This window comes from Desulfonatronum sp. SC1 (assembly GCF_003046795.1).
In the GTDB taxonomy this organism is placed as follows: domain Bacteria; phylum Desulfobacterota; class Desulfovibrionia; order Desulfovibrionales; family Desulfonatronaceae; genus Desulfonatronum.
The window spans coordinates 113,930-157,221 of record NZ_PZKN01000005.1; the positions used below are offsets into that span (position 1 = coordinate 113,930).

Below are 43,292 nucleotides of genomic sequence, written 5' to 3' on the forward strand. Positions count from 1 at the left end.
AGGCCCAGCCGACGAGCGTTGATCCCCTCGTACTGGCGATCCAGTTCGTCCTGCTCCGACTGTAATTCCGCCATTCGGCGCTGAACCTCCGCCGGTTCCAGTTCCACGTTTCGGGCCAAGCCGCGTTCAGCCAATCGAATCCGCTCAAGTTGCCTATTCAACCCGCCGATCTCGTAGCGCTCGATATGGTTGATTTCCCCGGCCAGTTCGTTGGCCCGGGCCACGAGGGGCAAAAGCTTTTCCCTGCCCGCGTAACCTTCGGCGATCACCACGCCGTCCTGTTTGACCTGACGCAGAAACCCGATGAAATCGCCCCACTCCCGGCGCTCGACGACCATGGCCTCCCGGGGGGTGGTCCACTCGGAGATCAGCGGCTCCGGGTACCACATGAAATCCCGGCCGGTCAGATCCCGGTTGCCCTGCTTGATCAGGAATCGCTGGGTCAGATCCACGTCCTCCGGAATCTGGTGCCCGGATTCCCGCAGCACCAGCCCGGTTACATTCTGGGAGCGCATCGGGTTGCCAAGGATCCGCACCGTGGTCTCCGGGTCGGGATGGTACTCAAACTCCACCACCGGGGCCGGCCAAAAGTGTCCCAATCCGCGCACCGCGATCAAGGTCAGCAAGCCGAAAACCATGATCATGCTCAAGCTGATCATCCCCCCGGTCAGCCAGATCCACGGGGAACCGCTTTTGAACCATTGACGTGTATTCATGCCGACATCCTAAAGTTTGGCTTAGCAGTCCGTTGAAAAAACCCCAATTGCTGCGTCGCCGCAAAAAATTCAAACTCTCACGTATGAGTAAATACGCTTCGACCTTGAACTTTTTTTGCTCCTTGCACTTGGGGTTTTTGAACGAACTGCCGGAAAATGACTTTTTCAACACTCAGTTAGAGCGAACTGTATTTCTTACGCAGCCGCTGCCGGACGATTTCCGCGACCGTGTTCACGATGAACGTCAGCACGAAGAGCACCAGGGCTGCCAGGAACAGAATCCGGTAGTGCGTGCTGCCCACCGCGGTCTCCGGCAGTTCCACGGCGATGTTCGCTGAGAGGGTGCGCATGCCTTCGAAGATGTTGAAGTTCATCACCGGACTGTTGCCCGTGGCCATGAGCACGATCATGGTTTCGCCCACGGCCCGACCGAAGCCGATCATCACGGCGGAAAAGATTCCCGGACTCGCTGTGAGCAGGACCACACGGGTCACGGTCTGCCAGGGCGTGGCGCCCAGGGCCAGGGAGCCCTGGGTCAGGTGCTTGGGCACGTTGAAGATGGCGTCCTCGGCTATGGAGAAAATGGTCGGAATGACCGCGAAGCCCATGGCCAGCCCAACCACGAGAGCGTTGCGCTGGTCGTAGGTGATGCCCACTTCGGTCAGCCATTGCCGGGCGCTGCCGTCGAAAAACCAGATTTCAATATGCGGACTGAGGGTGACGCAGGCCCAGCCGAAAACCAGAAGCATGGGGATAAGCAGGGCCGCTTCCCAGCCGTCCGGGACCAGCAGGCGGACGCGATGCGGCAACATGCTCCATAAAAAGGCGGTCAGAAGCATCATCAGGGGCATGAAGACCACGATGGAAAAGACGGCGGGCAGGTTGCTCTCCACGAACGGGGCCAGCCAGAGGCCGGCCAGAAAGCCGAGAATGACCGTGGGCAGGGCCTCCATGACCTCGATGGACGGCTTGACCACGGCCCGCAGCTTGGGGCTCATGAAATACGCCGCGTAGATGGCACCGAGCACGGCCAAGGGCATGGCGATGAGCATGGCGTAGAACGAGGCCTTGAGCGTGCCCAAGGTCAGGGGCATCTGGCTGAACTTGGACTCGAACTCATCCGAGGCCGAGGAAGACTGCCAGACATAGTCCGGTGCGGACCGGCCCTCGTACCAGACCTTTTGCCACAAGGCGCTGAACGAGTATTCCGGGTGCGGATTGTCCACATCCAACAGGTGCAGATTCTGGGTCTCGTCCAGGGCCAGCAGGGCCGCGTTGGTCGGGGAAAAGGCCAAGGTCCGGATGGGCGAGTCCGCCACCGGCTTCAGGAGGAGGGTCCGCTGAGAGGTGGGATAGTGCAGCCCCACGACCCCGGCGGCGTCCGCGGCGGCAAACCCCTTGCGGGTGTACTCCGTGGCCAGGGTGGTGATCGGGGCGGCATGGCGGTCAAAATCCCGAACGTGCGTGATGAAGTTTTCGTTCCGCTCGTCCCGGACCAGAAAATATTGGCTCAAGGTCCCGTCGGACCGGCCGACGATGAGGGAAACCGTGCCTAACAGGAAGTCCACGGTGGTGATGGATACGGATGCGTCCGGAACCACCTCCAGACTGTGTGTCGGCCCGGCCTGAGACGGTTGACGCAGGTCGTAATAATGCAGCTTGCCGTGCGCGTCGGCCAGAAACAAATTGATCATGTTCGAGGAGATCAGCACATCCACGACCTTGCCCGGCGCAGACCCGAGATCGTGCTCGGTGGTGGTGACCACGGTCTCTCCGGTCAGAAAGGACGTCCGTGTGGCGAGCTGAACCAGGAGTACCCGGTTATCATCCGTCACCGTTGCCACGGCCGTCCCGGCGGCGGCCCGCTGCACGGCAATGTGGCGCAGTGGACGATGCATGGGATCCACCGGGACGGGATCGTTGCCAAATGGAAAGGTCAATTTGGGAACAACAGTCCGGATGTTGTCGGTCCAGTCAAGCTCGAACTCATGGCGGACCAGGATGGCCGTGCCGTCCGAAAGTCCCAAGACCACGAGATTGGAACGCGGTTCTCCCTGGCCGAAAGAACGGATTTCCACGCCTTCCGGTATCGGAAGAACGACCTTCTCCATGGGCCTGCCGGTGGCCATCTCGAAAAAAAACACCTCGCCGTTGCCGCGATACCGGACACCGACTTCCTGGTACCGGTCCATATCCAGCAACAACGTGTGCTCCTCCGGCCCTCCGGGGACGACGTACACGGTATTCTTCTCGATCTTGGCCGGAGCGAAAATCGGGACCAGTTCGATGAACAAGAAGATGAAGATCAGAGCCAGAGCTAAAACCACGCCCAGTCCACTGGCACTGATAAAATATTTGGCGGAAACGTCCTTGGTCGTCCGGTATTTCCGCAACGAGGCGCGGGCCGCGGCGTCGGGCATGGCCCCGAACAGCTTGTCCAGGTCATGCGTGGAATTTGAGGAAGATGATGAGCCGTTTTTCATGATGCGTCGCTTCCTGTACACGGTGCGAAAGCCGAATGGAGGTTCCGATGACGATCCGTCACGAGAGAGAAAAAGCCGCCCCATGCCGGAGCATGGAGCGGCGTCAAGCGGATGGTTCGGGGCGGCCTACAGTCCGATTTGAGCGCGGACCTGGGCGGCGACGGTTTCGGGCAGCGGGATGTACCCGTCGCGGACCACCACTTCCTGGCCCTGCTTGGAGAGCACCAGACGCAGGAATTCCCGCTCCACAGGGGCCAACGGCTCGGTGGGATTCTTGTTCACATACAGAAACAAACCGCGAGCCAGGGGGTAGTTGCCGGAGGCGGCGTTTTCCGCGTTGGGTTCGTAGCAGGTTCCGCCCATGTTGATGGACGCGGCCTTCACGCCGGAGGTGATGTAGCCGATACCGGAATAGCCGATGCCGTTTATGGACTCGGTCACGCCCTGGACCACGGAGGCGGAGCCGGGCTGCTCGTTGATGGTCGGCTTGTAGTCGCCGCCGCACAAGGCCACGTCCTTGAAGAAGCCGTACGTGCCGGACACGGCGTTACGGCTGTAGATGGTGAAATCCCTGTTGGCCCAGGCGCCGGTCTGGCCGACCTGCCCCCAGCGGGTGATGTCCTCGCCGTGACCGCAGCGGCGGGTGGCGGAGAAGATGGCGTCAATCTGGGGAATGGAAAGACAATCCAGAGGGTTGTCCTTGTTCAGATACACGGCGATGGTGTCCACGGCCGTGGTCACCTTGACGGGCTGGTATCCGAAGCGCTGCTCGAACTGCTCGATTTCCGTGGCCCGCATTTCCCGGCTCATGGGGCCGAAATTGGCCGTGGCCTCGATCAGGGCCGGCGGCGCGGTGGACGATCCCGCGCCCTGGATCTGGATGTTCACGTTGGGGTAGTAACCCTGGAAAGCTTCAGCCCAAAGGGTCATCAGGTTGTTCAGGGTATCCGAGCCCATGCTGGACAGGTTGCCGGAAATACCGGAAACCGGGGTGTACTCGGGTAGGGCCGGGTCCACGGAAACCTGGGCCGACACATTGCCCGCGGCCAACATTCCAAAAAGCATGATTGTTGCTAAGATCTTCCGCATAAAAGAGATTCCTCCTGTTCATTTGTGGCGATTTCGACCCGCCGACATGGCGAACCGTCCAAGGCCATTGTCCATGCCCGTGAACATAGGAAGGAATTGTTACAGCAGTATGACGAGAAGATGACTTTTTTGAGGCGTTCCGGGAAGATCGCCTTCTCAAACAGTTGCCTTGGCCCCTTGCCGGGCGATCTTCAACGTGAAGAAGAACGTCGCCCCCTTGCCGGGAGTGCTTTCAAGCCAGATTCTGCCTCCGTGGTGCCGGATGATGTGCTTGCAGATCGCCAGACCCAGGCCGGTCCCGCCGTTGCCTTCGCCGCGGGCGGAGTCCTGGCGATAGAAGCGCTCGAAAAGGCGCTCCTGGTGCTCACGCGGAATGCCCGGCCCCTGATCCCGAACCCCAAAGACAAGGTATTCGCCCTCCGGGGCGCAGGTGATCGTGATCGTGCCTCGCTTCGGGCTGTGCCGGATGGCGTTTTCCAGAATATTCTGAAATACCTGGGCCACGCGAGACATATCCCCCAGAACCATGATTCCGGAGCAGCCCTCGAGATGATTGACATACTGGATTGCCTTGTCCTCGGCCATGGGCGTGCAGATTTCCAGGGCCATCTCCAATGAGCGTTCGGCAGCTATGGTTTCCAGAATTTCCGCCGGTGCTTCGGCTTCGAGCTTGGCCAGTTTCAGCAGGTCCGTGACCATCGCGGCCATGTGCTCCGCATTGCGATGAATGATCCGCAGAAACGAGCGGGTGGTTTCCGGGTCCGGGGGGCTCTCGCCGAGCAAGGTTTCGGTGTAGCCCTTGATGGATGTCAGCGGGGTGCGCATTTCATGGGACACGTTGGCCACGAAATCGCGACGGATTTTTTCCATCCGCCGGGGCAGGCTGACATCCTGAATGACCACCACGGCCTGAAGGTTTCCGGATGGATCCCTGTATGTATTGATTCTGGCCTCCAGCTCGGCTCCGCCGGGTCGATGCAGAAGCAGGCGTTCGGACTGCTCCGGGCTATCTCGCAGGGTACGCTCCAGGGCCGCGGCCAGGTCCGGTTCCAAGGTCGCCTCAAGCAATGTCTTGTCTTCGACGCTCTGGATCTTCGGGAAAAAACGCCGAAAGGCGGGATTGACGGAGATGATCCGGCCGTCCCGGTCCACGGCGATCACGGCTTCGCTCAAGCCATTGAACAGCGCCTCCAACCGGGTCTTCTGTTCCTGAACCACGTTGATCTGGCTGGAAATGTCCCGCGCCATCGTGTTCACGGCCTCGGTCAGGGGATGAAATTCACTGGTCCGGGGAACATACAGCCGTCGGTCATAGGCGCCGGCACCCACGTCGGAAACCAGTTGCACCAGTTTCTTGATGGAGGAGAGCAGACTTTTGGAAAACCAGAAGCTCAATAGCAGCGAGATCAGCAGACAGGCCCCAAGAATGAGAAAAAAACGCTTCTTCAGGATATCCACCTGCTCGTAAAGGTTGGACATGGGCAGCGCCAGGCGGAGCACCGCGTCGCTTTCCCCAGTGTCGGCCACGGGACATTTCCTGGCAACATAGATCAAGTCCCGGCCAATAGTGGCGCTTTTGCGAATATCCATGCCCACCCGGCCGCTGACGGCCTGGATGATTTCCGGACGCATCGAGTGATCCTCCACCTGCGGAAGGCGGACATCGCTGACATGACTGTCCGCGGCGACCCTCCCGTTGAGGGTGTAGGTCATGCGGACTCCCAAGCGACCGCCCAGGTCCGCGAGCCATGTCCGAATGTCGTGCTCCCCGGCGGGGAATGCCTGCTGGGCAAAAGTCCAACAGGTGGCGTCAAGCAGTTTCAATGCCCGCTCCTGGCCGTGACTCACAAGCTCCGTTCGCACGGAATGGGCCAGAAAAACGTACATGGGGATGAAGATCGCCAAAAGCAGGCCCCAGATCCAGAGCATGATCCGCAGGCGTAAAGACGTTGCTGGCATGGATGGTCTCGTATTCCGTAAGGGATTAATGGAGAAAAACACCGGTCACATTGGCCGACTTCTTTTTGATCTGATTTCCGCATCCCGAGGGAGCCGTCAAGTCCGAGTTCACTTTTTCACCAGATTGTCACATAATCTTCATGATATTGTCACCGAAAAAGGATATCTGGTCTTCTTTATTGCCACATCCGCGGGGAGGCGCCATGTCACGGGAAAAAATCCTGATTGTCGAAGACGAGACGGATATTCTGAATCTTTTGAAATATCACCTGTCCACCGGCGGGTACGAGGTCCACACCGCCGCCACCGGCCTGGAAGCCTTGCGGCAGGCTCGCCAGCTTCAGCCGGATCTGGTGCTTCTGGACTTGATGCTTCCCGGAGTGGACGGGTTCGAGGTCTGCCGGGAGCTGAAGCACGACCCCCGGACCAGTAACGTCGCGGTGATCATGCTCACGGCTCGAGGAGAGGAAGTGGACCGGGTCGTGGGCCTGGAACTGGGTGCCGACGACTACGTCACCAAGCCGTTCAGCCCACGGGAACTGGTGCTGCGGGTCAAGGCGGTGCTGCGTCGGAACAAGCCCGACGCCCCGTCATCAACGGCCTGGGAACGGGACGGACTGCGGATCGAGGAGGAAAACCACCGGGTTTTCGTGGATGGCCTGGACACCGAGTTGACGGCCACGGAGTTCAAACTGTTGTCCGAGCTGGTTCACAGCGGCGGCAAGGTTTTGAACCGGGACCAGCTGCTGAACACTGTCTGGGGGTACCAGTTCAGCGGCTATTCCAGAACAGTGGACACGCATATCCGCAGGCTGCGCAAGAAGCTGGGGCCGTACGCGGAGTGGGTGGAGACCATCCGCGGCGTCGGGTATCGTTTTCAGGGGTAAACAAGAGCCTACTTTTTTGGGTACCAGGGAGAAAAGAAATGACGCATTTTTTTCTGAAACGGCTCGCTGAGCTGCGAGAATCGGCCGCTAACATGGCCGCGTTATGTGAAAAAGCCTTGGACAAGGCTCAACGGGCCTACTTTGAGCGCAGCTCGGTTCTGGCCAAGGAAGTGATGACCGGCGATGAACAGATCAACAGGCTTGAACTGGAAGTCGACAGCAACGCCCTCGGTCTGCTGGCCTTGGATCACCCCATGGCCGGGGATCTGCGCAACATCGTCGGCACCTTGAACATCGGCCTGGATCTGGAACGCATCGGGGACGAGACATACAACGTCGCCCGCCGCGCCCTGTTCTTGAACAATCGTCCGCCGCTCCCCTATTTCCCGGCCATGGAAAACCTGAGTCAACTGGCCATGGAAATGCTTTCCGGAGCCATCAGCGGCTATCTGAACGAGGATCCCGATCTGGCCCTGAACGTCTGCCAAATGGAAGAGCAGGCCCATGTCGAAACCGTCAAGGTGATCAAGGCCGTGATCGACTACATGGTCGGAGAGGCCCCGGCCGTTGAACGCTGCGTCCACACCATCTTCATCGCCCGATCCCTGGAACGAGTCGCCTCGCTTTCCGCGAATATCGCCGAATCCGTGATCTTCATTACCAAGGGCGTGAACGTCAAAGCCGCCTGCTCGAACTAGTTCCTTCCTCAATGCCCATCATCCGGAGACCAAAACCATGACACGAATACCATTTCACCAGGAACTGGCTCGCATGCAGGACCATATCCTGCGGATCGCGGCGGTGACTCAGGAGAGCCTGGACAACGCGGTAAAAGCCCTGCTGACTGGAGACATCGAGCTTGCCGACGACGTGATCACCCGGGACAAGGAGATCAACAGCCTGGAGTGCGAAATCAATGAAATGGCCCTGCAAATGCTGGCCCTGTCCCAACCCGTGGCCAGGGACCTGCGTTTGATCATCGGCGGCAACTGGATCGCCAGGAACATCGAGAGAGTTGGGGATCAGGCGGTGAGTATCGCCGAGAGAGGCATTCTTCTGGCCAGTCGGCCGACCCTTCCGGACATGATGGACATGCTGGGACGCATCGCCTCGGCCAGCACCGATATGTACCGCAATGCCGTCAAGTCCTTCCGCGACCGTGATGAAAAAATGGCCCAGTTTGTCTGCGTATCCGATGAGGAAGTGGATGAACTGGATGTGCTGATCCTACGCAAGCTGATCGACGGCATGATCAAGGACACCCCGGCCGTGGAACGATCCGTCCACGGCATCATCGCCTCCCACTGCTTTGAGCGTGTCGCCGACCTCTCCGTGAACATCACCGAAAGCGTGATCTTCATTGAAAAAGGCGAAAACATTAAACATGCATGCCAAAAACTGTAACGCGACAAAGACGCTCCCAGGGCCCGCAACTTCAGTCGAAGTAGGAGCCCACCATCAAGACCAGGGAGTTCACTCCCCGATTGTCCTTGTGCAGTCCGGCGTTGGACAGGTGGTGCAGACGCAGGGAGGCCCAGATTCGGGATTGGCCCTGCCCCGGGAACTCCGCGCCGATCCCGATTTGCGGGTTGAAGTTCAACCGCGAGCCCTGTCCCGGAACTTTGTGCCCCGAGTACATCACCCCGACCCCGGCCTCTCCGTAAGGACGAAACAGGGAACCGCCCAGGCCGTCCAGGTAATAGAGGGCCAACCCGCTCACCGAGGCCAGCCCTCGCGAAGAGCCTTCCGTGGTACCGCCCAGGCCGGCCTCGATCTTGAAGCGCAACGGCTCGGGCGCCGCATGCGGCCAGATGTCCTCGTAATCGAAAAGCATGAACCCCGTGACCAGGGCGAAGTTCTTGGCGTCTCCGGGGTCGTAGGCCAAGCCGTATCCCAGCCCCAAGCCCATCCGGGGAGTCAGGCGCGGAGCATGATCGTCGCCCGCGAGCGCGGACGACCCGGCCCGAGCCGTGAGCACGGAGGCCCCCAAAAGCAGGACGGCAACCGCAACGACGGCCAGAGCCGCCTTCATCCAGAACCATGGCCTTGGATCACGAACCAGCCAGGACAATCGCCCCATACTCCCCTCCTGGACCATATTTGAGACAGGCGACCCGGGAAACGTCCCCAGGCGTTCCGGAACAGCCATCGCCGTAACGCATGTGATCGGCAAAGGACGGGCATCCGTCCCGAATAACCATGCCCGCGACGGCGAGATCAAAAGCCTGGCCAACGGGCAGACTGCCGTAGGCCGGGGCGCAGGCCGCGATGGCCAGGGGCCGTCGTCTTGCAGCCTCCAGAACATGCCGATACCGCACCCCGGTCGCCTTGTGCCCGTCCGCGCCCAAAAGCAGGAGCGTCCACGGGGAGTCCGCTCCGTTTGGCGGACCATCGAAAAAAATATCGACGTTTCGCTGGGCCTCGCGCCCCATGCCGACGTTCACAACATGACCGTATGTTCCCGAACGGCCGGGCTTTGATCGCTCAAGCACGAAAAAGGCCGCTCCCTCGCCCGGGACGGCGGTTTGCCGGTCAATATCCAGGGGCATGACAGCCTGAGAAAATTGCGGCCCGAAGAATCGCGACCAGCAATATCCGCGCACCGGGCAGTGCTCGTCCACGGCCCCGAAAAGCACCCTGTCCACCCGACCTTCCGTCAGCCACTGCCCGGCCGTGAGCAGGGCCGAGACCGTGGACAGCTCGAATTGACTGGCGGTCAGACAGGGTCCGGTGATCTTCAGTAAAATGGAGATATGCGCCGCCGCTGCATTATGGACGGAGTTGGAGAAATGGGTCGGCGAAGCGCAGACGTCACCGTCATGAATCACGGAGTCGAGAAAGGTGAAAGTGGTGGCCGCCGCGCCGTAGCCCGTGGCCACGATGATGCCGGTTCGGTCCAGTGCCCCGGAAACGGCGATTCCGGCGTCTTGCAAGGCCAGATGCGCTCCCAGCAGAGCCAGGCGCGAGAAACGATCCACGCGGCGCAAGGAGCGCTTGGGAACGAACTCGTCAAGGGCCGCGAGATCGGCCCGTAGCGCCGGGACGCTTTCCATCCCCTGATTCCCCTGAAACTCAAGCCCGCCAAGCATCGGCATCCGCTCCCCGTCCAGGGTCAGTCGCATATCCCCCAACCCGACCCCGAATCCTCCGACAACCCCGATGCCCGCAACGGCGAGAGGGAGGCTCGGGGAATCAAAACATTCCACGTGTAATGTCGTTTCGCGCATCATAGCCGCGAAGTTTAGGCAATGACGGGATTGTGGGCAAGAGATTGCGATTCGGGTTTTTGGCATGTTTCGGCATGGCAGGATTGACGCCGGTCGTCAGGTTGTGGCACTCGAAGCGGGGTGAGGACATCGTGGCATCGATGTCGATACGTACCTTCAACAACGCTCCACCCCGTCTCGAAAAGGCTTTCATCTCACCCCCAAAACGAACAGGAGGACCATCCCATGACCATGCAGGACCGTGTTTCCGCCAAACGAGTCATTTCAGGCCGTTTGCTCGCTACGATGCTCTTACTATGCTTCGCCCTTGTTTTGCTCTCCTCCTGTCGCTCCACCGGCTCCTCGGGGCAGACGTCGAGCAGCGTCACTTCGGAAACCCGGTATAACAAGTACAATATTCACGCTCAACAGAGCAGACAGGACATTAAAGCCAGCTATGCCGGCTATGTCGACTCCGGCGACGGACATTTTTTTATCCCCGCGGGGTCGAAATTGATATTTCCCGGCAAGGGGCAGCGATGGAGAAACGGTTTCTGGTTCACCGTGGCCGACACCGGACAAAAGGTTTTTTTTGAATTTCACCGAGGCCGGATGGGCATGGGCGAACACGAGTACATCGAACTGATCACGTCCAGTTCACCCGTCTCTCTGGATCGCTTTTCGGAACAGGACAGGAAAGGGATCAAAGCCGGCAAAGTGTACACCGGCATGAGCAAGGACGGTGTTCTCACTGCCCTCGGGTATCCGGCCAAACACAGAACTCCCTCTCTGGAAAGCAATAACTGGATCTATTGGCGCAACCGCTTCATGACCATGGGCGTGGTTTTTGACGGCAACGGCCGGGTCGTCTCCATCACGGATTAGCCGATATCCGCTCGTTTCCTTATTTATCATGGACACCACCCCCATCGCCCTGATCACCGGCGCAAGCAAGGGCATCGGCGCGGCCACGGCCCTGATCCTGGCCCGGGACGGATTCGACATCTGGCTGAATTACCGTGGAGATCACCAGGCGGCGGCGACGGTCAGCGAGGCCGTCGTCGCCCTGGGCCGGGACTGTCGGCTGTTGCCCTTTGACGTGGCCGATTCAAACGCGACCACCGTTGCCCTGGAACCGCTTCTGGAAGAGGCCACGCCCTTTGCAGTGATCAATAACGCCGGATTTGCCGCGGACACCCTGATGCTGACCATGGATTTCGAGCGGGAGTGGAAACGGGTCCTGAGCGTGCACCTGGACGGCTTTTTTCTGGTCACCAAGCTGGTTCTGGCCAAAATGTTGCGCAAGCGCCGGGGCCGGGTGGTGAACATCGTCTCCACGTCCGGGCAGGCCGGAATGGCCGGTCAAGTCAACTATTCCGCGGCCAAGGCCGGACTCATCGGCGCGACCAAGGCCTTGGCCCAGGAAATGGGCAAGCGCGATATCCTGGTCAATGCCGTGGCCCCGGGCTTCATCCAGACCGACATGACCAATGACCTGCCCTGGGACGCCATCCTGCCGAAAATTCCCCTGGGCCGAGTCGGTCGGCCCGAGGAAGTCGCCGAAGTCGTCTCTTTCCTCTGTTCCGCCAAGGCCACGTACATCACCGGCCAGACCATCGCGGTCAACGGCGGGATATACATGTAATCCCGCCCGAACATTCTTCCGGATCAACATGCATCAAGCAGCCATCACCGGCGTGGGGATCGTCTCTTCCTTGGGTAATGACTCGGACTCCGTGGTTCGGGCTCTGTACGAGGGCAGGTCCGGAATCGGCGTTGACCAGGAACGGATCAAGCTGGGCTTCAGAAGCGCCTTGACCGGCCTGATTCGCGGTTTCGACCCCACCAGACACCTCAGCCGCAAACAGCGCAAGACCATGCCCGAGTTCGCGGTCCAGGCCCATGCCGCGACCATGGAAGCCCTGGCCTTGGCCGGATTGGACCCGGATGATCTGCGCAACGACCGCACCGGACTGGTGTTCGGATGCGACTCCAGTTGCCTGGCCGGCGTGGAACAGGTGGACATGCTCCGCGAACGCCTGGACACGCGGTCCATCGGCAGCGGGCATATCTTTCGCTCCATGACCTCCACCATCACCATGAACCTGAACACCCTGCTGGGCACGCGGGGAGCCTGCTGGACCATCAGTTCGGCCTGCTCCAGCGGCGGGCACGCCGTGGGCCAGGCCGCGGACCTGATCGCCTCGGGCCGTCAGGACCGCGTGCTCTGCGGTGGAGCCCAGGAAATCAACTGGCAATCGGTATGCAGCTTCGACGGTTTGGGGGCCTTCTCCACCCGCATGGACCGGCCTCGGACCGCCAGCCGCCCATTTGACGCGGACCGGGATGGACTGGTGCCCGGCGGCGGCGCGGCGACCCTCCTGCTGGAACGGCTGGATCTGGCCCGCAAACGCGGTGCCCGGGTGCTCGGTCTGGTCCGCGGATACGGCTTTTCCTCGGACGGGGAGCATATCTCCGTGCCCAGCGGCGACGGCCTGGAACGGGCCATGCGCATGGCCCTGGGCGAGGCGGACTGGAACCCGCCGACAATCGACTATATCTGCGCCCACGCCACGTCCACGCCCGCCGGGGATTCCGTGGAGGCCGAAAGCATCGCCCGGCTCTTTGGAACACCCACCCCGCCCGTCTCCTCGCTGAAATCCATGACCGGCCACGAACTCTGGATGTCCGGCGCGGCCCAGGTCGTCTACTGCGTGCTCATGGCCCGGGAAGGCTTCATCGCCCCGAACATCAACTTCGAACGCCCGGACCCCGCCTCGGCCAAACTGGACATCGTCACCGCAACACGCTCCGCCCGGCTGCGCAACGTACTCTGCAACTCCGCCGGCTTCGGCGGGACCAATGCCTGTCTGGCCCTGGGTTTTCCGGAATGAAGTTCGACCACGTCGTCATCGGCTCGGGTATTTCCGGACTGGCCTGCGCCGTCATCCTGGCTCAGAGAGGCCGCCGGGTGGCCGTGGTGGAGAAGGCCGGGCAAGCTGCTCCGCTGCTGAGAGGGTTCAACCGTCGCGGCATTCACTTCGACACCGGGTTTCACTACACTGGCGCGTATGGGCCGGGCGAGGCTTTGGACGTCTATTTTCGCTGTCTGGGGATCGAGGACAGGCTGACCAAGGTTCCCTACAACGCCGACTGCTTCGACGCGGCGCGCTTTCCCGGGGACGGTTTTTCCTTCGACTTCCCCCAGGGTTATGATCAGCTCCGTCAACGACTGCATGAAGACTTTCCCCTGGAAAAGGAAGGCATCGACGCCTACCTGCGGATAGTGGCCGAGGAATTCGGTCGCTCCCCGCACCTGAACCTGGACCTGCCCATTGACGCCATCGGTGCGTTCAACCCCCTGCACGAGCAAAGCGTCGCGACCTGTCTGAGCGGACTGTTCGGGGACGAACGGCTACGGGCCCTGCTGTCCCTGCACTTTCTGCTTTATGGCGTGGAGCCGGGCCAGGCCTCCATGGCCCTGCACGCCCAGGTCTGCGGCTCTCTGTATCAGTCCGTGCATGGGATCAAGGGAGGCGGCAAAAGCCTGGCCGCGGCCTTGACCCGTCGCCTGGAGGAACTGGGCGTGGTCCTGCTGACCGGACGCAACGTAAAACGGATTGAGACTGCTTCCGACCACTGTCGCGGCGTGGTCCTGGAGGACGGCGAGGTCGTCCGGTCGGATACCTGCATCGCCGCCGTCCACCCGTGCTCCCTGCTGTCCATGGTCGATGAAGCTGCCTTTCGCCCCGCTACCAGACGTCGCTTCCAGGCTTACGAGGAAACTTCGTCGGGCTTCATGTTTTCCGCCGCGGTGGATGAGTTTCCCAAAATACTGGATCGCAAAAACCTGTTTCTCTGCCCGGACATGGATCTGGACGGATATTGTCGGCCCGACCGGCCCATCGAGAAGCGGCCTTTTTTCCTGGCCGCCGCCGGAGCTGAAAACGGTTCCTCGGCCAGAGGCTTGATCCTGCTCTGCCCGGCGTCCATGGAAGAAATGCGGCCCTGGATGCATTCCGGTCCACGGGACCGTCCGGAATCCTACCGGTCAATGAAGCGGGATTTGATGGATCGAGTCCAGGCCCATGTCTCACGGTCGATCCCGGAAATCGGCTCCATGACCATGCTGGACTGCGCCACGCCTTTGACGTTCAGGGACTGGGTCAACGCTCCCTCGGGCAGTCTCTACGGGATCAAGCAAAAGCACGGCCAAATTTCTCCGTCGCCCCTGACCAAGATCAAGGGCCTGTACCTGGTCGGCCAGGCCCTGACCGGCCCCGGGGTTCTGGGCGCGACGATTTCCGCCTTTCTGACCTGTGGATTCATCCTGGGGCCGGAAACGCTGCGCAAGGAGGTCCGGCAATGTCGTTGAACCGGGTGGTAATCACGGGGCTGGGAGCGGTCTCGCCCTACGGCGTGGGCGTGGAGACGCTGTACGCGGCCATGACCCGAGGCCAAAGCGCGATAACCGAGCATCCGGACCTCAAGACGATCAAGGGCTTGCGCTGTCACATCGCCGGGCTCGTGCCGGAGTTGGATGCCAGGGAGATCCCCAGAAAACACCGCCGCACCATGTCCCGGATGTCCGTCTTCGCCGTGCTGGCCGCCATGGAGGCCCTGGAATCGGCCCGAGTGGACGAATCAACGCGCCGGTCCGAGCAGACCGGGGTGATCATCGGGACCACCGTGGGCAGCCCTCAGACCTTGCAGGATTTCTTCGCGGACTATTTGCGGGAATTTTCCATCGAGCAGGTCAAGTCGTCCCTGTTCTTCAAAATCATGGGCCACACCTGCGCGGCCAACGTGGCCCAGGCCCTGGGCATCGAAGGCCGGGTCATGGCTCCCTCCGCCGCCTGCGCCACCGGAGCGCAGGCCATCGGCCTGGGCTACGAGGCCATAGTCTTGGGCCGACAAAGGATCATGCTCTGCGGCGGAGCCGAGGAGCTGCATCCGTTGACCGTGGGCATTTTCGATATTATCAACGCGGCCTCCACCGGGTACAATTCCGATCCGGGCAGCTCGCCCCGACCATTCGACGCCCGACGCGACGGCACGGTCTGTTCCGAGGGCGGCGGAGTTCTCGTTCTGGAATCCCTGGATTCCGCGCTGGAGCGGGGTGTCCCGATCCTGGCCGAAATCATCGGGTTCGCCTCCAACTCCGACACCACGAATATCTCCACCCCGGACCCCGGTCGGATCGAGCAATGCATGCGCCTGGCCCTGGCCGACGCCGGGTTGGAACCCGGCCAGGTCGACTACGTCAACGCCCACGCCACGGCCACGGAACTGGGCGACCCGGCGGAATGCCTGGCCATTGCCCGACTCTTCGGCGACGCCGTGCCCGTCAGCGGCTTCAAAGGCCACCTGGGACACACCCTTGCCGCCAGCGGGGCCCTGGAACTGATCGTCATGGTGCGCATGCTCCGGGACGGTCTGTGCCTGCCGACCTTGAACCTGGACCACCCCGCCCCGGAATGCGCCATGGTTCGCCATGTCCGGGAACCGGAACCCCGCGTAATGAACATCGCCGTAAAGAACAACTTCGCCCTGGGCGGAGTCAACGCCTCATTGATCGTAAGGAAATTTTCTCAAGATGCAGCAACACATTATTGATACCGTGAACACCGCCCTGGCCGAGGAATTCGAACTGGACGCGGAGGCCATGCGGCCCGAGGCGCACCTGTTCAACGACCTGGGGCTGGACAGCCTGGATGCCGTGGACATGGTCATTGTCCTGGAAAAAGCCTTCGGCTGTAAACTCCGGGACGAACAGGCCATCCGGGAAATCCGCACCCTGGGCAACCTTTACACCTTCATCGAGACCAAGCGGAAGGAGCTGGAATGACCGAAGCAGCCGCGCCGCCCAAGGCTTCCAGGCGTCCCGGCCTGCGGGCTTTGGTAATGAGCGCGGTGGTCTACCCCCTGCTGTTCCTGCAAACCCTGATCTTCATTCTCCTGGCCCCGGTGGTTTTACCCTTGGCGACCGTCCTGACCGGTCGCTCCCTGGGCCGGATCGTGCGGTACTTTATCTGGATCTACGGCAAGGTCTGAATGATTCTGATCGCACCTTTCACGCGCTTTGAAAAAATCGGCTTGACCCTGGACCGTTTTCCCCAGCCCTGCATCATCGTCCTGAACCATCTCTCTTTTTTTGATGTCTTCTGCATGGGTGCTCTCCCTCACAGCAACGTCGGATTCACCGTCCGCTCCTGGCCGTTCCGAATGATCTGGTATGCACCGTTCATGCGAATGGCCGAATACGTGGATATGGAGACATTGGGCCATGACGAGGCCTTGCACCGTTGCGGCGAACTGCTCGACCGCGAAACCACCTTGGTTTTCTTTCCTGAAGGACACCGAGGCCGGAACGGCAAGCTCGGCAGGTTCTACTCCGGGGCGTTCAAACTGGCCGTGGAAACCAACGTACCCATCGTACCGCTCTGCATTTCCGGCACGAACCGCCTCCTCCCGCCGGGCGCCCTGCTCATGGCCCCGACCACGATCCGTCTCCAGGCCCTGCCGGCAGTTGATCCGTCCGGTTATACCGGCGAATCCGGACACGTGGCCCTGCGCAAGACGGTCAAGGCGGCCATGGCCGAGGCGCTTGTATCCCGGTTATGAGTATTTGGGGCGTTGAGTCCAGATCGTGGTGACGGCTCGGTTTGTTGCTATCGCCGCGTGGCCTGCTCCAAAGCAGGGACCGGGCCGGGATGGATATTCCAGTCCGCCGCCTTGCCCAGCTCGTTTTTAGGCAGTTCGGGACCGAAGATGATGGAGGCGGGCTGTTCGACGTGGGACAGGAGGCGGGCCAAATGGACGCGCAAGGCGTCGCGGATGCCCGGGTCGGCCTCTCGGCTCGCCTGAAGCACCACGAAGGCCTTCAGGCGGTGGCCTTCTTCCGGGCGCATCAGCCGCACGGCGCAGTCGGCCACGGCTTCATGGGTCAGCAACGCATCGCGGACCCGGGCTGGATAGACGTTGATCCCGGCGACCTGGACGGCGTGGTCCAGACGTTTTTTGACGAAAAAATGGGTGTGGTCCACCCAGTCCAGCATGTCCTGAACCAGGAACGGAGCGGACGAACCACCCTGCTCGAGGTCGCGGACCAGCCGGTCCTCGCCGACCCGTTTCCAGGTGGGCAGCAAGGTCAAAGGGTCGTTCAGTCCGGTCCGGTAGCCGATGGCCCCGTTTTCCGATGAGCCGTAAATTTCGAGCATTGTTTCCAGGCCCAGGCTCTTCAGGGATCGGATGATCTCCGGCGGACAGGGTCCCGTGGACGTGACCCCGAGAACTCCCGGTGGGAATAATTCCCCGGTCTCCACGCAGAGCCGCCAGACATGCGGAAAACCGAGGATCGCGTCGCCCGGACGCAGTTCGTTGATCAGGGCGGAAAGATTGACGAATCGCCGATCCTCGCACGGCACGTTCAGCAGCTTGGGAATCAGAACCGCGTGAATGAACCCGTAAATATGGTGCGGCGGGGCCAGGGCCAGAAAGCGGTTGACGCCGGGGAACAAGTCGGCCAGATGCACGGCGTCCTGTTCCAGGAAAAAGAAGTCGCGAACAACGGTTTTCGGTTCGCCGGTGCTGCCGGAAGTGGAAAAGGCGATGCGGTCCGGTCGCGGACCGACTTGTTCCAAGAGATATCCGGCCCATTGTCCCAGGCTGGGCAATTCGGCCAAAACCGCGGCCTTTTCCGCCGAAAGGCCGAAATACCCGGCCACCTGTTCGGAGACCTGGGCCAGTTCATCCGGCGTTGTCTTCAGCGGCTCCCGGATGAAATCGCTCTCCGCCGCAAGAAGCAGTTCTTCGCCGAACACGTCGGAGATGTTGCGAACCGCCTTGAGCTTGGCAAACGCGACAGCTCGAACCAGGATGAAATAATCGTAACTATCAAGCGCAATCCGCCGCATGCTGAGCCTCGCAGTGGATGCGCGTAAAAATTTTTGTCATGAAAAATAACCTTTCCTGCAAATTTTCCCCGGAAGACATCGAAGACGCCAAGCAAACGGGACGCTTATTGTCCATGGAACTGGAATTGTCCAGGGCGTGCAATCTGCGGTGCATTTACTGCTATGCGGATTCCGGGACGGCCCTGGACGCGGAGTTGTCCCTGTCGGAGATTCTGGACGCCGTGGACCAGGCCGTGGAACTGGGGGCCAGGCGGATCATCGTCCTGGGCGGCGGGGAGCCGTTGGTTTATCCGGACATCCTGGCCATCCTGCGACATATTCACCGGCGCGGAGCGGCCATTGATCTGTTCACCAACGGCACGCGGATCACCGCCGAGCTGGCCGAGGAGTTCATGGCCCTGGGAGTCAGTCCGGTGATCAAGATGAACAGCATGCGCGAGGAAGTGCAGGACGTGCTGGCGGACAAGCCCGGGACCTTCGCGAAAATCCGCCGGGGGCTGCGCCATCTGCGCGACGCGGGATACCCCGGACCGGACCTGCCGCTGGGCGTGCAAACCGTTATCTGCCGCCAAAATCTCCCGGAATTGCCGGACATGTGGGCCTGGATTCGCGACCAGGGCATGGTCCCGTACTTCGAGACCATCACCCTCCAGGGCCGGGCCCGCGAACACCCGGAACTGCTCGTCGGCCCCGAGGAAATCCGGACCCTGTTTCAAACCCTGGCCGACCTGGACAAAACCCGCTTCGGCATGGAATGGGACCCACGCCCCCCGGTGGCCGGCCTGACCTGCAACCGCCATTTCTACACCTGCACGATAACCGTCCACGGCGACGTCGTCCCCTGCCCGGGCGTGGACATCACCGTGGGCAACATCCGCACGGCCAGGCTCGCTGAGATCCTCCACCAAAGCCCGGTGATCCGCGACCTGCGCAACATCCGCGAAACCATCAAAGGAGCCTGCAAATCCTGCGAGTACCACCATTCCTGCTACGGCTGCCGAGGCATGGCCTACCAGCATACCGGCGACTACCTGGCCGCCGACCCTCTTTGCTGGAGAAACCCGGAACGGATCAGCTCATAAACAAGCCATGTGCATGATCAATTCCGATGGTGTCAGCACGGGAATCGCGGCATTCTTGAAATCCGGGACGTTCCTGGTCACGATGTACTGTGCGCCGGCATGACGGGCGGATGCATGGACGACCGCGTCCTCGAAGTCGGCGAAACCAGAGGCAAGAGCGTTCTCCAGCACCACGCGATTCACGGGCGCGACGACGAACAAGGCGAGCAAAGAGCGAACATGGCCCATGGCTGCTTGGGCACCGAGCACCTTGGCCGCGAGGTAATGAATCGTAGTCACCGTCGTGGCGCAAATATAGCCCGTGATTTCGGAGCGTTCCACCTTTGCCAGGAGCAGGGCGGCATCATCGGCAAAGGGTTCTCTGTCCAGCAGGACGTCCAGAACCACGTTGGTATCGAAGAGAACGTTCACAGGTACTTCTCTTCCAGATGTTTCCGGTACTCGCTTTCCTCCACCGGACTTCCTTTCAGAGCCCCTTTGAGGCTTTTCACGACCGGCGGCAGCGGAAACTCCCGGCCCTGCTTTTCATTTCGGATCATTTCAAACAGGTCCGCCACAATTCGTGAAACGGATTTACCCGTCCGAGCTGCGTGTTGCTTGGCCGAATCGATCAGCTCGTCATCCAGGCGCAAGGTCAGTTTCGTATTCATGCTCCCTCCTCTTTCGACGTACACTTTTCCCCAAAGAGTACGTCGCGCTTGAGAGCATGTCAAATCCGGATATATTCCCGGCCAATCTCAAAGGAACGCATCCATGATCCAACTCCCCCACTCCGCCGCCGACCTGATGCCCCACAAGCCTCCCATGCGCCTGATCGACACGGTCCTGTCCGTGGAGCCGGACGGCTCGGGCACGGCGGAGACCGTTGTCCGGACGGACAATATTTTTCTGGACCGGGACGGCGCGTTGCTCCCCGAGGCCGTGGTGGAACTTATGGCCCAGGCCTTTGCCGCGGTCAGCGGCTCCATTGATCTCCAGGCCGGGCGTCCGGGACGGACGGGGTATCTGGTGGGGGTGAAAAAAGTCTCGTTTCCCACTCCGGAAGCCAACCAGCCGAGCGTTTCAGTCGGCGACCGGCTGACCGTCGGAGTCCGGCCCACCGGAGAGTTCGCCGGATTCGTGATCATCGACGCGGAGGTACGTCGTCACGATGACCTTTTGGCCCAGGGAGAACTGAAAATCTGGATCGCTTCGGACGGCGATGAGCAAGGAGGCCCGGCATGACGGTTCACCGCCTGGCCTTGCCCTGTTTTCTCCTCCTCTTGCTGTCTCTCGGACTTGCCCCAACCGCCGTGGCTGACGAATTCAAGGAATTGACGCCGGCCCTACGGGAACGTCTGGCTGTCATTCACCAAGGCACCCGATCGGTCCAAGGGGATTTTGAGCAGGAAAAGCGCCTGAGCATGTTCGACCGAGCCTTTGTTTCCAAGGGCGTCTTCGCCGTGGAGCAACCCGGCAAAATTCACTGGGCCTATCAGGAGCCCTCCGCTTTTGGATTCGCCTCGGACGGGGAACAGGTCCGGCGCTGGAACGAGCACTCCGGGATGTCCGCCCCCTCCCCTCTGGCCCGGGACCCGATCCTCTCGGTGATCGTGGACCAGATGCTGGCCTGGTCAACCATGGATACCGAGAAACTGGAAGCCTCCTTCACCCTTGCCGTACTGGAGACGGCCCCGCTTACCCTGGAACTCCTGCCCAAAGCCCGACAACTCGCGGCGGTCCTCCAGCGCGTCCAGGTCTCTTTTGATCGGGACGAAACCCACCTTCAGGGCATCGTGCTCTTCGAACCCGACGGCGACACCACCCGCATCCGCTTCTTCAACGTCCGCGTCAATGAGGACGTTTCCCCGGGACTGTTCTAGAATCATGGCGCGAACTCCAGCCACGGTGCGCCTTTTCACCGTTTTATTGTCCCATAAAGCCACCTTGCTCCTGCTTCTCGCGGGCTGCCTGTTCGTGGGGCTTTTTTTTCTGTGCCAAGCCACTTTGGCGGAGGACATCGAGGCCATGCTGCCCGACGACGGCTCCGGTCTGGCCGAGGACGTCCGCCTGCTGGGCCATGCGCCGTTTCTGTCCAAGGTGCTCGTGGTTCTGGAACCGGCCCCGGGACGATCCGGACTTGTCGATCTGGAAAAGCTGGAGCGGGCGGCTCAAGATATCAGGACCGCCGCCGGTCCACCCTGGTTCGTCGGTCCAGACCACGCAAGAGAACAGTTGGACGTTCTGGAGAAGGCTGATCAGTTTCTTTCCCTGCTCCCGGCGCTTTCCACGCCATCCGACCTGAAACGCATCGAAGCGTTGATCCAACCGGAATCCGTGCGTCGCGCCCTGGAGGAAGCCCGCGAGACGCTCCTGGGGTTGCAGGGTCTCGGCATGAAGGGGCTGATCAGCTCGGACCCGCTGGGATTGCGGAATCTGATTTGGGAAAAGCTTTCTTCCCTGGACATTCTCGGCGACGGCTTCGCCATGTCGAATCCGGATGAAGGCATTTTCCTGAACCCAAAGCAACCCGGCGCCTTGATTGTCCTGGACACCCCGGTGGCCATGACCGACGCCCGAGGCTCCCGAGACATGCTGGCGGCCCTGGATGCAATTCTGTCCGCTACGCTCGCCAATGCATCTTCGGACGCATCTTCGGACGCATCTTCGGACGCGTCTGCGGGTGATCTTTCGGAGGATCTTTCGGATGATCTTTCGAGCCCGATTCGGGCCTTCGTGATCAGCGGCCACGCCTATACCGCGGCCAACGCCCAGGCCATCCAGCGGGATCTGGCCGTGGTGCTGCCCGTCTCGGCCCTGGGCATTCTGGCCCTGTTCGTTCTGTTTCTGCGCTCCTGGCGGGCCGTCTTCGCCTACGCCGCGCCCCTTGTCGCCATGCTGGCCGGAGTGGCGGCCGTGGCCGCCACCGGCAATCCTCTCTCCGGCATCACGCTGGGCTTCGGGGCCGTGCTCATGGGCCTGGCCGTGGATTACGGGCTGCATGTCTGGTACGGGCTGCGCCGCGGGGCAGATACGGCCCAAACCCTGGCCCTGCTGGCCAAGCCGATCCTGTTCTGCTGGCTGACCACCGCCGGGGTGTTCAGCCTGCTCTTGTTCTCCAGCCTGCCGGGACAGCGCCAGTTGGCCCTGTTCACGGTTTCCGGCCTGAGCGCGGCCATGCTTTTGTCCCTGACGGTCCTGCCGGTTTTGCTGCTGCGCCGAGACAAGCGGCATCAGTCCACGCCAGAGCGACCATTGGCGCATTTGGCCTCATGGCCGACTCGCCGCGGCCCGGCGATCTCGGCGTTCGTCGCCCTGCTGGCGGCCGCCGTGCTCTGCTGGCCCTCGATTCATTTCGACGGACGCCTTCAGGCCATGAGCATGGTCCCCGAGGAACTGGCTCAGGCCGAACGGGTCGTCACGGAGTCCTGGGGCGGAGTGCGCAACCTGGCCATGCTTGTGGCCCAGGGCGATACCCTGGAGAATGCGTTGCAAGCGGCCCATGCCCAGCATGCCTTTCTGGAAAAAGCGGCCCCGGGCACGCCCGTCGTCAGCCTGGCTCCGTTGTTGCCGCCGGGCTCGGTGCAGGATGATTCCATCCAACGCTGGACGGATTTCTGGGCGCAACGAAAAACCGAGCTGCAAGAGATCATGGCCAAGGAAGGCGCCGAACTGGGGTTCGCCCCCCAGGCTTTTGCTCCGTTTTTCGATTTTCTTCAGACCGAGCCGCGCCGGGTGAACGGCGACCTCCTCCTCGGCCTGGGTATGGGAGAATTGATCGACATGCTCGTTGTTCGGGACCATGGGCGCGCGACCATCCTCACGTTGATTCCCGACGAGCCCGAACTCCACGCCCTCCTGCCTTCCGAAACCCGGCTGGTATCCCAGACCCTCCTGGGCCAACACATCGCCGCCGCCCTGTACCGAGACATGTCCCGCTTTCTCCTGGCCGCGGGAATCTTCGTGGTCCTGACGACCGCGATTTTATTCCGCAACCCGCGGCAAATGCTCCAGGCCCTGACCCCGTCCCTGGCCGGATTGTCCGCCCTGATCGTTGTCGTGACACTTCTGGACATTCCCTTTAATCTCTACTCCGTCGCGGCCACCTTCCTGGTGCTGGGGCTGGGCGTGGACTACGGCATCTTCATGGCCATGCGTCACGACAGGCAAAGCAACAGCCTGGGGACAGACCTGGGCACGGGACTGGACACTGACCTGGACACCGAAAGGGCCGTGCTGGTTTCCGGCCTGACCACCCTGCTCGGCTTCGGAGCCCTGGTCCTGGCCGGACACCCGGCCCTGCACTCCATCGGCCTGACCGTCCTCATCGGCATCGCCGCCGCGATCCCGGCGGCCCTGTTCGTGGTGCCGAGTCTGGAGCCGCCACCTTCAACGAACATGAAAAATACCACACCAGATCATAAGTTGCGTATGAAGCATGATGAGTTGTAGCCTTGCATCTGAATTCCATCGGGAGGCAGTTTATGACCGAGCTTACCTTCGAAACCATTGTATCTCCTAAACATGAACTTTGTTTTAACTTGCCAACCTCCTTGCCGATCGGCAGCGCCATCCGCGTTACGGTAGAAGCGGTCCAAGAGAACTCGCATGCACGTCGCTTCTCCCCCAAGTCGGAACTCGGCCGCAAGCTCTTAAAGGCACGAGAAGAATATGTTCAGCAGGGAGGAAGACTCCTGAACTGGGATGAAATCAATGAAGAGGTCCGCCGCCGCCGTGGAGGACTGACGGATGAATAAGCGGCGAACATATGTCGATGCCAACCTGCTCATCGCAGCTTGGCGTGGCAAGGATGAGGTCGCTGAGAAGGCATTGAGCATCCTGGATGACCCGTTCCGAATGCTCATTGTAAGTGAAGCTTTGTGGCTGGAAATCATGCCAAAAGCGATATTTCAAGAAGAACATCGGGAAAGAGCTTTTTATGAAGCCATTTTTGCGCATGCGGATCAATGCCCATGGAAGACAAATGTTTTGAAGTCCGCTCAAGACCTTGCTCAACGATATGGCCTCGCCGCAATGGATGCAATTCACATTGCCACGGCCATAGATGCCAGGGCCGACGAATTCATATCTGGAGAAAAGCCGACAAAACCGATGTTCAAGATCAAGGAGATAAAGACTATATCCTTGCGGGACTCGTAACCTGCATCCGCCCATCATGAAGTTCGATTTTTTATTCTTGAAAGCCGGACGCTGTAAATATTGGATTGAAAAGCGCCCCCTTTTGCTCATTTTGCTGGCTCTCCTGTCGATCTTTGCCGGTTGCGCCAAGCCGTACACCCCGCCAGCGAATTTTTCGCCGCTGCCTTCCGGAACCCACATTGCCTGCGTCCACCCGTTTTCCGCCCTGAAAACCCCTCTTCATTTACGCCAGACAGTCATCTGGGAAGCCGGTGACCGGGTTCAGGTCATGCAGGGGATCATGCGGCTTGACGGTGGGCAAAAACAGGTTCGGCTTCTCGGGTTGTCGGAGATCGGGATCAAGCTTTTTGATGTGGCGGTGGGCGGGGAAGGGCACGAAGTTCACCTGCTGGCCCCGGTCGTGGGGTCGGCCCGTAAACTGCTGGCCCGGCAGGTTGCCCGGAGCGTCCGGCGGATATTCCTGACGTATCCGGACATGGCGACGGCCCAAGCCTTTGTCGGAGCTACGTCCGTGATTTTGGCGGATCATACAGACGACGGGAACCAGGTTCTGGAATGTTTTCCGCCGATGGAGACAGCCCTCCGTACGTGGAGCCCGGATCAACGCTGGGAGATTGACCTTGACGACTATTCCCTTATGAACGACATCACGTTGCCCGGGCGGATTGTCTACCAGGACCACCGAGCCGGCTACGTATTGACCATTATCCTGCATGAGGTCTTTGAGCCATGAACACGATCCGCGACGGCATTCTGGCCGCCCGGTTAGGGGCGGCCACCTGGGAGACCGACCAAGCCATCCGTCAGGACTTCTCCTTCCCGCCCGATTTCGTCGGTTTCGCCGGGCACTTTCCAGGAGAGCCGATTCTGCCGGCCGTGGTCCAGATCGGAGTCGGCGTTGTTCTGGTCCAGACCCTCCTGGCGAAGGGAACCGGCCCTTATCGATTGAAAACCGTAACCCGGGCCAAATTCCTGCGGAAACTGAAGCCCGGTGAAACCATTACCGTCCGGTGTGCCAGGCGCGGCCCGGATGGAGGGGCGTTCGACGTCGCCTTGACCGTGGACCAGCAACAGGCCGCGGCGTTCACACTTACTTTCTCCTTGGCCTCCACCTCTGAACCAAGCGACCCCAAGGACGGATAAAACCATGCGCAAACCGTATTTCCCAAAACAGGACGGCCATCCCGAGCCCTTGCGAGCCGTCTGTTCGCGGCGGGTGCGCTTCGAGGAGGTGGACCCGCTGGGCATTGTCTGGCATGGCCGCTATCCCAGTTTTTTCGAGGACGCCCGAATGGCCCTGGGCGACAAGTACGGCATCGGCTACATGACCTTCTACGAGCACGGCGTGGTCACGCCCATCAAGATGATGCACGTGGACTACCACCAGCCCCTGCGCTTCGGCGAAGAGTTCACCGTGGAAGGGATCCAGCATTTTTCGGAGTCCGCGCGGATCAACACCGAGTACGTAGTCCGCAACGGCGCGGGGGAAATCGCCACCACCGGCTATACCGTGCAAATGCTCCTGGACCTGAACATGAACGTGCTCATCGCCCTGCCTCCTTTTTTCGAAGCCTTCTGCGACCGATGGAAACGAGAAGAACCATGCGCATGCACCTGATCTACCCCAAATGGCCCAAGCTCGAACGCCAGACCGAGTTCCACCTGCCGCCTCACGGGCCGGTGGTGTTCGCGGCGGAAGTTCCCGAGGACGTGGAGATCACGTTCACGGACGAAAATCTGGAACCCCTGAACTTCGACGCCTCCACGGATCTGGCGGCCCTGTCGGTGATGCTCACCTGTCAACTGCCCAGGGCCCTGGCCATCGCGGACCGCTACCGGGAGCTGGGCGTGCCGGTGCTCATGGGCGGGATCGGGACCATGCTCCACGCCGAGGAGGCCGCCCGACACGCGGACTCGCTCTTTCTGGGCGAAGTGGAAGGCCGCTTCGCCGCGGTGATCCGGGATCTGAAGGAAAACCGCCTGCGCCCCGTCTATGACTATCTTGGCGCTCCTCCGGACATCTCCCTGGCGGGAACGGCCCGGCGCACCATTCTGAAGCGCGACCTGTACAATTACCGCGGCGTCCAAATGGTGGACCTGCTCCACGCTTCCCGAGGCTGCAAGTTCAACTGCATGCCCTGCTGCGTGGCTTACCTGGGCGGCAAGTCCTTCAGGCCGCGCCCCATTCACAAGGTCATCGCGGAGATGGAGTCCATCGCCAACAACCGGCTGTTCTTCGTGGACAATTCCCTGGCCCAGGACCGGGAGTGGTTGAAGGACCTGTTCACGGCCATGATCCCCTTGAAACGCAAATGGATTTCCCACCCGATCATGTACGACCCGGAAATCCTCGACCTCGCGGCCCAGGCCGGCTGCTGGTACGTGTACCAGGCGGTCATCGACGACTCGAAAACCATTCGGGAACGGATCAGGATGCTCAAGGACCACGACATCGGCATTGAAGGCACCATCCTGCTGGGTCTGGACGAACACGACGAATCCTACATCAAGCGGATGGTGGACTTTCTCCTGGAAGTGGAGCTGGACATGGCCGAGTTCACGATCCTGACCCCGTTCCCGCACACCCCCATCCGGGAGATACTCGAAAAGCAGCAGCGCATCATCAGCAACAACTGGCTGGACTACACCTGCGACAAGGTGGTTTTTCTTCCCAAGCAAATGCCCCCGGAGACCCTGCAAAAGCTCTTTCACTACGCCTGGGACACGTTTTACGCCGAAGGCGGTCCCCAACTGCGCATGGGCAATTTGTTCAGAAAGGTCATTTCCAAGGAGATGGACGACGGCACCTATCGCCGCTACGACCCGAAACGCAAACGGGCCTTTCCTAACACAACAACGGCATTTTCGGGCAAGAACCGACACCGCTGAAGATTTAACCACGGGGGACACGGGGGACATTTTCCGAAAAAACCAAGGTTTCTTTCCCCGTGATCCCCGTGTGCCCCGTGGTTAAACATCTTGGCCAGACGATGGAAATGAAAGTGTCGCCGTATTGCTATGAATAACCCGGACACGGAGCAATCCCGCCATGATTGATCTTGTACCTTCCACGCGCCGATGAAAATACTCCTGCTTGCCACGAACACGGATCGCGAGCCCTACCCGGTGTATCCCCTGGGCATGGCCGTGGTCGCCCAGGCATTGTGCGCCGCGGGTCATGAAGTCCGGCAGATCGACTATCTGGCCATGGGCGAGTCCGACGAAGCGCTGCGCACGGCCTTGCTGGAATTTCTGCCCCAGGTTGTCGGCCTGTCGCTGCGCAACATCGACGACGTGGACTCCTGCGGCTCCCCGGAACAGTGGTTTCTGGACCGGAGCAGGCGGATCGTGGAACTGCTCCGCGCGACCCACGACGTCCCGATCATTGTCGGCGGTCCGGCGTTTTCCATCATGCCCGAGGCCATCCTGGACTATCTGGGCGCGGATTTCGGCGTGGCCGGGGAAGGGGAGCGGGCCGTCCCGGACCTGCTCTCCCGCATCGAACGGGGAGAGGCCGGGCCGCGGATCGTCAAAAGCGCCCCACTGGACGCGACGGGGATGCGCTCGCCCCGGATGGACCCCGTCATCCTGGAGTATTATCAGCGGGAAAGCGGCCTGCCGGGCGTGCATACCAAACGAGGATGTCCGCACGACTGCGTGTATTGCAGCTATCCGGCCATCGAGGGACGCACCATCCGTCCTCGGGACCCGGGGCATGTGGCGGAGGACATGGCCGTACTGGCTCGGGACCACGGAGTGGACCACGTTTTTTTCACCGACTCCGTGTTCAACGACGATCAAGGCCACTATCTGGCCGTGGCCGAGGCCCTGCTCAGACGAAACCTGCCCGTGCGCTGGAGCGCGTTTTTTCGCCCCGGCCCCATTCGCAAGGAGGAATTGGACCTGCTGCTCCGTTCCGGCCTGCTGGGCATGGAGGTCGGCTCCGACGCCCTGGCCGAAGCGACCCTGGCCGGGCTCGGCAAAGGCTTCTGCTGCTCGGACGTGTTGCGGTTCAATGCCGCCTGCGCGGCCCGAGACATTCCCCTGGCCCATTACCTGATCATCGGCGGACCGGGGGAAACCGAGGCCACCATCAGGGAAACCCTGGCCAACCTTGAAAAGATGGAACACTGCGTGGCCTTCATCTACTCCGGTTTGCGCATCCTGCCGCGAACCAGGCTGCACCGCCGCGCCGTGGCCGAAGGCCTGATCGACCGACAAACCTCGCTGCTTCATCCGGCCTATTACCACAGCCCGCTGCTGGATCGGGAAATCATGCACGCAACCGTGAGCCAGGCCCTGCGCGGACGGCGCGACCGCTTTTTCCCGCCGCGAAACGCCCAGGACCGCATGAACGTGATGCGCCGCTTCGGATACCGCGGCCTGATCTGGGATCAGTTGATCACCGCGGAGAAGCAGCGTCGGGAAAAAAATGGGAACGGCCGGGCGAACGGGAGGGCGAACGGCGGCTCGTCAAAAGAGGCTTTTCCCGCCGCATCACCGCATTGCTCCCAAGGAAGCGCCCAAACCGCGCCCTTCTCGCCGCCCCTCGCCGCGCAACACCTCGCGAGCATTTCGACCTCCAAAGCCTGACACCCGACTTCACCCAATCATGCCCACCCTTGACCACAATCGCGTTCTCCTGGTCCATCCTTTGGGATACGCCGCCGGACGGGCCGGTGGAGACATTTCCCGCTTGGCCAACATCATGCCGCCCCTGGGGCTGGCCACAATGGCCGCGTACCTGGAAAAACTGGGCATTGAGTCGGACATCGTGGATTTTTACGCCTGGCCGGACTCGGAACGGCGGATGCGCGACCTGCTGCTGGAAAAGCGGCCAGGGTTCGTCGGCTTTTCCTGCACCACCTCCGCCTTCCTGGACGGGGTCCGGCTGGCCGGGCTGGCCAAGACGGTGCTCCCCGGAGTGCGCGTGGTCTTCGGCGGGGTGCATGTCTCGGCCTTGCGGGAGCGAATGCTGCGCGACCATCCGGTGATCGACCACATCGTCGTCGGCGAGGGCGAGCAGAGCCTGGCGGAGCTGATCCAAACCGAAGGCCGGAGTCACGATGTCCTCGGAGTGATCTCCCGAGGCGCTTGCGCCGACGAAATCGTCTTTGCCGGGCCCCGGCCCCGAATTCCGAATCTGGACGACCTGCCGTACCCGGCCTATGAGCGCCTGCCGGGCTACCCCGGCCGCTACACGCTGCCCGTGTTCAACTACCCCACGACGCCCAATGCCAGCGCCTTGTCCAGCCGCGGATGTCCGTACGCCTGCGCCTATTGCGACCGGTCCGTGTTTGAGCGCAGCTACCGCTTCAATTCCGCCGCCTATCTGTACGACCACATGCGCTATCTCAAGGAGCGCTTCGGCATCCGGCACGTCAATTTCTACGACGACCAGTTCACGTTTCACCTCCAGCGCATCGAACAACTCACGGACCTGCTGACGGATGCGCCCCTGAACATGACCTTCAACTGCGCGGTGCGCGCCGAACACGTCACCGAGCCCTTGCTTGGCCGCCTCAAGGCCGCCGGATGCTGGATGATCAGCCTGGGCATCGAGACCGGGGATCAGGATCTGCTTCGCGCCATGAACCGCAAGGTGGACCTGGAACAGCTGGCCGAACGCGTCCGGCTGATCAAGAAGGCCGGCATCCGCGTCAAAGGGCTGTTGATGATCGGCCTGCCCGGCGAGACCGAGGAAAGCGTGGAAAAAACCCGAAGATTTCTGTTCTCCCTGCCCGTGGACGACTTCAACCTGACCAAGTTCACCCCCTTCCCCGGCGCTCCGGCCTACGCGACCATCCGCGACCACGGGGAGTTCGACGAGGATTGGAACCGCATGGACTGCATGCACTTCATGTTCGTGCCCCGAGGTTTTACCCGTGAACGCCTGGAAAAGCTGCACGTCTCCTTCTACCGCCAACACTACCAGCGCCCCCGGGTTCTCCTGGACTACGCCACCATGCTCTGGCGCTCCCCGGACAGTTGGCGTCGGTTCCTCCTCAATCTTGGATCATTCATCCGCTTTGCGCGGGGCCGGGACAGGTTCGATGGTGCGTGACACGGAGCGTAACCGGGAACCCCGCATCCTCGTGGTCGTGCCCGTGTACAACCACGGGGCCACGCTCAGGCAGGTGGTGGAAGGCGTTTTGGCGGTGCATCCGGACGTGCTGGTGGTGGACGACGGGAGCACGGACCAGGGGCTGGAGCGAATCGCCGACCTGCCCGTTCAGGTCCGGACGCACCGGACGAACCAGGGCAAGGGCGCGGCTGTCCGCACTGCCGCCGAAGCAGCTACGGCCCTCGGCGCGACGCACATCGTGACCATCGATGCGGACGGGCAGCACGATCCCGGCGATTTGCCCCGTTTTCTCGACGCCGTCCGAAATCACCCTCTGGCCGTGATCGTGGGCGCACGGGATTTCGCCGCGGCCAACGTGCCCCGGGCTTCCAGGTTCGGACGCCGGTTCTCCAATTTCTGGCTGCGTGTTCAGACCGGCCGCAAACTCCTGGACACGCAAAGCGGTTTCCGGGCCTACCCCGTGGCCCTGTTCGAACACCTGAAGTTCACCGAAACCCGCTACGCCTTCGAGGTGGAGGTGCTGGTCCGCTCGGCCTGGGCCGGGCTGGATCTGCTGGACGTGCCCGTAAGGGTCCACTATCCCCCGGCTGAGCAACGGGTTTCCCATTTTCGAGCGTTCATGGACAATGTCCGGATATCCTGGCTGAACACCCGGCTGACCCTGCGCTCCATGCTCCCCTGGCCCCATCGCCGGATCATCGAACGGACCCAGGGGAGCGCGGCCATAAGCGTCATTCGGCCGATCCAGTCCCTGAAGATCCTGCTGCGCGAAGCGGTCACGCCGAGCGGTCTGGCCAGGGCCGCGTTCCTGGGCGTGTTTTTGGGGACATTGCCGCTGGTGGGCATCCATACCATGGCCATCCTGTTCACGGCCGGGTATCTGGGCCAGAACCGGGTGGTGGCCGTGGCCGCCAGCCAGTTGTGCATGCCGCCGCTGGTGCCGGCGCTGTGCATCGAGGTCGGCCATTATCTGCGCCACGGCTCATGGCTGACGGAGTTCACCGTCCAGACCCTGGGCCATCAGGCCCCGGCCCGGCTCTGGGAATGGGTGCTCGGTTCCCTGGTGCTGGCCCCGATCCTGGCCGCCCTGGTGGCCGCGACGACCTTCGTCGCGGCCCACCTGCTGCTCCCGTCCATCCGGCGCGGCCCGAAAGGGAGCGACGCATCATGACCCGCTCCACTCCCCCTTCCTGGTCCAGCCGGAGCATCGCCGCCGGATGGCAGCACCAGTTCTTCTATCTGGCCGTTCGCCTGGGCGGGCGTCGCCTGGCCTATGCCTGGACCTACCCGGTGGTTGCGTATTACCTGCTCTTTCGGCCCCGGCTTCGGGCCAGAACCCGGCATTATCTCCGCCGTCGTTTTCCGAACCACGTCGGTTTCCGGGCCTTCAGGGACAGTTTCCGGCTCAGCCTTTCCTTTGCCCAGGCCCTGGTGGACCGGGCCAGGGCGGGCATTCTCGGACCCGAATGCCTGGCCGTTCGCTTCGACGGGATTCAAGCGCTCCGGGAGTTGCTTGATCAAGGACGGGGACTGATCCTCATGGGCGCCCACGTGGGCTGCTGGCAGGCGGCCATGTCCGGCCTGAACAGGCTTCAGGTTCCGACGCACCTGCTGATGCAGCGGGACCAGGGCGACGTGGACCGGCACTACCATGAGCATCTGGGAGGAGAACCTCCGTACCGGATCATCGACCCCAACGGCTTTCTCGGCGGGGCCGTGGAAATCGTCCAGGCCCTGGGACGCGGGGAAATCGTCAGCGTCATGGGCGACCGGATCTTCGGCCACGATGAGAACCATCTGGAGCTGCCGTTTCTGGGCGAACCGGCCGCCTTTCCGGTAGGGGCCTACAAAATCGCCGCCACCACCGGGGCGCCCGTGGCCGTGCTCTTCTCGCGCAAGACCGCTCCCGACGCCTATGCCCTGGACCTGGCCCGGGTGATCCGGGTCCCCCGAATCCGAGACCGTCGGTTGGAGGCCCTGCGACCGTTCGCCCTGGAATTCGTGGAATCCCTGGAAACGTATGTCCAGGCCCATCCCTACCAGTTCTACAACTTTCACGACATGTGGAACACACCAAAATAACGAATTAAACCAAGTTCGAAGCGAGCAAAGGACGATACAATGACCTTCAAGGAAAAAGTCAAACAAACCCTGGTCGAGGAACTGAATCTGGAGGACGTCTCCCCCGAGGATATTGACGACGACGCGCCGCTCTTCGGCGAGGGACTGGGGCTGGACTCCCTGGACGCCGTGGAACTGGTGGTGATCATCCAGAAGCACTTCGGCGTGGTCATCGCGGACATGGAGCAGGGTCGGGCGGCCTTTCAATCCGTCAACGCGCTGTGCGACTTCATCCAGGAGCGCAATCCCCAGTGAGCGTACCGTGTCCCAACCATACCGCGACCAGCCCCGTGCCGGTATCCGTAACGGGAATGGGATGCATCTGCGCTGCCGGTTTGAACCTGGAGCAATGCCTGGAAACCATCTTTTCCGGCCGGCGCGCCCCGGCCCCGCCTGGGCGATTTCAGAGCAGCCATCCCACGGCATACCCCGTCTTTGAGATCCCCGAAGCGTTTTTCGCGGAGAACCAGGATACCCGCCGGACCTTGACCGTGCGCTTCGCCCTGCACGCGGCCCGTGAAGCCCTCCGGCAGGCGGGCTTGTCCGCGGATCGTTGCCGAACGTCGCGCATTGGGGTGTGCATCGGCACCACCGTGGGCGGCACGCTGAACAGTGAGGAGTTTTACCGAGAGTACCTCCAATCCCTGCATCCGGACATGGAGCCGGTTCGGCGCTACCTGCGCGGCAACCCCGCCTCGGCCATCGCACGGGAATTCGGATTCCGGGGGCCGTGCCAGACCGTGACCAACGCCTGCTCCTCTGGCACGGACGCCATCGGGATCGGAGCCGGGTGGATCCGGGCGGGGTTGTGCGACGTGGTGGTGGCCGGGGGCGCGGACGAGCTGTGCCGGGTGACCTACAACGGCTTCGCTTCCTTGAAGATCATGGATTCGGAGCCGTGCCGCCCTTTTGACCGGGCTCGCCGGGGGCTGAATCTGGGAGAGGGCGCGGGGATCATGATCCTGGAGGCCCAGCCTTCGGGAAAAGAGACGGAGAAGGGAGTATTGGGGGGGAATCCCGAGAAAATTCTCGGAAAAATTCTCGGAAAAATTCTCGGATACGGAACGGCCTGCGACGCCCACCACCTGACCGCGCCGCACCCGGAAGGACTGGGCCTCAAAAACGCCCTGGCCGAGGTTTTGCGCATCGCCGGTCTGACCCAGGACGACATCGCCTTTGTCAATGCCCACGGCACGGGAACCAAGGACAACGACGCCGTGGAAAGCAAGGTTTTGGCCGAGGCCTTGCCCGCCGTCCCGTTCCTGTCCACCAAAGGGGCCACTGGGCACGCCCTCGGCGCCGCCGGGGCCATCGAAGCCGTGCTCAGTCTGGCGTTTCTGCGCCTGGGCAAGGTCCCCGCGAGCCCCGGATTCAGCGATCCGGGCGAGGACATCGCCCTGTCTCCCCTCACCACAACGACCAACCGCGACCAGCCCCACGCCCTGTCCCAATCCCTGGCCTTCGGCGGGACCAACAGCGTCCTGGCCCTTTCCCGGTGAGAGGGAGACGAAAATCAGGAACCCGGATTCAGACGCAGGGACAGTTCGCGGAGCTTGTCGGCCATGTGACGGATGGCCTGGATGCGTTCGGGGTGAGCGTGGATGCGGCGATAGAGCCATTCGGCAAGGTAGACCAACTCGGATTCGCTCAGGTCGGGGCGGGAGCGCCCGGCGGCGAATATCTCCAGCAGCTCCCGACGGGCTTGTTCCCTGGCGGCGATGGCCTGCATGATGCCCTGGGCCGCGGCGTCCCGCTCCAGGCGTTCGGCCAGAATCCGGACCTGGTCGTCCGGGGCCTCTTCCTGGGCGGTCAACAGCTCGGTCTCGGCCACCTGATAGCGGGAGTGGGCGGCATAGGCCTTGGTCTGGGCCTGGAACCACCGCTCCATCAGGGCCGGAGCGTTTTGATGGTCCGCGTAGCTTTGCACCGCCTGGGCCAGGGCCGCTGCGGAACCGGACAGCAAACGGTAAAACTCCTGCTGCTCCTGGATGGTCAGGCCGCGCTCTTCGGGTGACGCCGCCGGAAAGGACCACCGGGCCGTCCGAAGCGCTTCATCCAAAGACTGTTCGAAGACCGGCACGAACAACGCCCAGACGTTGTCCAGGATCTCGGGCTGAAGCAGGTTTCGGAATATCTCCTCCCTGCCCTGGACCAAAGAACCGCTTTGATGGTCCAGACCGACCAAGTCCATGCCGTAGCGCCGATTCAGGGCCGAAAACTGGAATTGCAGCCGTCCCCGGGCTTGGGGATTGAACTCGGACTTGGGCGGATGATATCCGGCCACGATCCGCTGGGCCAGGTCGTTGAAAAACGCTCCGCTGATGTTCGTCGGTCCGGTGGGCTGGGGTTCATCCAAAGAGTCTTCCAGGGCGTCTTCCAGAGGGCCTTCCAGAGTGTCCGGCCGGGTTTCCGGCTGGGTTTCCGGCACGCCGGGATCATCCGTCTCGTCGGGCGGGGCAATTGATGGGTCAGGTGGAGACCCGGGAGTTTCTAAGGGCTCGCCATCAAGCAAGTCCCTACCGAAGGGGGAATCGGAAGGAAGAGTCGGGAGGGGCGCGACGTATCGTGAGTCCGCGGGAGCTTGCGGTTCGGGAGCAACCGTCCGCGCGGGGGGAACATCCACCAGCGCCTGCTCATCTCCGGGACGCCACACCAGGATCAAGACCGCAGCGGCCAGGACCACCGCGCCGATTGCGACCATCAGGACCTTGCGCACGACGCCCCTCCTTATGTTCGACAGGGTTACTTCACGGCTTCATAAATCCGCATCGGAGGAATGTTCAGCAGTTCGAACTCGGATTTGACGTTCCGGAAAAAATGCTCCAGATGCACGAACAGGTGGTCGTCCTTCTGGTAGAACGTCTGGTAGGCCAGAAATTTGCCGTTCTCGGCCAGGATCTGGTGGGTTTGATGAATGATTTCCTGTCGGGTTTGTTGGTCGAGGTAGGAAAAGGGAATTCCGGAAATGATGTAGTCCGGCTTGCCCGGCAACTGCCCGTTGACCAGGGCGCCGACGTTTTCCACGCTGTCGTTGAAGATGTGCACCCGCTCGTTGCGAAACGCCTTGGTCAGACATTTAAACATGTCCTTGTTGCGCTCGATCAGGACGAGATGAGCGCTGGGCCGCATTTTTTTGAGCAGATACTCCGTGAACACGCCGGCCCCGGGGCCGTATTCGACGATCACGTTGGCCTGGGTAAAATCGATCTTTTTGCACACCCGTTTGACCCCAAAGGGGGATGTCGGCGTGATGGAGGCGACGTTTTTGTCGCGCAAAAAACATTTCACATAGTTGACTGTGCTCATGACGCTGCTACTTCCGTGTTGAGTTGTTTGAATTATTGTGGGCTCCCAGGTCCAAAATAGCAAGCGCGCGTCGCTTGGATAATTTTGACAACCCGGCCAAAGGATGCTTTGTTCCCAGGGGCTTGCCTTCAGCCGACCCAAGGCGGGATTTCATCATCGATTTCGTGGCCGAAAAAGCTTGGCTCCGCTCGCCGAAGACGGCATCCCCATGTTCGGCTGGTAAGCCATACATGCTGTTTTTTTCAAATGTCAATGCGCGCCCATGCGGCGCCTGAAATGCATTCCGATCGACACGGAACCAGTCAGGAGCGAACTGATGAACCATATCGAGCAAATGGCCGACGAACTGGCGACCGAAGTCATTTCCGAAGCCGCGCAGACGTTTTTCGGGCAACGCAAGGCCCTTGAAGAAGAAATGGACCAGTTCATGACCCGTTCCCGGCAAGTGCAGGAACTGGGCAAACGGGCCATCCACGTGCAAAACGTCCTTTACGGCGTCTTACTGGACGCGGAGTCGATCCAGCTCTTTTACGCCGACCTTGGCCTTCCCGCTCCGGCACACCCCAGCCCCGCCCCTAGGGAGGAAATCGCGCGCCAACTCTCCAAGCCCGCTGCCTGGACGCTACGCGGCAGATACTCTAAATTGCTGCTTTCCGCGTACTCTCGCACCCAGGCTGAAGTGGACGCCTATCTGCACGGCGGATACAGGGACGATCCAACGCACCCCAAACGCAAAATCGCTTTCAGCGGATATCTGAGGCTGGTGGAGTGGGCGGAAAAGCTGAACCGGACCATCACCAAGCTGAACACGGAACAGGCCCCTGGAGAGGTGCTTCAATTCGTGAAAAGGCTGGATGCCCGATCCTGCTCCATGGAAAAGGCCGCCGGAGCATCATGCGAAATCGGCAGGGACCGGGGCATGCTGTTCACGTGCATTGATTTCGCCTCGCTGTGCCTGCCCGTTTTTCCGGAGTACCCGCCCCCGGACACCGTGCAAAAAACCATCCGGCAATTCGCCAAGACAACCTGCGCCCGTCGCGAAGCGGACGTTCGCGAGTTGTTGCGGGATATGGGAAAAGCGGGCGCGTAGCCGGCAACCATCCTCAACCATCAACCCGTTCCTTCGGGAGGAATCGTGACGTCCGTCGAGAAGAAACGCAAGGGAATCATTCTGGCCGGAGGCTCGGGCACCCGGTTGTATCCGCTGACCAGGGCCACGAGCAAGCAACTGATGGCCGTGTACGACAAACCGATGATCTACTATCCGCTGAGCATGCTGATGCTGGCGGGCATCCGGGAAATCCTGGTCATCACCACCCCCGAGGACGGTCCGGCCTTCCGGAACCTGCTCGGCGACGGAACCCAATGGGGCGTCCGATTGGAATACGCGGTCCAACCCGATCCCGGCGGCATTGCCCAGGCTTTTTTGATCGGCCGCGACTTCCTGTCTGGCGAGGGATGCGCCCTGATACTCGGGGACAACATTTTTTACGGCCACGGATTGACCGATAAACTACGCCGAGCCATGACCGCCCATCACGGAGCCACGGTGTTCGGGTACTGGGTCAGCGACCCGGAGCGCTACGGCGTTGTGGATTTCGACGACCAGGGCCGAGCCCGAAGCATTGAGGAAAAGCCTGTGGTTCCCAAGTCCAACTGGGCCGTTACCGGCCTCTATGTGTACGACCACCAAGTCGCCAAAATCGCCTCCGAACTGCAACCCTCCTCTCGCGGTGAGCTGGAGATCACCGACGTGAACATGGCCTACCTCCAGCGCGAGCAGTTGCACGTGGAGTGCCTGGGCCGCGGCTATGCCTGGCTGGATACCGGCACCCACGCTTCCCTGCTCCAAGCCGGCAATTTCGTGCAGACCATGGAAGAGCGTCAAGGATTGAAGATCGCCTGCCCGGAGGAGATCGCCTACGCCAACGGCTGGATCAGCGCCGACGAGGTCCTGGAGCTGGCCAAACCGCTGCGCAAAAGCGGATACGGCCGATATCTTGAGGCCCTGGTCCGCCGCGACCCGCGCTTCTCCGATCAGGAGCCCCGGCCATGAACGTCCACGTCACGCCCCTCGAAGGGGTTGTGTTGGTCGCTCCAAAAGTCTTCGGCGATGCTCGCGGCTTTTTCCTGGAAACGTTCCAGGCCCAGCGCTATAAAGAAACCGGCATTCATGCCCCATTCGTCCAGGACAACCACTCCCGGTCCGCCCGGGGCGTGCTGCGTGGGCTGCACTACCAAATCGAAAGGCCCCAGGGAAAACTGGTCATGGTCACCAAGGGCGCGGTATTCGACGTGACCGTGGATATCCGCCGAAACTCGCCGACCTTCGGCCAATGGTTCGGGGCTGAACTTAACGACGAAAACCATCACCAGCTCTACGTTCCTCCCGGGTTTGCCCACGGATTCTGCGTGCTCTCGGACCAAGCGGACTTCATTTACAAATGCACCGAATACTACACCCCGGAACTGGAGCGCTCCATCATCTGGAACGACCCGGACATCGCCATCGTCTGGCCCCTCAAAGCCCCCAGCCTCTCGGCCCGGGACGCCCAGGCCCCGCGCCTGAAAGACGTCCCACCCGCCGATCTCTTCTGATCCCGTCGCCCCCACCCCGCTCTCCACGGCCGGAATGCACAGCGCATCCCGGCCGTTTGTTTTTTCGCCGCTATCTCTCCGATCCATCGAAAAATCAAATCGATCAAACTTGACGTCATTCGTGAATCCGATTGGACGGAAACTCCAAAAACCGTGTATGCAGCGCCAGATCATGTTCGAACTTCATTTCACCTGTCCAAAGCAAGGCAAGGAATTCCGATCCGCGCGATGGTCCGTGGATCCGGACCTGGAAGCCGTCACCGACCCGGAAGGCCGCAAAAACCTGCGCGGCCTGGTCCACGTCCCCTGTCCCTTCTGCGACGAACCCCACTCCTACGCCCCGGACGCACTGGCATGCCCTCTCCAGGCCTCGAACGCCGATCAAGTACCAGGCTCCCAACACTGACCTCTGACTCCTGACCTCTGTTTTCTGCCTTCATCCTTCATCCTTCAACCTTCACCCCAAAGGAGGACCCCCCCCATGTCTCGGGCCGTTAAAAACATCTTCGCCACCACCCTGGGCATCATCGCCGTGGGTTCGATCATCGGCGTGGTGGCCGGTTTTCTGCAGCAGGCCGGAAACCCGGCGAACATGGCCATCTGCGTGGCCTGTTTCGGTCGGGACATCGCCGGGGCCATCGGCATTCACCGTGCCGCAGTGGTCCAGTATCTCCGCCCGGAGATTTTGGGCTTTGTCCTGGGCTCCTTTGCCGCGGCCCTGGCCTTCAAGGAATTCAAACCCAGCGGCGGCTCCGCGCCGGTGACCCGGTTCGTGCTGGGGATGATCGCCATGATCGGAGCCCTGGTCTTTCTGGGGTGCCCCTGGCGGGTGATCCTGCGTCTGGCCGGCGGGGACGGCAACGCCCTGTTCGGGCTGGCCGGATTGGCCGCCGGAGTGTGGATCGGCACGCTGTTCTTCAAAAAAGGCTTCAATCTCGGTCGCGGCCAGGTCCAAAGCTGGAGCGCGGGACTGATGATCCCCCTGCTCATGCTCGGCCTGCTGGCCTTGCGGCTGCTGTATCCACCCGTTCCCGGCGAGGCCCAAAGCGGCGTGCTCTGGTACTCCCTGAGCGGACCGGGCGCGGCCTACGCTCCATTGGGCTTTTCCCTGGCCGCGGGCCTGGGCATCGGCTTTCTGGCCCAACGCAGCCGGTTCTGCACCATGGGCGCGATCCGGGACGTGATCCTGTTCCGCCAGATGTACCTGATGTACGGATTCATCGCCCTGCTGGTCGCGGCGTTCATCACCAACCTGTTCCTGGGCCAGTTCAACCCCGGATTTGAGGGCCAGCCCGTGGCCCATACCATGGGGCTTTGGAACTTCCTGGGCATGGTGGTGGCCGGCCTGGCCTTCGCTCTGGCAGGCGGGTGCCCCGGCCGACAGTTGTTCATGACCGGCGAGGGCAACACGGACGCCGGAATCTTCGCCCTGGGCCTGCTGGCCGGGGCGGCCCTGGCCCATAACTTCGGCCTGGCCAGCTCGCCCGCGGGCATCGGCCCCCACGGCATGGCCGCGGTGATCATCGGCCTCGCGGTGCTGGTGTTCATCGGCGTGGCCAACTGCAAAAAATCCTGAAGACGGAGAAACGATCATGGCACGACAACACATTGACGCACGCGGCTTATCCTGCCCCCAACCCGTGCTCCTGGCCGCCAAGGCCATGGACGCGGCGGACGGCGGAGAACTGGAAATCCTCATTGACAACGAAGCCAGCCGGGAAAATGTCGGACGAGCCGCCCAAAGCAAAGGCTGGACCGTGGCGGCCAGCGAGGAAGTGGACCAGGATTTCCGCCTGGTGTTGACAAAGTGATCGGCTTCCTCCGCAACCTGTTCGGCAAGAAGGATGACGCCAAGCGCGGCGTCTCCGAAAAGGGCCTGCTGCTCTACCACAGCACCGGCGAGGTGATCCGGGCCGAGACCCTGCTCAAGGAGGCCGGGGTGGCGGTGGCGGTCAAGGGGCCGCCACCGGATCTGCGCCAGGGCTGCGACATGGTCATCGAGTTTCCGCTGCTGGAGGAGATGCGCATCCGCGAGCTGCTGGAACAGGCGGGCCTCGCCCCCATGCGCGTGGCCGCGGCCCAGGACCATCTCCTGGAGCCCGTGTCCCTGTACCATGTCAAGGATTTCGGGGACTACCTGATGGTCCGGGCCGCGAACATGAAGATCACCATGGACAAGCGGGACCGCCGGATCGTCAACGTCTCCGGCGGAGGCTGCCCGGACGTGCCCTTTCTGGCGGAAACCCTCGTGGGCAAGGTCCTGGACCAAGCGCCGGAACCTCGCTCCCTGGGCCGAACCCTGTGCGGCTATTCCCTGCAACTGGCGTTCGAGGAGTTGCGCCGCCGATGTCCTGGCTGATCGTGGGCAGCGTGCCCCGGGCCGACTTCCCCCTGGTCCGGGGCGACTACGTGCTCCAGGGCGACACGCTCATCTTGAACGGCCGACATGCGGACGAACAGCGCATCCGCGTGGCCCGAGGCACCCCGGCCCTGATGGCCGTGGCCGCCGCGGCCGCCGAGGTGCTGGGCATCCCCGCGCCCCAAGCCCTGGTGGCCGGAGACATCGGCACCGGGGAAGGCAGTCGGGCGGTTTACGCCCATCTTGTGGAAAACATCGACCAGATCGATCATGCCGGCCTGACCTTTCACTACCTGCTGCCGGACATCGCCTGGCACAATCAGGTGCTCTGGGCCCTGGAAGCCAGAAACCCGGCCCCGCTCTTGGCGGCGGACGCCGGGTTCATGTACGCGGCCAAGATGAGCGGCTACGCCGCTCACTACGACCTCTTCACCCCGGACGCCGGGGAAATGGCCTTCCTGGCCGACGAGGTCGCCCCGCACCCGTTCTACACCCGGGGCTTTCTGCTCCAGGAAGAGGACCGGGTCCCCGAGCTGATTGAGCGGGCCTACGCCGAGGAAAACGCGGCCAGGCATCTGCTGGTCAAAGGCAAGACGGACTACGTGGTCGCCCAAGGGACGACAGTGGCCGAAATCAGCGCCCCGGACGTCCCGGCCATGGAACCCATCGGCGGCACCGGAGACAGCCTCACCGGCCTGGTCACGGCCCTGCTGGCCTCGGGCATGGAGATGACCCAAGCCTGCCGCACCGCGGCCCTGGCCAACCGCCACCTCGGCCACCTCGCCAACCCCACCCCGGCCTTCGGCGTGGCGGATTTGTTGCCGTTTGTGCGGAGGGCGTTGGAGCGGGCGCTGGAATAGGGGAGATCGTCTACCCTGAAACAACAACGCCCCCTTCCCGCGATTCTTGCGGGAAGGGGGCGTTTTATGTGCCGGTGGCGGGCTGACAAGAAGAGAACGAGCGAGCCGCTCCTACGCCAACCGCGCACCAGTAGAAATGATTTCCTGAACAAACGAGTCGGGATGCTCAAAGTCTTTCCGGGAAAAGGAATGCGGCTCAATGCATGCGTCCATGGACCGGGTGAACTGCATCAAGCGCACATCCTCGTCATATCCGTCAATCTCGTCCTTGTCCCAGAACACGGCCAGATCGATGTCGCTTTACCCGTGGGCCGCGCCCTTGGCATGGGAGCCGAAGAGGTACAAGCTGAAAACCGGAATGTTGTTTTCCCGCAGTATCCTCATATAATCTCGGATCACGTTTACTATGCTTGCGGCAACAGTTGCCTGAGCCATTGACGCATCTCCTTGATTTGTTCCGTCATATACTCCCATAAGTTTTATGATTCATAACGGCCTGCATTACAGGAAGGGCGATGTTTTATCGCCCGTTCCTTGTAGATGCAGAGGTTATGGTCAACAACCTACAGGATTTGTTTATAGCAAAAAAATAAAAACAATCTATTCGCATCGGAACCTTATGTTTACTGTTGTTGCCGTCCATCCGGTTGCGCCACCCGTTTCGTCGCTTTTGACTTTGACATCCTTTTCGCCGCATGCCACTTTGGCTTTTTCCAGGGCTTTCATTCTAAGCGTACCGTGACTAATCCCCAAATTACTAGCTTCAGTAATATACATTTCATTCTCACTTATTTTCACCATCCCTGACTTTGCACAGCCAGACACTGCTATTGTCATTAATAAAACCAAAATATTTTTTCTCATCCTCAACGCCTTTCAAATTGTAGAAATATAATAGAAACATATAAAGCGCATCTATGGTTTGCCCAAATAACGAAAAGTGTCCAGACCGGTGAATCGGCTTTCCTCGGAGTCCTCGGCATCTTAAGCAAAACGGACGGTTCTCGGCCCCAGAAACCTTGGCTGTTGACAGCCCGGCCCTCAATTGTCCTTGAACACCTCGTCAACATTCTTGGCGTCCAGGATTCGTTCGGCCCAGAGGTCAAGCTGTTCAGGCGTGGCTTTGCGGAGGCGCTCCTGGACGTCCATGTCCGTGATGCTTTTGCCGAAGCGCTTGGTGATTTGGCGCTGGATAATGGCTTGGCGGCCCTCAATGCGACCATCTTGTTTCCACTGCTCAGCTATCGTCATAATCTTTCCCTCCATGTTCAGGGGAACGTTTTCTTTGACCAGATCATGCACGACGCCACGTTCAATGTCCATGATCTGGGAGAGGTAGCGAGGGATGGTTCAATTTGACAGGACTTTAACCGCATCGCGCCAAATCCAGCCTTTTCCGCAATAATTTCTGCATGTTAACCTGGCCCTTTGCGTAAGACCCTACTGATATCTCTGCTTTTTTGTCAAAAAAACGTTTAATTTTATA

Annotated in this window: 50 protein-coding genes (1 of these 50 cut by a window edge); 35 read left to right on the top strand and 15 right to left on the bottom strand. The window is 61.3% G+C overall.

Annotation, left to right across the window (positions count from 1 at the left end):
• From pstA to C6366_RS04335, 4 genes are all read right to left on the bottom strand, one after another.
• Positions 1 to 716: the start of a phosphate ABC transporter permease PstA gene (gene pstA, locus C6366_RS04320; RefSeq protein ID WP_107736117.1), read on the bottom strand. 955 nt of this gene lie to the left of the window's left edge; 716 of the gene's 1,671 nt are visible here — the first part of the coding sequence; the start codon lies at positions 714 to 716; its stop codon lies off the left edge, out of view.
• 176 nt (positions 717 to 892) lie between these two features.
• A complete protein-coding gene (locus C6366_RS04325) occupies positions 893 to 3,199 on the bottom strand; it encodes an ABC transporter permease subunit (RefSeq protein ID WP_199221424.1) in 2,307 nt (768 codons plus the stop codon).
• Positions 3,200 to 3,325: 126 nt separating this feature from the next.
• Complete coding sequence (locus C6366_RS04330; RefSeq protein WP_107736118.1) at positions 3,326 to 4,288, bottom strand: PstS family phosphate ABC transporter substrate-binding protein; 963 nt, start codon at positions 4,286 to 4,288, stop codon at positions 3,326 to 3,328.
• Between the two features lie 156 nt (positions 4,289 to 4,444).
• The gene (locus C6366_RS04335) at positions 4,445 to 6,247 is read right to left on the bottom strand and encodes an ATP-binding protein (protein WP_107736119.1); all 1,803 of its coding nucleotides are present in this window, start codon (positions 6,245 to 6,247) and stop codon (positions 4,445 to 4,447) included.
• A gap of 203 nt (positions 6,248 to 6,450) precedes the next feature.
• On the opposite strand from C6366_RS04335, the gene C6366_RS04340 reads away from it, so the two are divergent.
• From C6366_RS04340 to phoU (C6366_RS04350), 3 genes are read left to right on the top strand one after another with little or no spacing between them, the layout of a single operon-like run.
• Positions 6,451 to 7,134, top strand: coding sequence for a response regulator (locus C6366_RS04340; protein ID WP_107736120.1), 684 nt, complete (start codon positions 6,451 to 6,453; stop codon positions 7,132 to 7,134).
• 38 nt (positions 7,135 to 7,172) lie between these two features.
• Positions 7,173 to 7,832, top strand: coding sequence for a phosphate signaling complex protein PhoU (gene phoU / locus C6366_RS04345; protein ID WP_107736121.1), 660 nt, complete (start codon positions 7,173 to 7,175; stop codon positions 7,830 to 7,832).
• A 37-nt stretch (positions 7,833 to 7,869) separates the two neighbouring features.
• Positions 7,870 to 8,538, top strand: coding sequence for a phosphate signaling complex protein PhoU (phoU, locus tag C6366_RS04350; protein WP_107736122.1), 669 nt, complete (start codon positions 7,870 to 7,872; stop codon positions 8,536 to 8,538).
• 31 nt (positions 8,539 to 8,569) lie between these two features.
• Here phoU (C6366_RS04350) and C6366_RS04355 read toward each other — a convergent pair whose 3' ends face one another.
• Together C6366_RS04355 and C6366_RS04360 are read right to left on the bottom strand one after the other, a co-directional pair.
• Complete coding sequence (locus C6366_RS04355) at positions 8,570 to 9,214, bottom strand: acyloxyacyl hydrolase (protein WP_107736123.1); 645 nt, start codon at positions 9,212 to 9,214, stop codon at positions 8,570 to 8,572.
• Positions 9,186 to 10,340 (bottom strand): beta-ketoacyl synthase N-terminal-like domain-containing protein, encoded by a 1,155-nt coding sequence (locus tag C6366_RS04360; protein ID WP_158269638.1) that lies wholly within the window; start codon positions 10,338 to 10,340, stop codon positions 9,186 to 9,188. The genes C6366_RS04355 and C6366_RS04360 overlap by 29 nt, the downstream gene beginning before the upstream one ends.
• A gap of 246 nt (positions 10,341 to 10,586) precedes the next feature.
• Between C6366_RS04360 and C6366_RS04365 the strand changes: the two genes are divergently transcribed.
• The 8 genes from C6366_RS04365 to C6366_RS04400 are packed head-to-tail and all read left to right on the top strand — an operon-like array spanning position 10,587 to position 16,964.
• Entirely contained in the window at positions 10,587 to 11,225 is a 639-nt protein-coding gene (locus C6366_RS04365; protein WP_107736125.1) for a hypothetical protein, read from the top strand.
• A gap of 28 nt (positions 11,226 to 11,253) precedes the next feature.
• On the top strand, positions 11,254 to 11,985 hold the full coding sequence (fabG, locus tag C6366_RS04370) for a 3-oxoacyl-ACP reductase FabG (RefSeq protein ID WP_107736126.1): 732 nt from the start codon (positions 11,254 to 11,256) through the stop codon (positions 11,983 to 11,985).
• 28 nt (positions 11,986 to 12,013) lie between these two features.
• Entirely contained in the window at positions 12,014 to 13,234 is a 1,221-nt protein-coding gene (locus C6366_RS04375; protein ID WP_107736127.1) for a beta-ketoacyl synthase, read from the top strand.
• Positions 13,231 to 14,715, top strand: a complete 1,485-nt coding sequence (locus C6366_RS04380; protein ID WP_107736128.1) for an NAD(P)/FAD-dependent oxidoreductase — start codon at positions 13,231 to 13,233, stop codon at positions 14,713 to 14,715. Before C6366_RS04375 ends, C6366_RS04380 begins: the two co-directional genes overlap by 4 nt.
• The gene (locus C6366_RS04385; protein ID WP_107736129.1) at positions 14,706 to 15,956 is read left to right on the top strand and encodes a beta-ketoacyl synthase; all 1,251 of its coding nucleotides are present in this window, start codon (positions 14,706 to 14,708) and stop codon (positions 15,954 to 15,956) included. Before C6366_RS04380 ends, C6366_RS04385 begins: the two co-directional genes overlap by 10 nt.
• Positions 15,937 to 16,188 carry an acyl carrier protein gene (locus C6366_RS04390; RefSeq protein ID WP_107736130.1) on the top strand — a complete coding sequence of 84 codons (252 nt, stop codon included), beginning with the start codon at positions 15,937 to 15,939 and terminating at the stop codon, positions 16,186 to 16,188. Before C6366_RS04385 ends, C6366_RS04390 begins: the two co-directional genes overlap by 20 nt.
• Positions 16,185 to 16,394 (top strand): hypothetical protein, encoded by a 210-nt coding sequence (locus C6366_RS04395; RefSeq protein ID WP_107736131.1) that lies wholly within the window; start codon positions 16,185 to 16,187, stop codon positions 16,392 to 16,394. The genes C6366_RS04390 and C6366_RS04395 overlap by 4 nt, the downstream gene beginning before the upstream one ends.
• Positions 16,395 to 16,964: a lysophospholipid acyltransferase family protein gene (locus C6366_RS04400; protein ID WP_107736132.1), complete on the top strand. Its 570-nt coding sequence runs from the start codon at positions 16,395 to 16,397 to the stop codon at positions 16,962 to 16,964.
• Positions 16,965 to 17,011: 47 nt separating this feature from the next.
• On the opposite strand, the gene C6366_RS04405 is transcribed toward C6366_RS04400, so the two are convergent.
• On the bottom strand, positions 17,012 to 18,256 hold the full coding sequence (locus C6366_RS04405) for an AMP-binding protein (protein WP_107736133.1): 1,245 nt from the start codon (positions 18,254 to 18,256) through the stop codon (positions 17,012 to 17,014).
• Between the two features lie 38 nt (positions 18,257 to 18,294).
• Between C6366_RS04405 and C6366_RS04410 the strand changes: the two genes are divergently transcribed.
• Positions 18,295 to 19,338, top strand: coding sequence for a radical SAM protein (locus tag C6366_RS04410; protein WP_199221425.1), 1,044 nt, complete (start codon positions 18,295 to 18,297; stop codon positions 19,336 to 19,338).
• On the opposite strand, the gene C6366_RS04415 is transcribed toward C6366_RS04410, so the two are convergent.
• Positions 19,333 to 19,749 carry a PIN domain-containing protein gene (locus C6366_RS04415; RefSeq protein ID WP_107736135.1) on the bottom strand — a complete coding sequence of 139 codons (417 nt, stop codon included), beginning with the start codon at positions 19,747 to 19,749 and terminating at the stop codon, positions 19,333 to 19,335. The two genes, C6366_RS04410 and C6366_RS04415, sit on opposite strands and share 6 nt — an antisense overlap.
• Complete coding sequence (locus tag C6366_RS04420) at positions 19,746 to 19,988, bottom strand: DUF6364 family protein (RefSeq protein ID WP_107736136.1); 243 nt, start codon at positions 19,986 to 19,988, stop codon at positions 19,746 to 19,748. Before C6366_RS04420 ends, C6366_RS04415 begins: the two co-directional genes overlap by 4 nt.
• 103 nt (positions 19,989 to 20,091) lie before the next feature.
• Here C6366_RS04420 and C6366_RS04425 point away from each other — a divergent pair, with 103 nt between their 5' ends.
• The 15 genes from C6366_RS04425 to C6366_RS04495 all read left to right on the top strand — a co-directional run bounded on the left by C6366_RS04425 (position 20,092) and on the right by C6366_RS04495 (position 34,182).
• Complete coding sequence (locus C6366_RS04425; RefSeq protein WP_107736137.1) at positions 20,092 to 20,562, top strand: 3-hydroxyacyl-ACP dehydratase; 471 nt, start codon at positions 20,092 to 20,094, stop codon at positions 20,560 to 20,562.
• A complete protein-coding gene (locus C6366_RS04430) occupies positions 20,559 to 21,200 on the top strand; it encodes an outer membrane lipoprotein carrier protein LolA (protein WP_107736138.1) in 642 nt (213 codons plus the stop codon). Before C6366_RS04425 ends, C6366_RS04430 begins: the two co-directional genes overlap by 4 nt.
• A 4-nt stretch (positions 21,201 to 21,204) precedes the next feature.
• Complete coding sequence (locus C6366_RS04435) at positions 21,205 to 23,769, top strand: MMPL family transporter (RefSeq protein ID WP_158269639.1); 2,565 nt, start codon at positions 21,205 to 21,207, stop codon at positions 23,767 to 23,769.
• A gap of 32 nt (positions 23,770 to 23,801) precedes the next feature.
• Positions 23,802 to 24,074, top strand: coding sequence for a hypothetical protein (locus C6366_RS04440; protein ID WP_146164766.1), 273 nt, complete (start codon positions 23,802 to 23,804; stop codon positions 24,072 to 24,074).
• Positions 24,067 to 24,477, top strand: a complete 411-nt coding sequence (locus C6366_RS04445) for a PIN domain-containing protein (RefSeq protein ID WP_107736140.1) — start codon at positions 24,067 to 24,069, stop codon at positions 24,475 to 24,477. Before C6366_RS04440 ends, C6366_RS04445 begins: the two co-directional genes overlap by 8 nt.
• A gap of 82 nt (positions 24,478 to 24,559) precedes the next feature.
• The gene (locus C6366_RS04450) at positions 24,560 to 25,210 is read left to right on the top strand and encodes a DUF3261 domain-containing protein (protein WP_146164767.1); all 651 of its coding nucleotides are present in this window, start codon (positions 24,560 to 24,562) and stop codon (positions 25,208 to 25,210) included.
• The gene (locus tag C6366_RS04455) at positions 25,207 to 25,620 is read left to right on the top strand and encodes a 3-hydroxyacyl-ACP dehydratase (protein WP_107736142.1); all 414 of its coding nucleotides are present in this window, start codon (positions 25,207 to 25,209) and stop codon (positions 25,618 to 25,620) included. The genes C6366_RS04450 and C6366_RS04455 overlap by 4 nt, the downstream gene beginning before the upstream one ends.
• A 4-nt stretch (positions 25,621 to 25,624) precedes the next feature.
• Entirely contained in the window at positions 25,625 to 26,095 is a 471-nt protein-coding gene (locus tag C6366_RS04460) for a thioesterase family protein (RefSeq protein ID WP_107736143.1), read from the top strand.
• Positions 26,080 to 27,366, top strand: a complete 1,287-nt coding sequence (locus C6366_RS04465; protein WP_107736144.1) for a radical SAM protein — start codon at positions 26,080 to 26,082, stop codon at positions 27,364 to 27,366. Before C6366_RS04460 ends, C6366_RS04465 begins: the two co-directional genes overlap by 16 nt.
• Positions 27,367 to 27,555: 189 nt before the next feature.
• On the top strand, positions 27,556 to 29,070 hold the full coding sequence (locus C6366_RS04470; RefSeq protein ID WP_107736145.1) for a lipid biosynthesis B12-binding/radical SAM protein: 1,515 nt from the start codon (positions 27,556 to 27,558) through the stop codon (positions 29,068 to 29,070).
• Positions 29,071 to 29,089: 19 nt separating this feature from the next.
• A complete protein-coding gene (locus tag C6366_RS04475; protein WP_107736146.1) occupies positions 29,090 to 30,541 on the top strand; it encodes a radical SAM protein in 1,452 nt (483 codons plus the stop codon).
• A complete protein-coding gene (locus C6366_RS04480) occupies positions 30,531 to 31,733 on the top strand; it encodes a DUF2062 domain-containing protein (RefSeq protein ID WP_107736147.1) in 1,203 nt (400 codons plus the stop codon). The genes C6366_RS04475 and C6366_RS04480 overlap by 11 nt, the downstream gene beginning before the upstream one ends.
• Positions 31,730 to 32,644 carry a lipid A biosynthesis acyltransferase gene (locus tag C6366_RS04485; RefSeq protein ID WP_107736148.1) on the top strand — a complete coding sequence of 305 codons (915 nt, stop codon included), beginning with the start codon at positions 31,730 to 31,732 and terminating at the stop codon, positions 32,642 to 32,644. Before C6366_RS04480 ends, C6366_RS04485 begins: the two co-directional genes overlap by 4 nt.
• Positions 32,645 to 32,683: 39 nt before the next feature.
• Positions 32,684 to 32,938: a phosphopantetheine-binding protein gene (locus C6366_RS04490; RefSeq protein ID WP_107736149.1), complete on the top strand. Its 255-nt coding sequence runs from the start codon at positions 32,684 to 32,686 to the stop codon at positions 32,936 to 32,938.
• Positions 32,935 to 34,182 carry a beta-ketoacyl-[acyl-carrier-protein] synthase family protein gene (locus C6366_RS04495; protein WP_233248388.1) on the top strand — a complete coding sequence of 416 codons (1,248 nt, stop codon included), beginning with the start codon at positions 32,935 to 32,937 and terminating at the stop codon, positions 34,180 to 34,182. The genes C6366_RS04490 and C6366_RS04495 overlap by 4 nt, the downstream gene beginning before the upstream one ends.
• 14 nt (positions 34,183 to 34,196) lie before the next feature.
• On the opposite strand, the gene C6366_RS04500 is transcribed toward C6366_RS04495, so the two are convergent.
• The gene (locus C6366_RS04500; protein ID WP_107736150.1) at positions 34,197 to 35,399 is read right to left on the bottom strand and encodes a hypothetical protein; all 1,203 of its coding nucleotides are present in this window, start codon (positions 35,397 to 35,399) and stop codon (positions 34,197 to 34,199) included.
• A 26-nt stretch (positions 35,400 to 35,425) separates the two neighbouring features.
• Complete coding sequence (locus C6366_RS04505; RefSeq protein WP_107736151.1) at positions 35,426 to 35,989, bottom strand: class I SAM-dependent methyltransferase; 564 nt, start codon at positions 35,987 to 35,989, stop codon at positions 35,426 to 35,428.
• A gap of 316 nt (positions 35,990 to 36,305) precedes the next feature.
• Between C6366_RS04505 and C6366_RS04510 the strand changes: the two genes are divergently transcribed.
• The 8 genes from C6366_RS04510 (at position 36,306) to C6366_RS04545 (ending at position 41,806) form a co-directional block, all read left to right on the top strand.
• Positions 36,306 to 37,079, top strand: coding sequence for a hypothetical protein (locus tag C6366_RS04510; RefSeq protein WP_107736152.1), 774 nt, complete (start codon positions 36,306 to 36,308; stop codon positions 37,077 to 37,079).
• A 45-nt stretch (positions 37,080 to 37,124) separates the two neighbouring features.
• A complete protein-coding gene (rfbA, locus tag C6366_RS04515) occupies positions 37,125 to 38,045 on the top strand; it encodes a glucose-1-phosphate thymidylyltransferase RfbA (RefSeq protein WP_107736153.1) in 921 nt (306 codons plus the stop codon).
• Positions 38,042 to 38,587, top strand: coding sequence for a dTDP-4-dehydrorhamnose 3,5-epimerase (rfbC, locus tag C6366_RS04520; protein ID WP_107736154.1), 546 nt, complete (start codon positions 38,042 to 38,044; stop codon positions 38,585 to 38,587). Before rfbA ends, rfbC begins: the two co-directional genes overlap by 4 nt.
• 172 nt (positions 38,588 to 38,759) lie before the next feature.
• Positions 38,760 to 38,993: a hypothetical protein gene (locus C6366_RS04525; RefSeq protein WP_146164768.1), complete on the top strand. Its 234-nt coding sequence runs from the start codon at positions 38,760 to 38,762 to the stop codon at positions 38,991 to 38,993.
• 75 nt (positions 38,994 to 39,068) lie between these two features.
• Positions 39,069 to 40,163, top strand: a complete 1,095-nt coding sequence (yedE, locus tag C6366_RS04530) for a YedE family putative selenium transporter (protein WP_107736156.1) — start codon at positions 39,069 to 39,071, stop codon at positions 40,161 to 40,163.
• 16 nt (positions 40,164 to 40,179) lie between these two features.
• Entirely contained in the window at positions 40,180 to 40,398 is a 219-nt protein-coding gene (locus C6366_RS04535) for a sulfurtransferase TusA family protein (RefSeq protein ID WP_031388611.1), read from the top strand.
• Positions 40,395 to 40,946: a DUF3343 domain-containing protein gene (locus C6366_RS04540; RefSeq protein WP_306460421.1), complete on the top strand. Its 552-nt coding sequence runs from the start codon at positions 40,395 to 40,397 to the stop codon at positions 40,944 to 40,946. Before C6366_RS04535 ends, C6366_RS04540 begins: the two co-directional genes overlap by 4 nt.
• Positions 40,934 to 41,806, top strand: a complete 873-nt coding sequence (locus tag C6366_RS04545) for an NAD(P)H-hydrate dehydratase (RefSeq protein WP_107736157.1) — start codon at positions 40,934 to 40,936, stop codon at positions 41,804 to 41,806. Before C6366_RS04540 ends, C6366_RS04545 begins: the two co-directional genes overlap by 13 nt.
• 111 nt (positions 41,807 to 41,917) lie before the next feature.
• On the opposite strand, the gene C6366_RS19520 is transcribed toward C6366_RS04545, so the two are convergent.
• The 4 genes from C6366_RS19520 to C6366_RS04550 form a co-directional block, all read right to left on the bottom strand.
• Positions 41,918 to 42,088 (bottom strand): hypothetical protein, encoded by a 171-nt coding sequence (locus C6366_RS19520; RefSeq protein ID WP_158269640.1) that lies wholly within the window; start codon positions 42,086 to 42,088, stop codon positions 41,918 to 41,920.
• Positions 42,089 to 42,106: 18 nt separating this feature from the next.
• Entirely contained in the window at positions 42,107 to 42,241 is a 135-nt protein-coding gene (locus C6366_RS20475) for a hypothetical protein (protein ID WP_255412078.1), read from the bottom strand.
• 165 nt (positions 42,242 to 42,406) lie between these two features.
• Positions 42,407 to 42,670, bottom strand: coding sequence for a hypothetical protein (locus C6366_RS19225; RefSeq protein WP_146164769.1), 264 nt, complete (start codon positions 42,668 to 42,670; stop codon positions 42,407 to 42,409).
• A gap of 177 nt (positions 42,671 to 42,847) precedes the next feature.
• Entirely contained in the window at positions 42,848 to 43,057 is a 210-nt protein-coding gene (locus C6366_RS04550; RefSeq protein ID WP_158269641.1) for a DUF4351 domain-containing protein, read from the bottom strand.
• Positions 43,058 to 43,292 lie beyond the last annotated feature (235 nt).

What these genes read in the sequence shown, in the direction of transcription:
- yedE (WP_107736156.1), top strand. Translation starts at nt 39,069, where the DNA reads ATGTCTCGGGCCGTTAAAAACATCTTCGCCACCACCCTGGGCATCATC.
- C6366_RS04525 (WP_146164768.1), top strand. Translation starts at nt 38,760, where the DNA reads ATGTTCGAACTTCATTTCACCTGTCCAAAGCAAGGCAAGGAATTCCGA.
- C6366_RS04480 (WP_107736147.1), top strand. Translation starts at nt 30,531, where the DNA reads ATGGTGCGTGACACGGAGCGTAACCGGGAACCCCGCATCCTCGTGGTC.
- C6366_RS04445 (WP_107736140.1), top strand. Translation starts at nt 24,067, where the DNA reads ATGAATAAGCGGCGAACATATGTCGATGCCAACCTGCTCATCGCAGCT.
- C6366_RS04335 (WP_107736119.1), bottom strand. Translation starts at nt 6,247, where the DNA reads ATGCCAGCAACGTCTTTACGCCTGCGGATCATGCTCTGGATCTGGGGC.
- C6366_RS04510 (WP_107736152.1), top strand. Translation starts at nt 36,306, where the DNA reads ATGAACCATATCGAGCAAATGGCCGACGAACTGGCGACCGAAGTCATT.
- C6366_RS04380 (WP_107736128.1), top strand. Translation starts at nt 13,231, where the DNA reads ATGAAGTTCGACCACGTCGTCATCGGCTCGGGTATTTCCGGACTGGCC.
- C6366_RS04440 (WP_146164766.1), top strand. Translation starts at nt 23,802, where the DNA reads ATGACCGAGCTTACCTTCGAAACCATTGTATCTCCTAAACATGAACTT.
- C6366_RS19225 (WP_146164769.1), bottom strand. Translation starts at nt 42,670, where the DNA reads ATGAGAAAAAATATTTTGGTTTTATTAATGACAATAGCAGTGTCTGGC.
- C6366_RS04470 (WP_107736145.1), top strand. Translation starts at nt 27,556, where the DNA reads ATGAAAATACTCCTGCTTGCCACGAACACGGATCGCGAGCCCTACCCG.
- C6366_RS04550 (WP_158269641.1), bottom strand. Translation starts at nt 43,057, where the DNA reads ATGACGATAGCTGAGCAGTGGAAACAAGATGGTCGCATTGAGGGCCGC.
- C6366_RS04340 (WP_107736120.1), top strand. Translation starts at nt 6,451, where the DNA reads ATGTCACGGGAAAAAATCCTGATTGTCGAAGACGAGACGGATATTCTG.
- C6366_RS04460 (WP_107736143.1), top strand. Translation starts at nt 25,625, where the DNA reads ATGCGCAAACCGTATTTCCCAAAACAGGACGGCCATCCCGAGCCCTTG.
- C6366_RS04375 (WP_107736127.1), top strand. Translation starts at nt 12,014, where the DNA reads ATGCATCAAGCAGCCATCACCGGCGTGGGGATCGTCTCTTCCTTGGGT.
- C6366_RS04410 (WP_199221425.1), top strand. Translation starts at nt 18,295, where the DNA reads ATGAAAAATAACCTTTCCTGCAAATTTTCCCCGGAAGACATCGAAGAC.
- C6366_RS04490 (WP_107736149.1), top strand. Translation starts at nt 32,684, where the DNA reads ATGACCTTCAAGGAAAAAGTCAAACAAACCCTGGTCGAGGAACTGAAT.
- C6366_RS04430 (WP_107736138.1), top strand. Translation starts at nt 20,559, where the DNA reads ATGACGGTTCACCGCCTGGCCTTGCCCTGTTTTCTCCTCCTCTTGCTG.
- C6366_RS04475 (WP_107736146.1), top strand. Translation starts at nt 29,090, where the DNA reads ATGCCCACCCTTGACCACAATCGCGTTCTCCTGGTCCATCCTTTGGGA.
- C6366_RS04435 (WP_158269639.1), top strand. Translation starts at nt 21,205, where the DNA reads ATGGCGCGAACTCCAGCCACGGTGCGCCTTTTCACCGTTTTATTGTCC.
- C6366_RS04465 (WP_107736144.1), top strand. Translation starts at nt 26,080, where the DNA reads ATGCGCATGCACCTGATCTACCCCAAATGGCCCAAGCTCGAACGCCAG.
- rfbC (WP_107736154.1), top strand. Translation starts at nt 38,042, where the DNA reads ATGAACGTCCACGTCACGCCCCTCGAAGGGGTTGTGTTGGTCGCTCCA.
- phoU (WP_107736121.1), top strand. Translation starts at nt 7,173, where the DNA reads ATGACGCATTTTTTTCTGAAACGGCTCGCTGAGCTGCGAGAATCGGCC.
- C6366_RS04420 (WP_107736136.1), bottom strand. Translation starts at nt 19,988, where the DNA reads ATGAATACGAAACTGACCTTGCGCCTGGATGACGAGCTGATCGATTCG.
- C6366_RS04390 (WP_107736130.1), top strand. Translation starts at nt 15,937, where the DNA reads ATGCAGCAACACATTATTGATACCGTGAACACCGCCCTGGCCGAGGAA.
- C6366_RS04455 (WP_107736142.1), top strand. Translation starts at nt 25,207, where the DNA reads ATGAACACGATCCGCGACGGCATTCTGGCCGCCCGGTTAGGGGCGGCC.
- phoU (WP_107736122.1), top strand. Translation starts at nt 7,870, where the DNA reads ATGACACGAATACCATTTCACCAGGAACTGGCTCGCATGCAGGACCAT.
- C6366_RS20475 (WP_255412078.1), bottom strand. Translation starts at nt 42,241, where the DNA reads ATGGCTCAGGCAACTGTTGCCGCAAGCATAGTAAACGTGATCCGAGAT.
- C6366_RS04325 (WP_199221424.1), bottom strand. Translation starts at nt 3,199, where the DNA reads ATGAAAAACGGCTCATCATCTTCCTCAAATTCCACGCATGACCTGGAC.
- C6366_RS04355 (WP_107736123.1), bottom strand. Translation starts at nt 9,214, where the DNA reads ATGGGGCGATTGTCCTGGCTGGTTCGTGATCCAAGGCCATGGTTCTGG.
- C6366_RS04485 (WP_107736148.1), top strand. Translation starts at nt 31,730, where the DNA reads ATGACCCGCTCCACTCCCCCTTCCTGGTCCAGCCGGAGCATCGCCGCC.
- C6366_RS04395 (WP_107736131.1), top strand. Translation starts at nt 16,185, where the DNA reads ATGACCGAAGCAGCCGCGCCGCCCAAGGCTTCCAGGCGTCCCGGCCTG.
- C6366_RS04545 (WP_107736157.1), top strand. Translation starts at nt 40,934, where the DNA reads ATGTCCTGGCTGATCGTGGGCAGCGTGCCCCGGGCCGACTTCCCCCTG.
- C6366_RS04365 (WP_107736125.1), top strand. Translation starts at nt 10,587, where the DNA reads ATGACCATGCAGGACCGTGTTTCCGCCAAACGAGTCATTTCAGGCCGT.
- C6366_RS04330 (WP_107736118.1), bottom strand. Translation starts at nt 4,288, where the DNA reads ATGCGGAAGATCTTAGCAACAATCATGCTTTTTGGAATGTTGGCCGCG.
- fabG (WP_107736126.1), top strand. Translation starts at nt 11,254, where the DNA reads ATGGACACCACCCCCATCGCCCTGATCACCGGCGCAAGCAAGGGCATC.
- C6366_RS04505 (WP_107736151.1), bottom strand. Translation starts at nt 35,989, where the DNA reads ATGAGCACAGTCAACTATGTGAAATGTTTTTTGCGCGACAAAAACGTC.
- C6366_RS04400 (WP_107736132.1), top strand. Translation starts at nt 16,395, where the DNA reads ATGATTCTGATCGCACCTTTCACGCGCTTTGAAAAAATCGGCTTGACC.
- C6366_RS04425 (WP_107736137.1), top strand. Translation starts at nt 20,092, where the DNA reads ATGATCCAACTCCCCCACTCCGCCGCCGACCTGATGCCCCACAAGCCT.
- C6366_RS04385 (WP_107736129.1), top strand. Translation starts at nt 14,706, where the DNA reads ATGTCGTTGAACCGGGTGGTAATCACGGGGCTGGGAGCGGTCTCGCCC.
- C6366_RS04405 (WP_107736133.1), bottom strand. Translation starts at nt 18,256, where the DNA reads ATGCGGCGGATTGCGCTTGATAGTTACGATTATTTCATCCTGGTTCGA.
- C6366_RS04535 (WP_031388611.1), top strand. Translation starts at nt 40,180, where the DNA reads ATGGCACGACAACACATTGACGCACGCGGCTTATCCTGCCCCCAACCC.